Raw genomic sequence first — 56,780 nt, 5'->3', positions numbered from 1 at the left:
GGAGAGGCTGGTGCGCTCACGGCAGAGGTACATGGCGATCTGCCGTGCGGTGGCGATCTGCTGCGAGCGGCTGGAGCCGTAGAGATCGTCGACGGTGAGCTTGAAGTACTGTGCGGTCGCCGTGATGATGTCGGTCGGCGAGATGATGTTGTCCTCGGCCGTGTCGATGATGTCCCGCAGCACGGTCTGGGCGAGGGAGATGTCGAGGGCCGAGCGGTTCAGGCTCGCGAACGCCGAGACGCGGATGAGTGCGCCCTCGAGTTCGCGGATGTTCGAGGACACGACCGTGGCGATGTACTCGAGCACCTCGTCGGGGATGTGGAGGGCTTCGCTCTGCGCCTTCTTGCGCAGGATCGCGATGCGGGTCTCGAGGTCGGGTGCCTGCACGTCGGTGATGAGGCCCCACTCGAAGCGGCTGCGCATGCGGTCCTCGAAGCCGGTCAGGTGCTTCGGCGCGACATCGCTCGTGATCACGACCTGCTTGTTGTGATCATGCAGGGTGTTGAAGGTGTGGAAGAACGCCTCCTGCGTCTCCGCGCGCCCCTGGAGGAACTGGATGTCGTCGATGAGGAGGATGTCCACGTCGCGGTACCGGGCCTGGAATGCGGCACCGCGGTTGTTGGCGATCGAGTTGATGAAGTCGTTCGTGAACTCCTCACTCGACACGTATCGCACCTTGACCCCCGCATAGAGGGACTGCGCGTAGTCGCCGATGGCGTGGAGGAGGTGGGTCTTGCCCAGTCCGGAGTCGCCGTAGATGAAGAGCGGGTTGTAGGCCTTGGCCGGCGCTTCGGCCACCGCGACCGCCGCGGCATGGGCGAACCGGTTGGACTGGCCGATCACGAAGTTGTCGAAGGTGTACTTCGGGTTGAGGCGCGACTCGTGGCGCACGGCCGCGGGCTGCTCCATCGGGGACTCGGCGCGCACCGGTTCCTGCCGACCGAAGTCCGCCACGGCGATGGGGGCGGTGGGCTGCTCGGCCAGTTCGTGGTTCACGACGACCCGGTACGAGGTGATCTCCTCGCCGATGTGCGCGAGGGCTTCCATGATGGGCAGCCGGAGGCGCTTGTTGATCTGGGCCGCGGTGAGGTCGTTCGGCACCTCGAGGTAGAGCGTCGCCGACATCACGCCGGCCGGTACCGCGAGACTCAGGAACCCCTGGAGCTGGGGGGTGACCCGGTCGTCGGCTTCCAGCAGCTCCTGCACCGTGGTCCAGATCGGGACTTCGGGCTGGGCTGGTGAGGACATGGTGCTCCGGACGATGTTCGGGAAGGGAGCGCGGGAGAGGCTGCCCTGTGGATAACTACGGATGCCCACGCTAGTCATCGTCGTCGGGAACGGCAACCTGCCGCGGAGAATCAAGCCCCGTGGCGGCTCGGTCGCGTGGCCGGGGTTGTGGATAGCTCCTGTGTGGAGCGGAGGCGAGTGCTCTCAGTCGGCGTCGTACTCGCAGCTGACCGTGCCGGAATCCGACGTCTCCTCGACGACCAGCTCGTCGTTCCAGTAGATCTTGCATCCCACCGTTTGATCGTCGCTGTCGGTGGGTGCCGTGATCGTGATCCAGGCCGACGACTCCGACGTGGTGTACTGCGCGTTCCCGACCGCCGGCCAGGGGAGGGTCCTGGTCTCGGTGTCGCTGCTGAAGGTGGCTGTCACCCCGGACTGCGGTCCCGTTCCTTCGAGGAACACCTTGTTCAGCGGGGGTGACCAGAGTCCGCTCAGGAAGACGATCAGCAGGATGAGCGCGAGGAGGAGGGCGGCGAGGGCGGCTGCCAGCCCGAGACCCGCCGTGCGGCGCTCGTCCGAAGGAGCGCGGCGCGCGCGGCGGGCAAGGACGATTCCGCCGATCGCGGCTGCGGCGCCGAGGACGAAGACGGGGATCAGCCAGGGGTTCTGGAGCGCGTAGTACGGAACGGCGAGGGCGACCAGGAGGATGAGAGAGACGACTCCCGTGGCGATCGCCGCGGTGGGGAGCGTCCGAGTCCGCCTGCCGTCGCGGGTGGTCTCGGAACCGGAGTCGGAATGGGTCTGCTGGTGGGTCATCGCGGCCTCTCGCTGGGACAGCACTTCCCGCTCATCGACGGTTCGAATAGCATACCCGGGGGGATACGGGCGTCCTCCGGTTCGCATGGTCGACCGGATCGATGCCGCCCTCATTCGACGAGACGGGGGGATGAGAAGTGGCCGGATACGCCGAGCTGGACGAGATCATCGGAAAGATGAAACGAGCCGCCATCGACTGTTGGATGGCGGACCAGGGCTTCGACCCCGTGTGGGGGAACGAGGGCACCTACGCGAAGTGGGGCTGGGCCCCTTATCAGTACTTCCGGCCCGAAGCCGACGGCTCCGGCGGCGGTGAGAGCGTGGGATACGGGGACGGTGTGTCCTGCGTCGCCCAGTTCGACGCCATCCGTTCCACGATCGACGGCCTCGTCGAGCGGTGGCGAAATCTCCCGGACGGTTCCGCGTGTGCCACCCCGCAGAGTGCCGCCAACGCGGCGGCAGCTCAGCTCGGCGCCTCGGGGACGGATCCGAACGCCATGGGCGGGAGCGATATCGCCACATCCAACGGGACCGTCGCCGAGGTGGTCCTGAACCGGATGGACGGGAGCTTCCGGGATCCCTTCGTCGACAAGTACTACACCCAGTTCTCGGCGGTGCACCCGGGCATCGGGCAGGCCGCGAAGATCCTCCAGGCGAACTACGCCGCGTGCGGGGCGATGTGGCCGGCGGTGGGTGACGACGTCGCGACGATCTGCGACAGCGCCCGGGTGGCCTGGGAGACCCAGGCGAAGAACTCGTCGGCGGCGACCGCGACGTTCCAGTTGACGGTGCTCGCCGCGGTCGCCGGTGCAGTGGGATCGATCGTCACGGCGGGCGCGGGAACCGTCGCTGCCGTCGCCGGTCTGGGCGGTGTGGCCTTCGCGGCGAACACGGCCCTCGCCGGTATCACCGCCAATGCCGCGATCTCGGGGAGCTCCTACGACACGATCCTGAAGTCCCTGACCGACGCGCTGGAGAAGCTGGACGAGACGATCACCGCCCAGGAGAAGGCGCTGGCCACGATGCTCACCTCCGCCGAGTCGACGATCCGCGGTGATCTCGCGAGCTACAACCTCGACGCGTCCACGCTGGGCGAGTATCCGGTCCGCGACGGGGCGATGCGGATCGACAGGACGGACGCGAACATCGTGTCACGCAACATGGGTCGGATCGAGGAGACGCTGTCCGGTGCCCGATCGGCGCTCGGCAGCGCACCGGCCAGTGCGCCCACGCCGCGAAGCGCGGGGATCGGCTGGTCCTCGAACGGAACGCACGCAGAGGCGACCGCCCTGCATGCCCTCGTCGTGCGCTGCCTTGACCTGACGATCGCCGAGTACTCCCGCGGCCACGACCTGTTCGACGCGACGGTGGCGGACTACTTTCAGACCGATGCGAACGCGGAGCAGACGGTGCGGACGCTGCTGGCCGATGAGCGCCTGAGCGCGGATCTCGGGGTGTGATGGCCATGGAGAGTCGGCATCTCGGACCCATCCTTCTCGACGGCGGCGCCGGCGGCGGCGCCATGGAGGAGACGATCGACTTCGCGGGAGAGCAGATCCGCGCGCGACTGGAGATCGACTATCCCGACCGGCTGACGCAAGCGGCCGTCGACGACATCGATGTGATGCTCGATCACCCCCGGGTGGCCGATGGCCTCGCCCGGGACACCATCGCGTCCGCGCTGCGCCGGGAGGACTCCGCCGCGGCGCAGCTCTTCCAGGCGTGGGAGGGTGCGCGATGGGGGAGGGACAGCTCGGAGGAGGAGTTCCTGCGGGCGCTTCGGCCTGTCGCGATGACCATCACCCCGGATGGTGGAAGGGTGAACCCGGACCGTGTGGTCCTCGCTTACGGGGTCGGTGACGGCTCGGCGACCGGACTGGTGACGGTGCGCCTTCGGCAGTGGGCGCCGCCGGAGGTGGATCGCACCCTCGCGCGCGGGCCGCCTAGGCCGTGACAGGCAGATTTGCCCTGTGCGCCGCCAAGACGTACCCTTAATCGGTTGACTTATGCCTGTACGGCAGTTCCCTATGTCTCCGGTCGAAGTGAATCCGGTGGCAGCATTCCCGGAGTGATCTCATGAGCAAGCGCACCTTCCAGCCCAACAACCGTCGTCGCGCCAAGAAGCACGGCTTCCGTGCCCGCATGCGCACCCGCGCCGGCCGTGCCATCCTCTCGGCACGCCGCGCGAAGGGCCGTACCGAGCTCTCCGCGTAAGCAGCTGTGCTCGCCCGCCCGTTCCGTTTGACCCGCGGGAGCGACTACCGACTGGTCGTTCGACGCGGATCGCGTTGTGGCGGGGCCCGCGTCCTCACCTCCATGCTGGCGACCGGTGAGAGCAGAGCAGCGCGTTTCGGTTTCATCATCAGCAAGCAGGTGGGCACCGCTGTGGTGCGCAACACCGTGCGCCGGCGACTCAAAGCCGTCTGTGCGGAGGCGCTCCCACGTGTTCCTCAGGGCACGGATGTCGTCATCCGTGCCCTTCCTGCGTCGGCGACGGCGTCGTATGCGGAACTCCGCAGTGACGTGCACCGCTGTCTCGCGCGGCTCGCGCCCGTCGAGGCCACATCATGACCGCCTTGCCGGCGTCGTCGGTGGGCACGGGAGAGATGCACGGACGGGACGTGCTCCGGAGCATTCCGCTCCTTCCGCGCAACGCCGTGCTGGCTCTTCTCGCGGGGTACCGCAAGGTGGTCTCGCCGATGTACGGGGACGTGTGTGCGTACTACCCCTCCTGTTCCGCCTACGCTGTAGGTGCGGTGCAGCAGCACGGCGCCGTGCGGGGGGCTCTGCTCTCGGCGTGGCGCATCCTCCGCTGCAATCCCTGGTCTCGCGGAGGCGTCGACGACGTCACACCGCATCGACACTTCCGCTACGACCTGACCGCACACGGTTTCGTCGTCCCCTCCCGAAAGGACTGATCGGTGGGTCTTGACCTTCTGTTCGCCAGTGCCACCCCCAGCCCGGAACCGGCATCCGGCGGATTCGACCTGCTCGGCACGATCCTGTGGCCGCTGAAGTGGGTCGTCGAGCTCATCCTCGTCGCCTGGCACTGGCTGCTGACGGCCGTCGGTCTCCCGGCGGCGTCCGGCATCACCTGGGTCCTCTCGATCGTCGGCCTCGTGATCGTGGTCCGTGCAGCGCTCATCCCGCTGTTCGTGAAGCAGATCAAGAGCCAGCGGAAGATGATGGAAATCGCTCCTGAGCTGCGCAAAGTTCAGGAGAAGTACCGCGGCAAGAAGGACCAGCTCTCTCGCGAGGCGATGAGTCGCGAGACGATGGCGCTGTACAAGAAGCACGGCACGACGCCGATCTCGAGCTGTCTGCCCCTGCTCGTGCAGATGCCGATCTTCTTCTCGCTCTACAGCGTGCTGAGCGACGTCAGCAAGCATGCGACGCAGGGCGTCGGCGGTGTCGGGCTGCTGAGCGCGGAGCTCACGCAGGAGTTCTACGACGCCAAGCTCTTCGGGGTCGCGTCCCTGCACGAGAACCTCGGCAACGCGATCGAGGCCCAGAACGTCACGGCGATCATCATCCTGATCACCCTGGTCGTCCTGATGATCGCGTCGCAGTTCTTCACGCAGCTGCAGATCATCTCGAAGAACCTCTCGCCGGAGGCCAAGACCGGCCAGGCGTACCAGATGCAGAAGATCATGCTCTACGTTCTGCCGCTGGGCTTCATCTTCTCCGGTGTCTTCTTCCCGCTCGGCGTGGTCGTGTACTGGTTCATCTCGAACCTCTGGACCATGGGGCAGCAGTTCCTCGTCATCCGTGAGATGCCGACTCCCGGCTCTGAAGCCGCCAAGGCTCGCGAGGAGCGGCTCGCCCGCAAGGGCAAGGCGATCGACTCCTCCGGCAAGGTCGTCCCGATGGCTGCCTACGAGGCCGAGCAGCAGCGTCTGCTCGAGGAGGCCGAGAAGGCGAAGGCGGCGGCGCCGAAGCGGCAGCAGCCGGTCGGCAAGAAGCGTGCGAAGAAGAAGGGGAACGCGTCATGAGCGAGGTCGTGACCGGGAGCACAGAGCCCACTGTGGCGCAGCTCGAGAACGAGGGGGATGTCGCGGCGGACTACCTCGAGGAGCTGCTCGACATCGCAGATATCGACGGTGATCTGAACCTCGACGTCCGTCAGGGTCGTGCCTACGTCTCGGTCGAGGCCGAGGGTGACGGGCTCGCGCTGCTCTCCGCTCCCGATACGGTGCAGGCGTTGCAGGAGCTCACGCGTCTCGCCGTTCAGAACAAGACCGGCTCGTTCTCGCGCCTCATCCTCGACATCGGTGGATCCCGTGACGCGCGGCGCCGTCAGCTCGTGACTCTGGTCGAGGCGGCGGCCGCGAAGCTCGATGAGGGCTCGTCGCAGGCCTCGCTGCCGGCGATGTCGAGCTATGAGCGCAAGCTGGTCCACGACATCGCCGCCGAGCGCGGGCTCGTTTCCGAGTCGTACGGCGAGGGCGCGGACCGGCACACGGTCCTGCGTCGGCACTGACGCGCGGAACGCGAGCGCTGGCACGTGTCCGAGACGCAGGATCCCGGCGAGAAGACCGTCGAGCAGGAGCCGGCAGTCTCTGCCCAGATCTTCGGGGAGCGCCTGCAGCTCGCTCGACGGTTCACGGACTCCCTTGCACGTGAGGGGGAGGAGCGGGGCCTGATCGGGCCGCTGGAACTGCCTCGCTTGTGGACGCGCCACATCCTGAACAGCGCGATCGCCGCGCCCCTCTTCCACGGCTCCGTCGCGGATATCGGGTCCGGGGCCGGACTGCCCGGTCTGGTGCTCGCGATCGCGCGGCCCGACGTGTCGTGGACCCTCGTGGAGCCGATGGAGCGTCGGATCAATTGGTTGACTGAGCAAGTGAACGACCTGGAACTCACGAATGTCACCATTCTCCGCGCGCGTGCCGAGGACGTGCGTGCGAAGGGCGCCTTCGATGTCGTCACGGCTCGTGCGGTGAGCGCATTGCGTACCCTGATTCCTCTGACCGCTCCGCTGGTGCGCGATGGTGGGGAACTGGCCCTGTTGAAGGGGATGAACGCCGCGAACGAGATCGAGGCGGCACGGAAGCAGATCGCCAAGTTCAAGCTCGCGGATGTTCGGGTCGAGGTGCTGGGCGAGGGGTTGCTCCCGGAGACCACTCGGGTCGTCCGCGCCTCCGTGCGCTGAAGACGTCGCCGGTTCCTGGGGCGCGGGGCTGACCCGGGATCGCACCGTGCCCCCAGCTCCGCCGCCGTCGATACGTCGCCGTGAGATCACTCTCCAAGGCGCGATGTGGTGCGATCACGTCCCGTAGGCCGCTCCGCTGCGGTTGCGGCTGTGCTCGTCCGGATCGAAGTCGGAGCGGTCGTCGCTCACCGCGGCCGCCATGGTTGGTCCTGTCGTCGCATCGATTGAGCCGCTGCGCAGATCGATACGCCAGGGGTGGGAAGCGCTGATTCGGTGCGCGCAATGGGCGTGACTCCGACTGGCTGCGGCGAACTGGACGGGTCCGGACGTCTGCATGGCGCGTGTGAACGCTGCAGTTCGGGTGGTCTACGGCAGATCTCCTTGCGGCGGACTCGAGTTGTTTCACGTGAAACAGCTTCATGTCTGCAGCCTTGGCCGGGGCGGATAGGAAAGCGATGCAGGGGAGTAGGTAACCGTCACACTGCCGATCACCGATGCGTCGACAGGTGTCGTTCCCTGGCCTCATCAGTGGGTACCTGAACGCGGATGGGCCGTGGCGCGATGGTGAGGGGGAGGTGTCACTAAGGCAGGCGGGACGTCGGTTGAGGGTGCGCCGTGCGCGTCGACCTTTGGGGTGGGGCGGCGTCCGCGCCGTGACTGTTGTCGCCACACCTTGTCTTCCCGGAGCTGCCAAGGCAGGACTTCCGTGTCCGCACGAGCAGGGCCCGGGCGCCCCAATAGGTGCCCACGCCACGTACCGTGCAGAACCACTCGTCACGAACGCCCGGCACGATGTGTCGTGGGGCCCGCAATCCTAAAAGCGGCGCCCAGATGCGAGATCGGGTGGCAATGCAAGTTCTGCTCCGCTCGGCACGTCCTCGCGACGGCGGGCGGAGGACTGGCTGGCTCAGCCACCCCGGACGCATTGACGAGAGGTGTGTGCGTTGCTTTGCCGGCGCCCTGTCGGCCCTGGTCCGTTTCGTATGGAAAAAGGGCGACGAGGTATCCGGACTGCGGCTCACCAAGGGTCCGGGCAGCTCGATAGCGTACGCAGGCGCATTGTAGGCAGTCGCAGCGTCTGGCGTCCGACCCTGTCGGTGCGTTGAGGGCTGAGTCCCGGGCCGACGTTACACGTGAATCGGCAGCTGAATGCAGCTGGTGGCCAAGCCCCGGTATCGAGGCAAGATGTTGCCTCGCTGCCAGAGCCAGTACGTACGGCTGCGCGGCGACGTAGGTTGAGGAGCGTAGAGCGCAGGGACAAGGGTCGGGAGCGGTGCCGCCGTTTCACGTGAAACGCTGGCGACAACTGCGGGGGTGCAGGGCTCTCAGTAAGCAGAGCAATCGCCTTGAGATCCAAGAGCCGTGCCTGACCCCCCGCGCGGCGGGGTCGGTCGTGGGTTGCCCCACGCTTACGGTGGTGCCCGCGGCGTTTGACACGGCTGGTGAGCGGTCGTTGGTGGGCGCGGATGCTCCACTGGTGAAGGATTCGGCGTGGGCTGTCTGATTCTCTGGTTGTAGGCGGCAGTGAGCACCCCGGCGGGCGCGGGCGAATGAGTTGTGCTTTCTGGGCCGGCGACTGCGTGGGTTTCATGTGCGTGACCGAGCGCCGACGGATGGCCGTGATGTCGACGGGTCCGCACGGGACCTCGCGTGTCGGCTTGGGGAAATCGCGGGGGCATACCGTGGCGAGCACTGGTGCTGAGCTACTCGATTGCGGCACGGCATGGAGGGCGCACTCCAGCGGGCGTCAGTGCTCGCGGTCTTCGACAGATCGCGTGACGCCGGCCTACTGGATCACCTGCGGTACTCAGCGTCACGGAGTAAGCGCTCGCCCACAGGGGACACCCCTGGGCGTTTCACGTGAAACGGCACCGAATGTGTGGGCTCATGGCCTGTCCCCGCGCATGAGGAGCAGTACGTTCACCGGACGCGTGGATCGCGTGCCGGGGGAGGGGCATGCGCCACTCCGGCGCGTGCGGCAGCGACGGGTGGAGGCAGGCGCGGTCGGAACACCAGGCGTACACGGACGACGCCGAGTTCCTGGGGTAGACAAGGCTCGATGTGGAGGTTCAAACGACGTTGGCGTGGTGCGGGCGAGCTAGGCGGGTGCAGGGGGCTCAGACACGGACAAGGAAGCCGGCATGGGTGGGCGTTCCCGCCTGGCGGCCTGGCTCCGTGGTGGCTGTCTCGGTCTCCGATTGGGACCCGTAGAGGTGGGGCCTACGTGTGCCGTATTGCCCATGTCCAGGCGCGAGCCCCGGGGGTCGGGGCCCTTACGGATCTTGGACCGCGGGACTGCATGGAAACACAGACGGGGCGGGGGAGGAGCATCTGTGGGGGCCGAGGAGAGCGTGCCAGGGCCTCGTAGCGTGACGGATCCGGTGAAGAAGGAGGAGATGACTCGCGGACCTGACGGAAGCATGCTCCCGACCCGACGTGACCCGGGGGGACGCGGATGATGGCGAAGCCAGTTCCGCCCGTCACGCCGGATCACAGGCCAAAAAGGTGTGGCACCTAGGCCGATCTCCAGGACGGGAGGGTAGCCAGGCGTTTCACGTGAAACGTCCGTGTCCCGCGCCATGCGGTCCATTCGGCGGACGCGGCGCGCGAGGCACGCACCCTGCTGCCAGGTCCCGCCTGTGCTGCGAGGTCCGTACCTGCGATTAGAGTGGAACGCGGCCCCGAAAGGAGTGGATGTTTCACGTGAAACAGTCCGAGAAGGCATCGTCGAACGAGTCGTTCGGGATGGATACACCCCTCGCGCGAGAAATCGCGGATCTCTCCGCCCGGCGCCGTGCGCTGGAAGGGGTCTCCGTCGAGTTCAGTGGCGACACCCGCATCCTGACGGTGTCGAATCAGAAGGGCGGTGTGGGTAAGACCACCAGCGCCGTGAACATCGCATCCGCGCTGGCGGGACTGGGCGCGAAGGTGCTCGTCATCGACCTCGATCCGCAGGGGAACGCCTCCACTGCCCTTGGGGTGCCGCACAACGCCGACACCCCGAGTGTCTACGATGTCCTCATCGACGAGTTCCCCCTTGCGGAGATCGTTCAGCCCAGCCCCGAGAGCCCGAACCTCTTTTGCGCGCCGAGCACGATCCACCTTGCGGGTGCTGAGATCGAACTCGTCGCGCAGGTGGCGCGAGAGCACCGCCTCCGCCGGGCTCTGGAGGACTACCTCGCGGAGCATCCGGTGGACTTCGTGATCATCGACTGCCCTCCTTCCCTCGGGCTGCTCACGATCAACGCTTTCACTGCCGCGAACGAGGTCTTCATCCCGATCCAGTGCGAGTACTACGCCCTGGAGGGTCTGAGCCAGCTGCTCGGCAGCATCCAGATGATCCAGAAGCACCTCAACCCGGGGCTGCATCTGTCGACCATCCTCCTCACGATGTTCGACGGACGGACGCGGCTGGCCCAGCAGGTGGCGGAGGAAGTGCGGTCCCACTTCCCCTCGCAGGTGCTGGACACCGTGATTCCGCGCTCCGTCCGTGTGTCGGAAGCCCCCAGTTTCGGCCAGACGGTCATCGCCTACGACGGTCAGTCCGCCGGGGCGATCGCGTACCGCGAGGCCGCCGTCGAAATCGCGTCGCGACAGACGCAGAGCAAGGAGAAATAATGGCGAAGCGCACTGGACTCGGCCGCGGCATCGGCGCCCTCATCCCGACGGCGGACCAGACCGAGCGTCCCGTCGACGTGTTCTTCCCCGGTGCGAAGATCGCTCCGACCCCCGAGGCTCCCTCCACGAGCGCCGACGCCGCGCCCGAGCCCGAACTCGAGGCGGTGCCGGGGATCCACCTGATCCAGGTCGACCCGCAGGCGATCGTGCCGAACCCGCGGCAGCCCCGCACGCACTTCAACCCCGAGGACCTCGCGGAACTCGTGCACAGCGTCCGTGAGTTCGGCGTACTGCAGCCGGTGGTCGTCCGGAAGAACAGCGACGGCGAGTACGAGCTCATCATGGGGGAGCGGCGCACGCGGGCCGCCCGCGAGGCCGGACTCGAGGCGATCCCCGCCATCGTCCGCGACACGGCCGACGAGGACCTCCTGCGTGACGCGCTGCTGGAGAACCTGCACCGCTCGGAGCTGAATCCCCTGGAAGAGGCGTCGGCCTACCAGCAGCTCCTCGACGACTTCGGCATCACTCAGGAGGAGCTGGCCACGCGCATCGGGCGCTCCCGTCCGCAGATCAGCAACACCATCCGCCTGCTCAAGCTGCCGGTGCCGGTGCAGCAGCGAGTGGCCGCCGGTGTGCTGACCGCCGGACACGCCCGCGCGATCCTCAGCGTGGACTCTCCGGAAGCGATGCAGCGTCTGGCGGACAAGGTCGTCAACGAAGACCTGTCCGTTCGCGCGACGGAGGAAGCCGCCAAGTCGCAGCCGTCCGCAGGGAGGACTCCCAAGCCCACCCCGGGTGCGCGGCGGGCCTACCTGGACGAGGTCGCCGGCAAGCTCGGAGACCGGCTCAACACGCGCGTCCGGATCTCCCTGGGTGCACGAAAAGGCCAGGTCACGATCGATTTCGCATCGATCCAGGATCTGAACCGCATTCTCGAGGAGCTGGGCGAAGAAGGGTACGGCTCCGCGAGGTGACCGCGCCCCCGGTCGGGGGTGACATAGACTCGCGTCATCTTGACGATGCGAGGGGGATGTCATGTCCAGATCAGCTGATCCAGCGAGTATCAAGCGTCGCGTGATCGCCGTCAGTATCGCGGCGGCTCTGGGCGGATTCCTCTTCGGATTCGACACCGCGGTGATCAACGGCGCCGTCGACGCTCTGGCCGGAGACGTCTCCGGTTTCGATCTGGGCACGGGCCTCAAGGGCTTCGCCGTGTCGTCCGCCCTGATCGGCTGCGCCGTGGGGGCCTGGTTCGCCGGGCCCGTCTCGAACAAGTTCGGACGCATCCCTGTGATGGTGGTCGCCGCGGCCATGTTCTTCGTCTCGGCGATCGGCTCCGGCCTCGCCTTCAGTGTCGTCGACCTCATCGTCTGGCGTGTGATCGGCGGTCTCGGCGTCGGTGCGGCGTCGGTGATCGCACCCGCGTACATCGCGGAGGTCTCGCCGGCAGCGATCCGCGGTCGGCTCGGATCGCTGCAGCAGCTCGCCATCGTCCTCGGCATCTTCGCCGCCCTCCTGTCCGACGCCCTGCTGGCGGGCATCGCGGGGGAGGCCGACCAGCCGCTGTGGGGCCTGACCGCGTGGCGGTGGATGTTCATGGTCGCGGCCATCCCCGCGCTCGTCTACGGACTCGTGTCGTTGCGGCTGCCGGAGTCGCCGCGCTACCTGGTCCGCAAGGGCGAGGTGAAGCGCGCCGCGGAAGTGCTCCAGACCGTCACGGGGACGATCGACACCGAAGCGAAGATCAAGGAGATCACGGGCACGATCGACACGGAGCGCTCCGAGTCGCTGCGGGATCTGCGGGGGAGCCGGCTGGGACTCAAGCCGATCGTCTGGGTCGGCATCCTGCTGTCGGTGTTCCAGCAGTTCGTCGGCATCAACGTCATCTTCTACTACTCCACCACGCTGTGGCAGTCGGTGGGCTTCGACGAATCCAGTGCCCTCCTCACGTCCGTCATCACCTCCGTCACGAACATCGTCGTCACGATCGTCGCGATCCTCCTCGTCGACCGGGTCGGTCGTCGGATCATGCTCCTCGTCGGCTCGGTCGGCATGACGGTGACCCTCGGACTCATGGCGCTCGCCTTCTCGTTCGGCACGCTCGACGCCTCCGGAACCGCGACCCTGCCTGATCCCTGGGCCACCGTCGCCCTCATCTGCGCCAACGGCTTCGTCGTGTTCTTCGGTGCGAGCTGGGGCCCGCTCGTGTGGGTGCTCCTGGGCGAGATCTTCCCGAATTCGATCCGTGCCGGCGCTCTCGCCGTCGCCGCGGCGGCGCAGTGGGTGGCCAACTTCTTCATCTCGACGACGTTCCCGGCGTTCGCCGAGATCGGCCTCACCTTCGCGTACGGCTTCTACGCGTTCTTCGCGCTGCTGTCGTTCTTCTTCGTGTTCTTCAAGGTGCCGGAGACCAAGGGCCGCGAGCTCGAGGACATGAGCGAGGATGCGAAGGTGGAGCGCCGACCCCGTCGCGCACGCGCGTAGGCTGGAGGGATGACCGAAGCCGTCCCCCGTCGCGCCAGCCTGGAAGTGCTGCGCGCCGAGGCGTCGGACGAACTCGCCGTCCTCGTCCAGGAGCGCCTTCTGGGCGGTGAGGACCCCTGGGAGTTCATGGAGGAGCTGCCCAGCGTCGACGAACTCGTCGTGTACCTGCTCCGTGCGGACAACATCGCTGCCAACGACGGTGTCCGACCCAACGCCGCGCGACACTACCGCGTGCTGCGACAGATCGCCCTGGAGTACCCGGAGCTCACCCCGGCCGTCTGGGGGCTTCTGGACGAGAAGCAGCGCCACCGTCGCTGGGACCCGCGCATCGCCGACGCCTCCTGACGCCGATGCTCATCGTTCTCTCCTGATCCGTGGCGGACCCGTACGGGCGGCGCGGAGAATGCGAAAAGGGCCGCACCCGGAGGTGCGGCCCTTCTCGTGGTCGTGGGGGATCAGCCGAGGAAAGCGGCGAGATCCTGCTCGAGGGCGAACTTCGGCTTGGCACCGATGATCGTCGTCTTGACCTCTCCGCCCTGGAAGACCTTCATCGCCGGGATCGACGTGATCTGGTACTTCATGGCCAGCTCCGGGTTCTCGTCCACGTTGAGCTTGAGGATGGTGATCTTGTCGGGGTTGTCGGACTGGATCTCGTCCAGCACCGGCGCGACCATACGACACGGACCGCACCACTCGGCCCAGAAGTCCACCAGCACGGGACCATCGGCCTGCAGCACGTCCTGCTCCCAGGTCGCCTGGCTCGTTGCCTTTGCACTCATTAGAGTTCTCCTTGTTCGAGGTTCGCCTGTTGCAACAACGGGCGGGGGGAAAGTGTTCCCGGCCGTGGTCAGGCCGTGATGACCTCGGCGGCCTCGGCCGCGGGGACCTCGACGGAGGAGTCCTCAAGGTCGGCGAGGAAGTGCTCGGCGTCGAGGGCCGCGATCGTGCCCGTTCCGGCGGCGGTGATGGCCTGGCGGTAGGTGGGGTCGATCACGTCGCCGGCGGCGAAGACTCCGGGAACCGACGTGCGCGAGGAGCGACCGTCGACCCAGATCGTCCCCTCGGGCGTGAGCTCGAGCTTCTCGTGGACGAGGTGGGTGCGCGGGTCGTTGCCGATGGCGATGAAGAGGCCGTCGAGGGGCAGGTCGCGCAGCGAGCCGTCCTCCGTGGAACGCAGCTGCACGCCCGAGACGGCGTTGTCGCCGAGGATCTCCACGACCTCGCTGTTCCACACGAACTCGATCTTCTCGTTCGCGAAGGCGCGCTCCTGCATGATCTTCGAGGCCCGCAGGGTGTCCTTGCGGTGGATGACGTACACCTTGTCCGCGAAGCGCGTGAGGAAGGTGGCCTCCTCCATCGCCGAGTCACCGCCGCCGACGACGGCGATCGTCTTCTGACGGAAGAAGAAGCCGTCGCAGGTGGCGCACCAGGAGACGCCGAAGCCGGAGAGGCGCTCCTCGCCCTCGATGCCTAGCTTGCGGTAAGCGGAACCCGTCGCGTAGATGATGGTCTTCGCCTCGTGGGTGGCGCCCGAACCGAGGGTGACCTTCTTGACGGGACCGGCGACGTCGAGCTCGGTGACGTCGTCGTAGAGCACCTCGGTGCCGAACTTCTCGGCCTGCTCCTGGAACTTGGCCATGAGCTCGGGGCCCTGGATGCCCTCCGGGAAGCCGGGGTAGTTCTCCACCTCGGTCGTGTTCATGAGCTCTCCGCCGACCTCGACGGAGCTCGCGATGAGGAGCGGCTCCAGGTTCGCGCGCGCCGCGTAGATGGCAGCCGTGAATCCGGCGGGGCCGGAGCCGATGATGATGACCTGACGCATGTGATCTCCGTTAGAAAGGCGGTGCCGTCGAAAGACGTCCGACTGCTTCAACCCATGGTAACCGCGGGGCATTCCCGCGTCAGCGGCCGGGAAGGAAGCGGCGGACGAGGCCGCCGGCGGCCTTCAGCTCCGGGGCGCGGAAGACCGCGAGGATCGCGACGTAGACGAGTACGACGACGAGGCCGATGACGGCCGTCGCCAGGGTGCCGGGAATGACTCCGGACGTCGCCCATCCCGTCGTCCCGCCGAGGAGGAGGAAGGTGCCCCAGCCGGCGAGACCGGCCGGGATCGCGGCGATCGCGAAGAGCGCCAGGGCACGCATCCACGAGAGGACGCCCAGCCCGCCGATCTTGCGATGCAGCAGCCAGGTCGCCACGATCGTCTGCAGCGTGCTGGCGATGGACTGGCCGAGAGCCACGGCGGCAGCCAGCTGGGTCAGGGCGATGACCTCTGCGGACAGGAGCGCGGCCGCGCCCAGTGCGGTCACGACGATCAACGTGCACTGGAAGATCGTGAACCAGAAGGGGGTGCGCGTGTCGTCGTAGGCGTAGAAGGTGCGCTGGACGATGAACAGGATCGTGAGCGGGATGAGGCTGATCAGATAGCAGAGGAGGACGATGGCCGCGCCCTCGGCATCCGAGGGGCTCTCGGTGAAGACGCGGGAGGCGGGGATGGCCGCGGCGGCGACGGCGGCGACGGCGGCGACGATGAAGAAGAGCAGAGTGCGGATGCTTCGCGAGATGTCCCCCCGGACCTCGTCATCGCGACCTGCGGCGGCGTGCTCGCTGATCTGCGTGAAGTACGGGGTTCCGATCGACAGGACGATGACGGAATAGGGCAGCATGAAGATGAGCCACGCGTTCGTGGTCACGGCGAGGGACGCCCCGGTGCCGGACGCGTTGCTGACGATGTTGCCCTGGAGCACGCCCGCAGCCAGGGAGGCGAATGCCATCAGGAACGTCCATCCGGCGAGCTTCCCCACGTTGCCGAGGCCGACCCCTCGCCACTGGAAGTCCGGACGGAGGGAGAGGCCCGTCCGCCTCCAGAACAGGAGCAGGATGAGCGCCTGCACGGCGATGCCGAGGGTCGCCGTGCCGCCGAGAGTGGCGATCATCTCCGGGGTCCACTCGGCGGAGTTCCGGGAGACCGGTGCGAAGACCCACCCGAGGATGAGGAACCCGATGATGGAGACGATGTTGTTGACGACGGGGGCCCAGGTGAACGGCCCGAAGATACGCCGCGCGTTCAGAGCCTCGCCCAGCAGCGCGTAGAGGCCGTAGAACAGGATCTGCGGCAGGCACCAGTAGGCGAGGGCGGTCGCGAGCGCTTGGGTCGCGGGCGAGAACCCGCCGGCCACGATCTGCACGAGCCAGGGTGCTGCGATCGTGGCCACCGCCGTGACGGCGACCAGGACGACGGTGCCGAGGGTGAAGAGCTTCGAGATGAAGGTGTTTCCCCCGTCGGCGTCAGCCGTGGCCTTGACGATCTGCGGCACGATGACCGCGGTGAGGATCCCGACGGAGATGAGGGAGAAGACGCTGTTCGGCAGGGTGTTGGCCGCGGCGAACGCGTCGGCAGGACCCGACCCGAACGAGCCGATCACCGCCACGAGGATGATGCTGCGCAGCAGCCCGGTCACGCGGGAGACCAGGGTGCCCGCGCCGATGATGGCGCTGGCGCGTCCGAGACTAGTCACGCGACTCCTTCGCGGAAGGGGCATCAGGGCCGTCGAGACGCTCCTGCACCGCGGCCTCCGCCTCCTTCTCCTCGATCAGTTCCTCGACGGCTGCCTCGACCGCTTGCTCCTCGATCGCCTCCCGGCGCTTCCGACGCACCGTGCGGACGACGCCGAGAGCGATGAGCAGCACGGCCAGGCCGCCGAAGATGACGAGCCCGATGGTCTCCCACTCCGCCCGCACCGCCACGCGGACGGTCTGCTCCGACTGGATCGGCACTCCCGTCGGGCTGGTCAGCGCGAGACGCAGATCGAGCTCGCCGCTGCCCACCCGGGCGGAGACGGGCACCTTCGCCCGGGTCGTCGAGTTCGCCTGCACCTCGACGTCGATCACGGGCTTCACCTCGAGGCGCGGATCGCTGGGGGCCGCGAACAGCCGCACGGTCACAGGCCAGGGGAGGTCGTTGCGCACCGCGATCGGCAGGTCGGCGTTGGCCGTGAGCAGCTGGATGGTGCTGGAGTCGGGGATGCTGACCGCGCCGAGCGTCTCGGTGGTGCGGGCTCGATGGGCCGCGACCTTCTCTGCGAAGGCCTCATCGGACGAGCCGACCGCGATCGTGCGCAGGATCCGGATGCGCTCCGGGCTCAGCAGTACGAGGGGGTCGTCGAGGACGGTGGCGAACGCGGTGAGGGCGCCCTCGTCCGTGAGCAGGTTCGCGAGGTCAGGGGCCCTGGTGGCCGCAGCGGCATCCGGGACAGTGACGGAGGCGGCAGGGGCCGCGCGCACCGCGGAGAGCTCGAATCCGACGGAGTCCGCCGCCGAGATCGCGTCGCGGAGCGCGTCGGCCGAGCGGTTCTCGTCGCGATCCAGCCCCACGAGGAGCGGGGCACCGGGGGCACGGGCACCCGCGAGGAACAGCCGCGCCGCGGCCTCGGCCAGGTGCGCCTGACGCGGGGCGGAGGAGGATTCGGCCGCGGCGGCCGACAGCGCGGCGGACGTGGCGGCGTCGATGACGAGCAGGTCCTGGCCGGCCGACGTCGCGTGGGCGGAACTCTGCCCACCGACCGTCGTCGACGACACCACCGTCGTCGTCTTCCGGTCCAGGTAGCCGGAGAAGGCGGCGAGGTCGCCCTGCGCGAGGTCGCTCTCGGGCCAGACGATCCCCGGGATGGCCCCGTCGATCTCCGCCAGCTCCTCATCGGTGGGCAGCGCGGGGCCGTCGGTCGGCGTGGGAGACGGTACCGCCGCGGTCCCGGGCGTGCTCGTCGGCGTGACGGCGCGCTGCTGCGGGAAGGCGGCGGGGTCGAGCAGGGAGGTCAGCGGGAGTGGCGCCAGGGCATCCGGGAGACCGGCCTGGGCCTGCACGGTGAGGTCGGCGTCGCCGAACTGCAGGGCGAAACGGGCGTTGGGGAGCTCGTCGAGCATCTCCAGCCAGTCCGTGGCCGTCGAGGGGGCGGCCGTGCCGAGGGCGCGGATGGCGGCGGGGATGGCGGGATCGAGTGCGAGCACGGCCGTCGTCCCCGCCACGCCGTCGAGCTGTGCGGTGAGGTCGCCGTCGGGGGCGGTGAGGTCGGTGAGCTCCTCTGCGCTCAGCAGGGCTCCGCCGGCCGGGGTCGCGGTGATCGGGACGAGCACCCCGATCGGACTGGTCGGCGCGGAGGTGACGACGAGGACGCTCGTCGCGGTCGCATCCCAGGTGGTGGTGCGCTGCCCCGCGGTGTCCTTCGTGCGGGCATCGCTCAGGACGGCCCGCAGCGGGTACACGCCGGGCGCGAGGGGCTCGAGCGTCTCCTGCGGCACGAACACCGTCGTGGTCGCGGATCCTCCGGCCTCGGCCGTCTTCGTGGCCTCGTCGCCGAGCGGGAGGAACGAACCGGCAGCACGCCCCTCGTCCAGCCAGTCCGTGACGGCGGCATCGTCGCCGAGCGGCGTGCTGCCGAGCTCGACCTCGACCCGGCCCGTGGAGAGCTCCGACGCGGTCTCGTTGTCGATCGTGATCACCGCCGAGGTCGACGTGCCCGGCGCGACGGTGCCGCGCAGGCCCGCCGTGACATGCAGCTCCACCCGCTGGTCGTCGTCCGCGGGGGGCTGGTCGGCCGCCATCGCCGGTCCGCCGACCCCCAGGGCGCAGACGCCGGCGGCGACCACGAACGCCGCGAGCCGGCGCACGCGCGCGCGGAGGCCCGTCTCGGGAGTGATCGCGGTCATGAAGGTCTTCCTCGAACGCCGGGAGGAGGCGGATCGTGAGTACTGACCCTGCGATTCTAGGAGGCCGGAGGGAGGAGAACCCTGAAGACGCGTAGAGTGACGGCCGTGTCCGACACCCCCGCCCCCCATCCCGACCCGCTCCGCAGTGCCGCGTTCGCCGCGGATCTCGACGCCGCCGACCTCCGATCCGAGCCCCTGCGTCGCCTCTGGGGAGAGGAGGCGGACGATGCCCTCGCCCGCGGCCTGCGCGAACCCATCCTGCGGGCGATCGCCGGGGACGAGGGCGTGCTCGCGACCCTCGGACGTCTCCTGGTGCTCGGGCTTCCGCAGCCCCGCGCGGCGGTGGAGCGCGCCCTGCCCACCCTCGGCGTGGACGGTCTGGAGGCCCTGGGGCTGGCGACGGTCGACGCCGACTCCGTGATCCCGGTCGCGCTGCTGCGCCCGCAGTCGTTCGTCGACGAGGACGGTGTCGGGGAGTGGTGGATCGCCAGCGACCTGGACGAGGTCGCCCTCGACGGTCCGCTGCCCGCCGATCACGTGCTCGGCGTGGGCGGGGCCTCGCGCACGCTCGCCGAGACGGTCGTGCCGCTCGCGGTGGATCGTGCCCTCGACCTCGGCACGGGCTGCGGCATCCAGGCGCTCCTCGTGGCGCGGCGAGCCGGCCGGGTCGTCGCCACCGATGTCTCCCGCCGAGCACTCGCCTACGCCGCGCTGAACGCGCAGCTCAACGGGGTCACGAACATCGAGTTCCGCCACGGCAGCATGTTCGAGCCGGTCGCCGGGGAGGCGTTCGACCTCATCGTCTCGAACCCTCCGTTCGTGATCACCCCCCGAACCGAGGGGGTGCCCGCCTACGAGTACCGCGACGGCGGTCTCGTCGGCGACGCGCTCGTCGAGCAGTTCGTGCGCACGGCACCGGCGCATCTCACCCCGGGCGGCATCGCCCAGCTGCTGGGCAACTGGGAGTCCCGCACGGGGATCACGGGCCTTGCCCGGCTGGACGCGTGGGTGCCCGCCGACCTCGACTTGTGGGTGGTGGAGCGGGAGGAGCTGTCGCCCCTCGCGTACGCCGAGCTCTGGATCAGGGACGGCGGCATCACGCCGCGCGACGCCGCGTTCACTCCGCTGCTCACCGCGTGGCTCGACGACTTCGCGGCGCGGGGCGTGACCGCGATCGGCTTCGGCTACGTGCTGCTCCGCCGGGGGCAGGGCGAGCCGCTGCGGCGGTCGGAGCGTGTCTCGCAGCCCGTGGCGAACGTGGGGGCGGCGCTCGCTCTCGGCCTGGCGGCCCACGATGCGCTTGCCGGGGGACTGCCCGACACCCTTGTCGTGGCCCCTGACGTCACGGAGGCGCGACACCTGCTTCCCGGCAACGACGACCCGAGCGTGATCGAGCTGCGTCAGGGCGGCGGATTCGCGCGAACGGTCGCGGTGGACCCGGCGCTGGCCGGGTTCGTCGGCGCCTGCGACGGGGAGCTCCAGGTGCTGCAGATCGCCCCCGCCCTTGCCGACCTCTTCGAGGTGCCCTTCCCGCAGCTGTGGGCGGAGCTCGAGCCGCGCATCCGGGGACTCGTGCTCGACGGCTTCCTCCTCCCGGGGGAATAGTCCCGGCTTCCATGCGTTCGAATACACCATGAAGGCTTTCGGATTCCTCTCGTTCGGTCACTACGCCGACGTGCCCGGCTCGGCGACCCGCACCGCGGGCGACATGCTGAAGCAGACCATCGAGATCGCGGAGGGCGCGGACGAGCTCGGCGTCAACGGCGCCTACGTCCGCGTGCACCATTGGGCCCGCCAGGCGGCGTCCCCGATGCCGCTGCTGACGGCCATGGCCGCGCGCACCGAGCGGATCGAGGTCGGCACCGGCGTGATCGACATGCGCTACGAGAACCCGTTCCAGTTCGCGGAGGAGGCGGCCGCACTCGACCTCATCGCGGACGGCCGGATCGCGCTCGGCGTGAGCCGTGGGTCACCCGAGACGGCGCTGCGCGGCTACGAGACCTTCGGCTTCCGCGACGAGGAGGACCCGGAGCGCGGCAGCGTGCTCGCACGGGAGAAGTTCGAGATCTTCCTGCGGGCCATCGACGGCGAGCGACTCGCCCCCGGCGACCCCCGCATGGTGGGCGCGGGACAGTACCTCGCGATCGAGCCGCAGTCGCCCACGCTGCGCGACCACATCTGGTGGGGCTCGGGTTCGCGCGCCACGGCCGAGGAGACCGGACGCCAGGGGCTCAACATGATGAGCTCGACGCTCGTGACGGAGGCCACGGGGCAGCCGTTCCACGAGCTGCAGCGCGAGCAGATCGAGCTGTTCCGCTCCGCCTACCGCGAGGCCGGTCACACCGGCACACCGCGCGTCTCGGTCAGCCGCAGCGTGTTCCCGCTCGTGTCGGATATGGACCGCGCCTACTTCGGGCTGCGCAGCGAGGAGAACGCCGACCAGATCGGCATCATCGACGGGTTCCGCTCCACGTTCGGCAAGACCTACGCCGCGGAGCCTGATGTGCTCATCGAGCAGCTCCGACAGGACGAGGCCGTCATGGCCGCGGACACCCTCATGCTGACGATCCCGAACCAGCTCGGGCCGGAGTACAACCTGCATGTGCTCGAGGCGTTCGCGGAGCACGTGGCGCCGGCCCTCGGGTGGAAGCCCAACACGGAGGGTCCGGTCCAGGGCGACCCCGTGGCCTGATCCGGCACGGCGGTCCGCTCTTGACAGGGGCCGCGTTACGCCCGACGCTGGGGACGGCGCGCCGACCGGTGCCCGTCCCCACCGCTTCGGAGGCACCATGACCCGCGTGCGCGTCGACCTCAACATCACCCTCGACGGCTTCGCCACGACGACCGATCAGACCCCGGAGAACCCCTTCGGCGAGGACTGGGGACGACTCACCGCGGCCTACACGGCGACCCGCACCTTCCAGGAGCGCGTCTTCCACGACACGAGCGGCGCGGGCACGACCGGGGTCGACGAGAAGTACGCGGCGCAGTACTTCCAGGGCATCGGCGCCGAGATCATGGGCGCCGGGATGTTCGGGCTCCACGCGAACCCGGACGACCCGGAGTGGCGCGGCTGGTGGGGCGAGGAGCCGCCGTTCGAGGTGCCGGTGTTCGTCCTCACGCATACTCCGCGCCCGTCGATCGAGTTCGCGAACGGCACGAGCTTCCGCTTCCTCTCCGCGACACCGGAGGAGGCGCTGCGGGAAGCCGTGGCGGTGGCCGGAGGACGTGACGTGCGCGTCGGCGGCGGGGCGACCACGGTCCGGGAGTTCCTGCGCGCCGGGCTCGTCGACGACCTGCACGTGGGCATCACCCCCATCCTCACCGGCAGCGGCATCCGACTCTGGGACGACCTGCGCGGCCTCGAGGCCGGCTATCGCGTGACGACCGAGGTCGCGGAGTCCGGAGTGACCCACATCACGTTCTCCCGCGAGGGCTGAGGCACCGGCGCGCGGTCGCAGAGTCACACCGGGGTCGCACGGATTCCGTGAATCCGTGCGACCCCGTGCGGAAGTGCGGCGTCAGAGCGGAGGGCCGAACAGCTCCTCGCCATGCTCGTGGAGGAGCCGGAACGCGTCGGCGAAGGTCTCCGGTTCCTTCTCGCCCGGCGCGCCGTAGCGGGCGAGGAGCAGCCCGAGCAGGCCGCGGGCGGGAGGCGTGAGCGGCTTGAGGTGATCGGCCTCGTTCGGCTGCGGGGTGCCGTCTTCGGGGTTCGGCGGGGTGTACGCGGGTGTGGTGACGGGCCAGTCGGCCGGGTGCCGCGGCTTGTCGAGGTTCACGACGTTGAGCAGCGTGTTGGCCGATTGGTCCCGGTCGTTCAGCGGCTCCAGGCCGTGCAGGCGCGACAGCGTGGCCGTGACCGATCCGTGGTGCATCTCGTCGTGGATGATCGTGCCGCGCCCCGTGTACGCCGACACCGCGATCGCCGGGACACGACAGCCGAGCCGGTCGAACGTGAAGCCCATCTCCCCGGCGCCGGTGTCCTTCGTGGGTTTCGTGGCCGCGGGCGGCGGCACATGGTCGTAACAGCCGCCGTGCTCGTCGAAGGTGATGAGCAGCAGGGTGTTCACGGCGTTCGAGCCGCCGGGAGTCGCGCTCGTGCGCACGGCCTCGTAGATGTCGTGGATGAGCCGATCGCCCGCCCGCACATCGGAGATGGCGCTGTCGAACACGGGCTCGCCGTCGACCACGCTCTCCCGCGGCTTCCCGAACGGCGGATGGAAGTCGTTGTGGTCGTAGACCATCCGGGGTTCGATGAACGCGTAGGCCGGGAGGGTGCCGTTCTTCGCGTCGGCGTAGAAGTCCTCCATCGTGCCGAAATGGTCCGTGCGCCAGTACTTCTCGAGCACCGCCGCATGCAGCATCCCCGTGAACGAGACCAGCTGGAGCTTGTCGATGTAGATCCGCCAGCTCACCTTGCGGTCTTCCAGGCGGTTGAACACCGTCGGTGCGGCCGGGGCGTCGAGCCACTTCCGGTAGCCGCCGCCCCCCTGATTCGTCACGAAGCCGTGCGAGGTCGAGGCGTGGAAGAAGGAGCGGTTGCAGAAGGTCTGGGACGGCACTCCCGCGTACCAGTGGTCGAACACGGCGAACTCGGCGGCGAGGGTGGAGAGCACCGGGAGCATCTCCGGCGAGAACGAGCCCATGATGTGCCGCGCTTCGTCCGGGCTCGGCTCCTTCCCGTCGCGCAGTCGGCGGAAGTTGATGATGTAGTCCTCGAGGAACCCGGACATCGTCGCCTTCTCCCCGTGGGTGGGGGCATTGAAGGGCGTGGTCATCTCGTCGACGAACAGGTCGGCGTTGGTCTTCGGATCGACGGTGCCGAAGATCTGCGTGTTGACGTGCGGGTACTCCTCACCCGGGTCCGGATCGGGGAGGCTCATGATGCGATCCGTGTCCCCCCGGTAGACGTGCGCCTCCACCACCGTGCCGTCCGGGGCGGTGTTGCTGTGGGTGCCGAACGCGAGACCTTCGAAGGTCTCGCCCGCCGGCAGCGTCTCGGCCGTGTGAAGGTAGCCGAGGAGGTTGTCGAAGGAGCGGTTCTCGCCCATCACCACGACCACGTGATCGAAGCCGGGCTCCGAGCGGGGCGCGAGTGCGGCGAACGGATCCGGATCGTCGGCGAAGCCGTCCCGGCGTCCGGCCCCGGCAACGGAGGCCCCGATCGCCGCTCCTCCCGCGCCCCCGATCACCGCTCCGGCCAGGGCGGCACCGCCCACGGTGAGGAATCCGCGCCGGGAGGGGTCGCGGGGAGAGGCGCCGGAGGGTTTGTCGTCGTCGACCATGCCGCGATCCTATGACCGCGCGAGCCAGTGCAGCATTCCGGTGTCCCAGGAATGTCGCGGAACGGGTCTGGAAGGATCGGGGAGTGCATTCCGCGGTCGTCCCTCCGACGTTCGTCGCCCGCGGGATCGCTCCGCGGGGTGCGCGGTCATGGGGGTCGTCCCTGCTCGCCCTCGCCTGGGGCGCCGGCGCGGCCGTGCTCCTCGCCACCGGGATCGGCGCGTGGTCTGCCGAGCAGGCGATGTACGTGGACGATCAGGGCATCCTCCGGGAGGCGATCCCCACGATGTGGGTGCTGACGCCCGTCGTGGAGGAGGTGGGGAAGGGCCTCGGGGTGCTGCTCATCCTTCTGCTCGCACGGCGGATCGGGCTGCGCGGCGTGCTCTTCGGCGCGATGGTCGGGGCCCTGGTCGGCGTCGGTTTCGCAGCGGTGGAGGACGCCTCCGCGATCGCGGCGGACATCGCGGCGAACGATCTCGGTTCCGGCATCGCGACGTGGATCGTCCGCACCCTGACCTTCCCCACCCATGCCGCGCTCGCGATCTGGACCGGCGCGGCGCTCGGTCTCGCTCTCGACGCCCGACGCGCCTGGTCGCGCCCGCTCCTCGCGCTCGCCGGACTCCTGGTGGCGATCGGGGCCCACGGAGCGATCAACTACGGGAACGTGGCCGGCGCCACCGATCAGGCCTCGTTCTTCATGGCCCTGGGCACGGCCTTCGGCTGGATCGTGGTGTCGACGATCCTCGCCGTGACCCTCCGTCTCGTGCTGACCCGCCGGGTCTGAGTCGCACGCCGGCCGGACGGGCACAGCTTCGGAGATCGCGGCCGACACGCCGCCGTGCGGGGTGGCCGCACGGCGTGTCGGGGCTGATCTCCGAAGCTGTGCGCGGGGTGGCTCAGGCGGCGGGGATCCAGAGGACGGCGCCGTCGCGCCAGCCGAGACCGGCCGCGCCCTCGGGGAGCGGGTCCTCGTGCCGGGGACGGACCACGCGGAGGCGGCGCCCCGCGAGTTCGACGATGTAGACGACGTCGGCGCCGCGGTAGACGTGCGCGATGACCTCGACCGGGACGGGGGCACCCGGACCCGCCGCGGGCGACAGATGCAGATCCTCCTGCCGGAGCACGACCTCGCCGGAGCCGTCCGGTCCGGCGCCCGTGAGCGGGACCTGCACGGCGGTGCCGTCGAGGGTCGCGATCGCGCCGGAGCGCGTGGCGGGAAGGAGGTTCGCGGCACCGATGAAGTCGGCGGCGAAGGGCGTGAGCGGGGCGCTGTACAGCTCCGCCGGCGCGCCCTCCTGTTCGATGATCCCGCCGTTCATGAGCACGATGCGGTCGGAGAGGCTCATCGCCTCCTCCTGGTCGTGCGTGACGAACACGGTTGTGAGACCGAGCGTGCGGTGCAGTTCCTTGAGCTCGACCTGCATGTCCTCGCGCAGACGCGCATCGAGGTTCGACAGCGGCTCGTCGAGGAGGAGCACGCGCGGCTCGAACGCGATGGCGCGGGCCAGGGCCACGCGCTGCTGCTGTCCGCCGGAGAGCTGCGCGGGCATGCGATCGGCGAGGTGGCCCATCTGCACACGCTCCAGCGCCCGGACGGCGAGCTCCTTCTGCTCCGTCTTCGACTTCTCGCCCGACATCCGCAGCCCGAAGCGCACGTTCTCGGCGACGCTCATGTGCGGGAAGAGCGCATAGCTCTGGAACATCATGCCGAGGTGACGCTTCTCGGGCGGCAGCTTCGTGACGTCCTGCCCCGCGATCTCGATCGTGCCGCTCGTCGGCGACTCGAGCCCGGCGATGCAGCGGAGCAGCGTCGTCTTCCCGCAGCCCGAAGGCCCGAGGAGCGAGACGAACTCGCCGGACCGCATCGAGAGGTCGATGCCCTTGAGCACCTTCGTCCCCTTGAAGTCCTTGGTGAGTGCAGTGATGGTGAGCGTTGTCATCAGACGAACAACCTTCCCAGGCCGATGATGCGTTCGAGGACGATCATGAGGACGACGGTGAGCAGGACCATCAGGGTCGAGACGGCCGCCACGGTGGGCGACGTGCTGAACTCCAGCTGGCCGTAGATGGCGATGGGCAGGGTCTCCAGCTGCGGGGTGCGCAGGAAGAGGGCGATGACCGCATCGTCGAACGAGATGTTGAAGGCGAAGAACGCTCCGGCCGCGATGCCAGGACGCGCGATGGGCAGCACCACGAGCCGGTAGCGGTTCCAGGTGCCGGCGCCGAGGGTGCGCGCGGCCTCCTCGGTGAAGTGGTCGGCACGGGTCATCACGCCGGTCACGGTGCGCATGACGTAGGGGATCGCGATGACCACGTGGATCGCGATGAGCACGCCCACATTCGGGGAGCCGATCGTGAGCGAGGCGATGGAGAGGGCGCCGATCGCGAGGATGATCGTGGGGATCGTCAGCGGCGACATCAGCAGCGCCTGGATCGCCGCGCCTCCCGGAACGCGGAACCGCGTCAGCGCGAGGGCGGCCGCGGTGCCGATGGCGGCGGCGAGGATCGCGACCGTCACACCCACCACGAGGCTCAGACGGAACGGTTCCAGGTAGGTGTCGGAGGTGAGGGCCTCCACGTACCAGTCGAGCGTGAAGCCCTGGCCGGGGAACGTGAGGAAGCGGTTCTCGCCCACCGAGGCGCCGGCGACGACGAGCAACGGGACGAGCATGTACAGCGTCACGATGACGCCGAGGAGGATCGCGAGGATACGGCCGAGGATCGGGACGGAACGGACCATGGTCACACCTTCTGCTTCCCGAGCCGGGAGGTGGCCGCGAGCACGAGCATCACGCCCGCGAACAGCAGCACGGCCTGCGCCGCCGCGAACGCCCAGTCGAGGTTGGTGGTCGCGTCGACGTAGATCGTCTGTGCGAACACGGGGATCTGCGAGCCGCCGATGAAGCGGGGGGTGATGAAGGAGCTCACCGAGAGCACGAACACCAGGGAGGCGCCGGCGACGATGCCGGGCACCGACAGCGGCAGCACGACGTGCCGCAGCGTGCGCCAGAATCCGGCGCCGAGGGTGCGAGAGGCCTCCTCCAGCTGCGGGCGGATGCCGGAGATGACGCCGAGGATGCTGAGCACGGCGAACGGCAGCAGCACCTGCACCATCGCGATCACGACGCCGGTCTCGGTACCGAGGAATCCCTGCGTGCCGCCGACGAGGAACTCCGCGCCGGGGATCTGCATCATCAGGCCGGACGGCCCCATGAGCACCACCCAGCCGAAGGTGCGGACGACGACGCTCGTCATCAGCGGCAGGATCACCACGATGAGGAGGAAGGAGCGCACCTTCGAGCCGGCGCGCGCCATGATGTACGACAGCGGGACGGCGATGACGAGGGTGATCACCGTCTGGATCACCCCCAGGCGGAGCGATCGCAGCGCCGCCTGGAGGTGATACTCGCTCGCGAACAAGCGGGTGAAGTTGTCGAGGGTGAACCCGCCTGCCGGCGATTGCACGCTCATGAGCAGCATGCCGGCCACCGGGGTGACGAAGGCGAGCGCGAGCAGCACGATCGCCGGCAGGAGCAGGAGCCAGGGCTCCTTACGGGTTCGGACGCTCATTTGGTGATCAGCGCATTCCACTCATCGGTCCACGCCTGACGCGACGCGGCGATGTCGCCCGGGGCGTAGACCACGACGTCGTCGAGCTCGTCGCCGGTGAGCACGGCCTCGGCCGCCTCGTCCGACAGCTCGGCCTTCGTGTTGACGGGGGAGTAGCGCATGTTCTCCGCGAAGACGGCCTGCGCTTCGGGGCGCAGCTCGTAGTCGATGAAGAGCGTCGCCAGCTCGGGGTTCTCCCGGCCCTCGACGACGTTCGCCGTGATGAGCGACGCGGTGGCGCCCTCCTCCGGGACGATGAACTCGACGGGGAGACCCGCGTCCTGCAGGGTGCCCGCGTAGTCCATCGCGTACGGGGCCAGCCAGGTGCCGCGCTGGGCGAAGGCGGTCTGCAGGTCCGGCGAGGTGGGGACGACGATCGCGTCGCCCGAGGACGCCAGCGCCCCGAGGTCGGCGATGGCCGCGGACGGGTCCTCGATGCCACCCCCGAGCGCATCGGCCACGCGGAGCATCGACAGCACCCCGTAGGTGTTCGAGAAGTCCGTCAGGGCGACGTGACCGGCGTAGGCGTCGTCGAAGAGGTCTTCCCAGGACGTCGGCGCCGGGGCGTCGGCCTCGGTGTTGTAGACGAGCCCGATGGGCGCGAGCTGGATGACCGGACCCTCGCCGCGCTCGAGGCCGGCGGTCGCGATGTCGACGAGGTCCCCCGCTGCGGACAGGTCGTCCGCGGCGATCGGGGCGATGAGGCCCTGCTCCGCGGCGGTGAACTCCTGCCCGCCAGAGAAGTGCACGACATCGATCTGCGGGCTCGCCTTCTGGGCGGTGACCTGGGCGAGGGCGTCGGCGCTGTACAGGGTGATCAGCTCGACCTTCGCTCCGGTCTCCTCCTCGAACGGGTCGACGACGGCCTCGATGAAGGCCTTCTCCCAGTCTCCGCCGAACGACGTGACGACCAGGGTCTCGCCGGCGAACTCCTTGTCACCACCGGACGAGGACTCGCCGTCGCCGGACGCGCAGCCGGCGAGGACGAGGGCACCGGTGGCGACGAGCGCGCCGGCGGTGAGGATTCTGCGGGTGTTCATGCACTGCTCCTTCGGGATGGGTCCAGCACGGGGGTGGACGCCTAGACCAGGCGTCCGATGGTGAGCTGCTTCGCTCCGTCGATGCGGATCGCGGCGCTCTCCTGAGCGAACTCCGCGAGTCCTTCGGTGATGCCGGCCCAGATGTTGACGGGTGTCCATCCGAGGGGGCCGAGAATACGGGCACCACGATCGTAGAAGACTCCGATCTCGTACCACTCGAACGGCAGTCCGCCCATCTGCATGGGGCGCTGCCAGTACCACTGCAGGTCACCCGGTGCGGGCACGACCTGCTGGTTCTCCGCGGGCACGGCCTCGGGGTCGAAGTTCTGGGCCTCCTCGGGAAGACCGACCATGACCTCGGGTCCGGCGTACATCGCGTGCATCGCCTGCATGGTGACCGGCTTCTCCAGCGCGCCCCACATCGCCTCGCACGTGCGAGGGGCGAGGTCCTCGAACAGGGTGGCGACGGCGCGGACGCCGTTCTCGTACTCGAGGAAGACCTGCTTGGTCATCGTGTTCCTTTCTGGCCAGCGGACGGTTCCGCTGCGCGTTCACGGGCGGCCGCGACGAACGCCGCGAACAGCGGGCGCTCCTCGGCGGCCTCTTCGGGGGCTGTCATCTTCTCGGGGTGCCACTGCACCGCCCAGAAGGCCCAGTCGTCGTCCGACTCGACGGCTTCGACGATGCCGTCAGGAGCCCAGGCGACGGGGCGCAGCCCGGGGGCGGGGGTGTCGACGGACTGGTGATGGATGGTGTTGACGGTCCTCGTCGTCGTCCCGTAGAGCGCGGCGAGCCTGCTGTCCTCCGCGAACGCGACGGCGTGCCGGGCGGAGAGCTGCTCGTCTGCTCCTCGCACCGGGTGATGGTCGGCCGTGGCGGGGATGTCGACGATGAGGGAGCCGCCGAACGCGACGGTGCAGACCTGGAGCCCGCGGCAGATCGCCAGCACCGGCAGGCCGCGTTCCCGAGCGCCGAGGGCGAGCGCGATCTCGTAGCCGTCGCGGGCCGAGTCGTAGGACTTCCCGTCCTGGGGCTCGGCGCCGTAGTGCGAGGGGTGCAGATCCTCTCCGCCGGAGAGCACCAGTCCGTCGAGCCGATCGAGGACCTCGTCGACACCGGCGGTCGGCGGCAGCAGCACGACGGCGCCGCCGGCGGCCTCGATCGGCGTGGCGTACTCGGTGCCGAGGCTGTGCGCGGGGCGGCCCATGCCGAGGTCGGTGTCGATGGCGCGGCGCCAGGTAGTGATGCCGATGAGCGGGCGGGTCACGACAGCTCGATCCACGTGGTCTTCAGGTCGGTGAACTTCTCCATCGCGTGCAGACTCTTGTCGCGACCGAAGCCGGAGCCCTTGACCCCGCCGAAGGGGATGGTCATGTCGCCCTCCTCGAAGCAGTTGACCCAGACGACACCCGCCCGCAGCCGCCGGGAGAGGGTGTGCACGGCGTTGAGGTCGGTGCTCCACAGCGCCGCGGCGAGGCCGTACTCGGTGCCGTTGGCGATGGCGAGGGCGTCGTCGACGTCGTCGTACGCGACGACCGACAGCACGGGGCCGAAGACCTCGCGCTGCGCCACCTCGTGCGCGGGGGTCACGCCGAGCACGACGGGGGCGAAGTAGCTGCCGCCGTCGACGGCGGAGAACCGTTCGGTGCTGCCGGCCGCGAGCTCGGCGCCGTCGGCCTCCGCGCGCTCGACGAACCCGGCGATCCCGGCGAGCTGCTTCTCGCTGACGATCGCCCCCATCGACGTGGACACGTCGAACGGGTCTGCGGGAAGGCTCGTGCGGGCGACCTCGGCGGCGATCTCCAGGGCCCTGTCGTAGTGCGCGCGGGGGACGAGCAGCCGGGACGAGGCCGTGCACATCTGCCCCTGGTTGTAGAAGCAGCCGTCGGCCGTGGCCCGGACCGCCCGCTCCAGATCGGCGTCCGGGAGCACGAGGCTCGCCGTCTTGCCGCCGAGCTCCGGCCACACGCGCTTGCCGTTCGACGCCGCGGCGTATCCGAGGAACCGGCGGCCGACCTCGGGCGAGCCCGTGAACGTGACGACGTCGACATCGGGGTGCTCGCCGAGTGCGCGGCCGGCGACGTGGCCGGCGCCGGGGGTGACGTTCAGCACACCGGCCGGGAGGCCGGCCTCGTGGGCGAGCTCGGCCAGGCGCAGGGCGGAGAAGGTGGTGTGCTCGGCGGGCTTGAGGACGACGCTGTTGCCGACGGCGAGAGCGGGGGCGAGCTTCCAGGCCGTCATCGTGAGCGGGAAGTTCCACGGCACGACCGCGGCGACGACGCCGGCCGGTTCGCGGGTGACGAGCGCGAGGCTGTTCGGGGCGGTGACGGGGAGCTCGTCGAGCACCTTGTCTGCGGCCTCGCCGTACCAGCGGAAGCAGTTCACGACCGCGCGGAGTTCGGTCTGCAGCGCCTCGCGCACGGGCTTGCCCATCTCGAGGGAGATGGTGAGGGCGAGCTCTTCGGCGTTGTCGTGGATCTTCTGCGCGAAGGCGATCAGCAGCTGGCCGCGCTCCCGGGGGGCGAGGCGCGACCAGACGCCCGCGTCGAACGCGGCACGGGCGGAGCGGACCGCGCGGTCGATGTCGGCGGCGGAGGCGGCCGCGATCGGAGGCAGTGCCCGGCCGTCGCGGGGGCTGATCGGTGCGAGGGGCTCGGCGGCCCCGTCCTCCCAGGAGCCGTCGATGAACATGCGGGTGTGCAGCGACAGCGCCGCCGCGCGGTCCGCCCAGTCGTCTCCAGTTGCCGTGAACACGGTCGTCCTCTCCAGGGGTGAAGGCCCTGGAAGGGATACTCGCTCTATTTCGCCATTACGTCAAGGCAATGCGAACGATCCCGCCATTTCTTTACACCTCCGTAACAGAATCGGCCTACAAACGGATGGCTCCCGTCGGCATGTCCTGCGCCAGCGCCGCCGGCGCCTCGTCCACGATCAGCGACCCGCGGAGCACCGGCGTGATGACGACGAGCGACTCCACGACCTCCAGCCCGTCGTGGCCCGCCACCGCGGGACCGGTGAGGAAGTCGTAGAACTCGTCCGCGTCGCGCACGAGCACGTTCATCAGGAGCTGCGACGTGCCGGTCGTCGCGACGATGAACTTCACCTCGGGGGCGGCGGCGAGGGCGGATCCCACCTTCTCCAGCCGATCCATCGGCACCCGCAGCCACACGAGTGCCTCCAGCCCGAGGCCGAAGAGGCTCGGGACGATCTCCGTGCGGGGGTGCATGAGACCGCGGCGGTTGAGGGACTCCATCCGTCGACGCGTCGTGGTGACGTTCAGTCCGAGCGCGCGGGCGAGCTGTGCCACGGGCATCCGTCCGTCCTTCAGCAGGAGCCGGATCAGCGCTTCCTCGTCCTCGCTCAAGGCGTCCGCCGGGTCGACCTCGGATCCCGAGGACTCGTCCAGCATGCGCACCTGCTCGTCGGACAGCACGCCCACCCGCCAGTCGTGTCCGGAGCGGAAGAACTTCAGCACCGTGGTGACGTTGATCGACGCGATGCCCTCCACCTCGGGGAAGTCGGTGAAGAGCAGCTCGCGGATCGATGCGTCGTCGTGGGGGAGGAGCATGCCGGCGATGTCGCTGCTGCCCTCGAGGACCGACACGGACGACGCGTCGGCACGACGGGCGAGGGTGCGGGCGACGTGCCAGAGCGCATGCGGTTCGGTCGTGATCCGGAACAGGACGGCGCGCGCATGGAGCACGCGCGCGGGGTCGACGTAGGTCGAGACGCGCACGAGCCCGCGGTCCAGGAGACGCTGCCCGCGGCGGGCGACCGTCCGCTCCGGGAGGTCGACCACGCGGGCGATCTCGCCCCAGGACGCGCGGCCGTTCACCTGCAGGGCCGCCGCGACGATCCGATCGGTCTCATCGGCCAGGGCATCGTTCGCGGGCACGGGTTCTCCTTCGCGGGTCGGGCACGTGAAGGTTATCCCAGACCCGGAGGGGACCGGTGCCTGGTCCGAGGCGAGAGCCGGGAGAGACGGCACGGGCGCGCCGGAGGACCGGCGGCGCCCGCGGAGGGACAGACGACCGGGTTACCCGGCGTCCGTCGTCTCGACGACCGCGGTCGCACGACGGCGACGCAGCGCGAACAGGCCGAGGCCGGCGGCGAGCAGCACGATGGCGCCGATGACGAACGGCGTGCTGTCCGCACCGGTCGTCGCGAGGTCGCCGTCGGTCGCGCCGCCCGAGTCGCTCTCACCGGGGGCGATCGCGCCGCCGTCGCCGTCAGCCGCTGCGGTCACGGTGAGGGAGGCCGTCACCTCGGTGCCGTCGGGGAGGATCACGGCGAGTGTGTGCGTCCCCGCCGGGGTGGCCGCGGGGATGGTGACGGTGCGCGAGAACGTGCCGTCGGCCGCGACCGTGACCGTACCGAGCGCGACCGGGTCGGACCGCAGCTCGAGGGCGAGCTCCGCGCCGGCCGCGAAGCCGCTTCCGGACACCGCGAGCGTGCCGCCGGCCGCGACCGAGGACGCGCCCAGCTCGACCGCCGCGGGCTTCTCCGGCTCCGGCTCCTCCGTGACCGGCGGAGTGACACCGGCCTCGGTGACCCACTTCTCACCGGCATCCGACTTGGTCACCGTGAACGTGTCGTAGACGGCGCCGACGGGGAGGTCGGTCGTGGCGTCCGGCTGCTTCTCGGCGAGGTACGACCGATAGACGAGCTGGTTCTTCGAGACGTCGATCACCTGGTACGTCGTCACGCCCTGACCGCGCAGCACCTGCGTGGCGCCGTTTTTGGTCCAGACGTTCTTCTCCGGGGTCTCCAGGTCGTAGTGCTTCGCGCCGGAGTTCGACACGACGTAGACCGGGCCCGTGGTGAGGCCCGGAGTCTCGGTCGCATCCGTGTTCACGTAGCCGCGGGCGTACGTGTGGTCGTGCCCCATGAGCACGAGATCGATGTCGTTGCGCTGGAAGACGGGCAGCCATTCGGCGCGGAGCACCGGCTCGTCACGACCGGCCGAGGCCGAGAAGACCGGCTGGTGGAACGTGACGACGTTCCACTTCGACGGGCTGTTCTGCAGCAGCAGGTCGAGCCAGGCGGCCTGGAAGCGCGTCCACAGGGTGCCGATCTGGGACGACGGGCACTCCGCCCCCGTGCAGGACGGGAGCCCGGCCGGGGTGAGGAAGGTCGTGTCGCGGGTCGCATTCAGGGTGATGAAACGGACGCCCTGGTAGTCGGTGTAGTACGCGGTCTCGGCGGCGAACGAGCTCCAGTGGTCGAAGAACGCGCGGTACTGCTGCGCGACCTCGGAGTCGCCCTTCGCGAGGTCCGCCAGCTCGCCGATCGAGCTCGTCGACGGGTTGTTGTGCGGGTACTCGAACGCGGCCTTCCACGCCGTGAGCAGCTTGTCGCCCGAGTACTCGTGGTTGCCGGGGGCGGCCATGACGTTGGTGCGGACCGCCGAGTCCTTCATGCCTTGGAACCAGTTCAGCCACTCGTTCTCGTTGCTGGAGGTGTTGATGAGGTCACCCGCGTGCACGGAGCCGATGGATCGCGGGGCGTTCGCCTCGGCCTGCTTCACGACGCTCGGCCAGGTGGTGTCGAGACCGATCTGGGCGTCGCCGTAGTAGATGAACTGGAAGTCGTTCGCCTTCGGGTCGGCGGTGCGGAACTCGTACCAGTCGCTCCAGCTCCCGGGGAGACCCACCCGGTAGCGGTACGCCGTGGCGGGGGTGAGGTCGGTGACCGTGGCCGAGAAGTGCTTGTTCGGGTTGCCGTTCACGACACCGGCGTCGTACGCGTCGACCGTGCGGGTGGCACCACCGGTCGCGAGGCCGATCTCGACCTGGCCGACCGTGTGCGAGGCGTCGCCGGCGAGCCAGGAGAACGACTGCGACACCTCGGGTTTCTCGGTGGGGGTGAGGATGACACGGGTCGGCGGGGCGACCACGGGCGCGCCGGGGTCGGAGGCCTTCACGAGGGTGAGCGATGACATGTCGAAGTAGATGTCGGAGCTGGACGCGCGGTCCTGGAACAGCGACACGGCGATCGTGTTCGTGCCGTCACGGAGCAGGTCGCCCTCGGCGCTGAACGTGCTGGTCAGCGGGTCGCCGTTGGAGTCGCCGGCGTACTCGACGTTGGTGGTGTCGGTGATGCGGCCGTCGACGTAGCGGGCGACCTCCTCGCCGTTGATCCAGACGATGATGGCGTCGTCGTAGGTGATGGTGCTCTGCAGAGCGGCGACCTGCTCGGCGACGCCGGCTTCGAGTTCGAACGTGGTCCGGAAGAAGTAGGTGGGCACGGTCGGGGCCGCGGCGCCGTCGAGGTAGTGGTTGAGGAGCGTCTTCGGCGTCTGCGGGCCGACGGGGGCGAGCTTCCCGCCCTTGGCGCCGAACGAGCCCGGTGCGGTCTTCCACGCGCTGTCGTCGTAGGCCGGCAGGGTCCAATCGCGCAGTGCGGCCGGGGCAGGGGACGGGTCGGAGCCGTCGTCGAGGTAGTGCCAGGGGGTGTCGCCGGTGACGAGCGATCCGGTGGGCACCTCGGGATCGGGCGCGGCGAGGGCCGCGGGGGCGACGACGGCGCCGCCGAGCACGGCGAGCAGTGCGACGGACGTCAGTCCGCGACGCCGCCACTGCACCGCAGGGGTGGGGGAGGTCATGTCAGTCCTTCGTGGGTGGGTGTCCGTGCTCAGCCGCACGGGGCGCCCCCAGCCCAGCGGAGCCGGATGACCGCGGTCTGACATCGAGGCGACGGGGAGGTGAACGCGGCGCGGGCGGGCACAGCTTCGGAGATCGCCCGAGACACGCCGGGGGTACCGGCTCGGAGCCGGCGCGTCGGCCGGAAGCTCCGAAGTCGTGCCCGGTCCGAAAGGGGTGGAAAGCGGGCCGGTACGCTGGAACCCATGCTCAACATGGCCGACGGCCTCGCCCGTCTCGGCGCGCTCGCCGAGAATCCCGTCGTCCGCACCCTCGCGGAGGCCTTCGACGAAGCCGGTTTCGAGCTCGCCGTCGTCGGCGGTCCGGTCCGCGATGCGCTGCTCGGCCGCGAGACGCACGACCTCGACTTCACGACAAGCGCCTCGCCGGACGAGATCCTCGCGATCGTGAAGCCGGTCGCCTCCGCGCACTGGGACATCGGCCGGGCCTTCGGGACCATCGGCGCCCGGGTGCGGGGCGAGCAGGTCGAGATCACCACCTATCGCGCCGACAGCTACGACGGCGTGACGCGCAAGCCCACCGTGGAGTTCGGCGACTCGATCGACGGCGACCTCGTCCGCCGCGACTTCACGGTCAACGCGATGGCCCTCCAGGTGCCCGCGGTGAAGCTCGTCGACCCGACCGGCGGGGTCGAGGACCTCGTGGCGGGGGTGCTGCGGACACCCGCGGACCCCCGGGTGTCGTTCGGCGACGACCCGCTCCGGATGCTGCGCGCCGCCCGGTTCAGCGCGCAACTCGGCTTCACGGTGGAGGAGGACACGGAGCGGGCGATCACCGAGCTCCGCGAGACCCTGATGATCGTGAGCCCGGAGCGCGTGCAGTCCGAGCTCGTGCGCCTCATGCAGACCGACGACCCCGTCCGCGGCATCCGGGTGCTGGTGGAGACCGGACTCATCGAGGAGTTCCTCCCCGAGGTCAGCGCCCTCAAGCTCGAGGTCGACGAGCACCACCACCACAAGGACGTCTACGAGCACTCGCTCACGGTGCTCCGTCAGGCCATCGCGCTCGAGCACGCCAGGAACCCCGGGGCCGCTCCGGATGTGCCGCTGCGGATCGCGGCTCTGCTCCACGACATCGGCAAGCCCCGCACGCGCAAGCTCGAGCCGGGTGGCGCGGTCACCTTCCACCACCACGACGTCGTCGGCGCCCGGATGGCCCGCAAGCGGCTGCAGGCCCTGCGCTTCGACTCGGCGACCACGGACGCCGTCGCGACCCTGATCGAGCTGCATCTGCGGTTCTTCGGCTATGCGGAGGGGGCGTGGACGGATGCCGCCGTGCGCCGCTACGTCCGCGATGCCGGGGACCTGCTGGAGCGGCTGCACATCCTCACGCGCGCCGACGTCACCACGCGAAACAAGCGCAAGGCCGCTCGGCTCGCCGCCGCCTACGACGACATCGAGTCCCGGATCGCGGCTCTTCGCGAGCAGGAGGAGCTCGACGCGATCCGTCCGGAGCTCGACGGCAACCGCATCCAGGAGGTCCTCGGCATCTCTCCGGGCCGGGAGGTCGGCGAGGCGTACAGGTTCCTCCTCGATCTACGCCTCGACGAGGGCGTGCTGGGCGAGGACGTCGCGGAGCAGCGTCTCCGCGAGTGGTGGGCTTCGCGCGGCTGACTCCTGCCGACCCACCCCCTTCCGCGCACCCCGGCCCCTTGCGGACGCACGCAGAGGGCCGGGAGGACCGCAGAGGGGTGGGTCGACCTCAGTTGACGATGGCGGCGGCGTCCGGGGGGAGAGTCAGGGACGTGGGGGTGCTCGACGCGGGGGCGGTTGTGAGGAGGAGCTGGGACGTGGGGGGTACCGCGAACGTTGCGGGGGTGGGGGAGAGGTTCACGAGCACCGACACTCCACCGCGATCGATGCGGTAGACGCGGTGCTCGGGGCGGCCGTCCGTCTCCCGGACCTCGACCGTCGTGTGCGCGGAGTCCGGGTCGGTGAGCTCCGGTCGCGCTCGCCGCAGTCGGGCGAGGTCGCGGTACAGCGCCAGGAGCCGGGCGTGCACCGGCGCCTCGGCCTCCGCCCAGTCGAGGTGCGAGCGACGGAAGGTGTCGGGATCCTGCGGGTCGGGGACCGCGTCCGGATCCCAGCCCATGCGGGCGAACTCCGTCGTGCGACCCTCGGCGACCGCGCGGCCGAGTTCGGGCTCGGGGTGGGCGGTGAAGAACTGCCACGGTGTCGTCGCGCCCCACTCCTCGCCCATGAAGAGCATCGGGGTGCCCGGGGCCGTCAGCGTGAGGACGGCGGCCGCCGCGAGCCGATCGGGGGACAGCGTGGCGGAGAGCCGGTCCCCGGCCGCGCGGTTCCCGATCTGGTCGTGATCCTGCGCGAAGGTCACCAGCCGCCAGCTCGGGACCTCGGCCGGGATCGGGGCCCCGTGCGGACGGTCGCGGAAGGACGAGAAGGTGCCGTCGTGGAAGAACCCGCCCTCCGTCACCTTGGCCACCGCCTCGGCCGCGGCGAAGTCGGCGTAGTACCCGGCGGTCTCCCCGGTGAGCGCGACGTGCACGGCATGATGCCAGTCGTCCGACCACTGCGCCGTGAGTCCGTAGCCCCCGGCTTCCCGCGGCAGGATGAGCGTCGGGTCGTTGAGGTCGGACTCGGCGATGAGGGTCAGCGGCCGATTCTGCTGCGCGGAGAGGGCGTCCACCCGTTCGGAGAGCTCCCGCAGCAGGTGCACGGGCCGCCGGTCGTGGAGTGCGTGCACGGCGTCGAGGCGGAGCCCGTCGACGTGGAAGTCGCGCAGCCACATCAGGGCGTTGTCGAGGATGTACTCCCGCACCGCGTCCTCGTCGAGGTTCACCGAGTCGCCCCACGTGTTGCTCTCGCCCTCGCGCAGGTACGGACCGAAGAGGGGGAGGTAGTTCCCGCTCGGACCGAGGTGGTTGTAGACCACGTCCTGCACGACGGCGAGCCCGTGTGCGTGGGCGGCGTCGACGAACCGCTGGTACGCCGCGGGACCGCCGTACTCCTCCTGCACCGCGTACCAGAGCACGCCGTCGTATCCCCAGTTCCAGGCGCCGTTGAAGGCGTTGACGGGCAGCAGCTCGACATGGGTGACGCCGAGGTCGACGAGATGCGCCAGGCGGCCGATCGCCGCGTCGAGCGTGCCCTCCGGCGTGAAGGTGCCGAGGTGCAGCTCGTAGATCAGCCCGCCCGCGAGCTGCCGTCCGGTCCAGGAGGCGTCGGTCCAGGCGAAGGCCGCGGAGTCGAACGCCGCCGAGGCGCCGTGCACGCCGTCCGGTTGCCGCCGCGAGCGCGGGTCCGGGCGCAGGTCGTCGCCGTCGTCGAGCAGGAACCCGTAGCGCTCGCCGTCCGCGAGGACGAGGTCGGCGGTCCAGTGCCCCTCAGCGGTCGCCGTGAGTTCCCGCTCCTCCACGGTCGCGCCCGCGGCGTCGAGGCGTCGCACCCGCACACGCCTCGCCCGCGGCGCCCACACCGAGATCATCGGGCCAGCTCGATCAGCGCGACCGGATACGTGTCGAGCAGTTCCGCCAGCCGCACCGGTCCGGGCGGGATCCGCCGACCGGTGAGGAGATCCGTCCCCGGCAGCTCCGGGCGCATCAGGACGGTGTCGCCCCAGCCGCCGCGGCGCGCCAGCGTCACCGGCAGCCGCGTGGCCACGGCGGTCGCGCCGCCGCGGTGCACGGCGACGGCGTGGTCGGCGGCCGCGCCCTCGACGACGGCCGGCCGGTAGAAGCGGAACAGCTCCGGGTTGTCCCGCCGCAGTCGCAGGGCCCGCGAGGTCACCAGCAGCTTCGCGGCACCGGAGTCGTCGATGGGCGGGAGCACACCGCGGGCGTGGTCCGCGTCGAGCTCCCGCAGCATCCGGGCGCGCAGAGCGAAGTCCACGGGTCGACGGTTGTCGGGGTCGACGAGCGAGAGGTCCCACAGTTCGGTGCCCTGGTAGACGTCGGGCACGCCGGGGCCGGTGAGCTGCAGCAGCTTGGCGGAGAGGGAGTTCGAACGGCCCGCATCGACGATCTCCGCCACGAACCGGTCGAGGATCGGCGCGGCGTCGCCCTCCACGGATCGCGCGATCGCGGCCAGACCCTCCTCGAAGGCCGCGTCCGGATGCTGCCAGGTGGTCCGCTCGGCGGCCTCGCGCGCGGCCTTGGTGGCATAGGCGAGGAGCCGGTCGGAGGGCAGCGGCCAGGCTCCGACGGCGGCCTGCCAGATCAGCGCGTCGAGGGGACCGTGTCCGGTGGTCGCGACGGCGCGCAGCTCCGCCAGCACCTCGCCCCACCGCTCCGGGATCTCCGAGAGCACGGACAGGCGTGCCCGCACGTCCTCCGAGCGCTTCGTGTCGTGCGTGGAGAGCGTCGTCATCGAGTGCGGCCAGGCGGCCAGTCGTGCCCGCTGCGCGTCGTGGAACTCCTCGACCGACAGGGCGGGGATCGACGGATCGGCGCCGACCTCGGTCAGCGTCCCGAGGCGGGTGAACCGGTAGAACGCGGTGTCCTCCACGCCCTTCGCCATCACGGCGCCGCTCACCTGCGGGAACCGCTGCGCGACCTCGAGCGAGGGGTCGACCAGGAGCGGTTCGAGCGCCGCGAAGGCGGCGGAGAGGTCGGGGCGTCGATGCCGGGCCTCCGCGAAGGCGGCGCACAGGTGCTCGCGACCTTCGGGGAGATAGGAGCGGTACACGGGGAAGCAGGCGAGGAGCTCGGCGAGGGCGTCGTCGGCGTGCACGATCCCGTGGGGGAGCGTGCGGACCAGGCGGCGCACCTCCGCGGCCAGGAGCGTGTCGGCGATCATCCGCTTCGTGTCGTGGATGAGGTCGTGCCAGGGGAGCGCGTCCGGGAGGCCGGTCTCCGCGCGGAGCCGGGCGTCCAGCCGGTCCAGCGCCGCGACACCCTCCGCGTCGACGAACAGGCGGTCGAGCTCGGCCAGCGCGTCGTAGCCGGTCGTGCCGTCGGTGCGCCACCAGGCCGGGAGGGCCTCGCCGGGCTCCAGGATCTTCTCCACGAGCGTGTACGCGCGCCCGGTCGCGTCGGCGAGCTGCTCCAGATACGCACCGGGGTCGACGAGGCCGTCCGGATGATCCACCCGCAGCCCGTCCGCGAGTCCGGTCCGGAGCCAGCGGAGGATCTCCCGATGCGACTCCGCGAAGACGTCGGGACGCTCCACCCGGATGCCGGCGAGTTCGGAGACCGCGAAGAATCGGCGATACGTGAGATCGGTGTTCTGGTCCTCCCAGAATCGCAGCTCGTAGTTCTGGGCCGCCAGGAGTGCCGGGAGGTCGTCGGCCAGCGCCGCGGTGCCGGGGGCGAGCGGCAGCTCGTGCTCGAAGTAGCGCAGCACCCCGTCCGGCGCATCGGCGGCCGGGGTGGTGTCGACGTCGAGTTCGCCGTTCGCGACGACCTCCTCCGGGCTCGCGCCCAGCAGCGGGAGCAGGAGCCGTCCGCCGCCGGCGTCCCAGTCGATGTCGAAGGCGGCGGCATGACGGGTCTTCCGGCCGAGTCGCAGCACCTCCCACCACCACGGGTTCTGCCGCGGCACCGCGACGCCCACATGGTTGGGGACGATGTCGGCGAGGATGCCGAGGCCGGCCGTGCGCGCCGCCGAGGCGAACCGGACGAGACCGTCCTCGCCCCCTCGGTCCGGATCGATGCGCGCGTGGTCGACCACGTCGTAGCCGTGGTTCGAACCCGGCGTCGCCGCCAGCAGCGGCGACAGATACGCCCAGGACGCGCCGAGCTCGGCGAGGTAGCCGACCACATCGGCCGCCGCTTCGAGGGGGAAGCTGCCGCTGATCTGGAGGCGATAGGTCGACAGCGGCCTGTCGGTCATGAGGCGGCCTGCTCGCTCTGCGCGCGGAGCGAGGCGTCGACGGAGTCGTCGGTGTCGACCGGCTCGCCGTCGATCTCCTGCAGCACGAGCATGGCCTTGCCCTCGAGCGGCACGGTGTCGCGGGCGCGGAGGTTCCGGTCGCCCAGCTCGCCGGCGGTGTCCACGGCGACGAGCCATTCCGCACCGTGGCGATCGTCCGGCAGGGCGAGGTCGACGGGCTCGTCGCCGCTGTTGAAGTAGACGAGGAAGTTCACGTCCTCCACGGGTCGCCCTCGCCGGTCGTTCTCGCGGATCCCGCGGCCGTTGAGGAACATGCCGACAGAGCGGCCGAAGCCGGAGTCCCAGTCCTCCGGGGTCATGCGGGCGCCGTCCGGTCGCAGCCACACGACGTCGGGGATGCGCTCGCCGTCCTCGTCCGCGACCGGGCGTCCGTCGAAGAAGCGGCTGCGGCGGAAGGTCGGATGGTCGTGCCGGAGCCGTGCGACCGCCGCCGTGAACTCCACGAGCGGCAGGTCGGCCGCCTCCCAGTCGATCCAGGTGAGCTCGTTGTCCTGCGCGTAGCCGTTGTTGTTGCCGTGCTGCGTGCGGCCGAGCTCGTCGCCGTGGGAGATCATCGGCACGCCCTGCGAGAGCAGCAGCGTTGCGAGGAAGTTCCGCTGCTGACGCGCGCGCCGCCGGTTGATGTCGATGTCGTCGGTCGGTCCCTCCGCGCCCATGTTGTCGGAGCGGTTGTGGGATTCGCCGTCGTTGTTGTCCTCGCCGTTGTCCTCGTTGTGCTTCTCGTTGTAGGAGACGAGGTCGCGCAGCGTGAAGCCGTCGTGCGCGGTCACGAAGTTGATGGAGGCGACGGGTCGTCGGCCGGAGTGCTCGTACAGGTCGGCGGAGCCGGTGAGGCGCGAGGCGAACTCGCCGAGGGCCTGCGGCTCCCCGCGCCAGAAGTCGCGCACGGTGTCGCGGTACTTGCCGTTCCACTCCGTCCACTGCGGCGGGAAGTTGCCCACCTGATAGCCGCCGGGTCCGATGTCCCACGGCTCGGCGATGAGCTTCACCTGGGAGACGATCGGATCCTGCTGCACGAGCTCGAAGAAGGCCGCGAGGCGGTCGACGTCGTAGAACTCGCGGGCGAGGGTCGCCGCGAGGTCGAAGCGGAAGCCGTCGACGTGCATCTCGGTCACCCAGTACCGCAGCGAGTCCATGAGCAGTTGCAGGGCGTGCGGGTTGCCCGCGTTCAGGCTGTTGCCCGTGCCGGTGTAGTCCGTGTAGTACCGCTTGTCCTCTTCGAGCCGGTAGTACGCCTCGTTGTCGATCCCGCGCATCGAGAGCGTCGGACCGAGGTGGTTGCCCTCCGCCGTGTGGTTGTAGACCACGTCGAGGATGACCTCGATGCCGGCCTCGTGGAGCGCGCGCACCATGGCACGGAACTCCTGCACCTGCTGACCGTCCTGGCCGCCGGCGGCATAGGCGTTGTGCGGGGCGAAGAAGCCGAGGGTGTTGTAGCCCCAGTAGTTCGACAGGCCCTTGTCCTGCAGCACCGAGTCGTTGACGAACTGGTGCACGGGCATCAGCTCCAGGGCGGTGACGCCGAGACGCTGGAGGTGCTCGACGACCGCCGGATGCGCGATGCCGGCGTAGGTCCCCCGCAACTCCTCCGGCACCTCGGGATGCCGCTGGGTGAGCCCCTTCACATGGGCCTCGTAGATGACGGTCTCGGCGTACGGCGTCTTCAGCGGCCGGTCGCCGCCCCACTCGAAGAACGGGCTGACGACGACGCCCTTCGCCATCGCGCCCGCGGAATCGTCGTCGTTGCGGGAGTCAGGGTCGCCGAAGTCGTAGCCGAACAGGGACTGACCCCAGTCGATCTCGCCGGCGACGGCTTTGGCGTACGGGTCGAGGAGCAGCTTGTTCGGGTTGAACCGCTGCCCCTGGGCCGGGTCGTAGGGGCCGTGCACCCGGTAGCCGTAGCGCTGTCCCGGCTGAACCGTGGGCAGGTAGCCGTGCCAGACGAAGGCGTCCACCTCCGTGAGGGGCACGCGCGTCTCCGTGCCGTCCGCGTCGAAGAGGCAGAGTTCCACGCGCTCCGCGCCCTCGCTGAAGAGGGCGAAGTTGGTGCCCTGCCCGTCGAAGGTGGCCCCCAGCGGGTAGGCGGACCCGGGCCAGACCTCGCGGCTCATCCGGCGAGGGCGTGGTCGCGCGAACCCGCGGCCATGGCACTGACGATGCTGACGGCATGGTCGTAGTCGTACACCTGAGCGATCTCCACAGCCCGAGGATACGGGTGTCCGAGGTAGCAGACATAGAGCGGCGGCACGACCTCGATGTACCCGACAGGGGCGTCGTGTGCGACGACGTACCGGTCGAAGTCGATCCGCTCGCAGGCCGGCTCGATCGCGGCGGGGTGGGCCGCGTCGGCGCGCTGCGAGGAGCCAGTGCTGGTGGGGGTGTGGACGTTCATGGCGCCTCCTGACTCGTGATGCGACCACGATAGGAACCGGGAACGGATCCGAGAACGGTATTGCCAACCGGGCGTCGACCGGCTATGCACCCGATGACGACGGGATCACTCGCCGCGCCGTCGCACGTACTCCGTCACCACGACGCCCGATTCATACGGGGTCGTCTCCACGGCCTCGAACCGTTCGGGACGGTAGGGGCGGTCGCCGAAGAGCGGGATGCCGGATCCGAAGAGCAGCGGCTGCCGTTTCAGGATGAGCCGGTCGATCTCGTCGGCCAGCGTCGCCGCGAGAGCCCCGCCGCCGCACAGCCAGATCGCGCCGCCTTCCTCGCGCTTGAGGCGCCGCACGACGTCCACCGGGTCCTCCGCCGTCACCTCGAGATTCTCGGCCGCGGCGGTGCGGGTGCGGCTGAAGACGATCTGCCGCAGGTGCCGGTACGGGCTCGCGAGCCCGCCCACCTCGTACGTGTTCCTGCCCATCAACACGGTGTCGAACACGTCGTTGCGCTGCGGGATGCCGAGGGCTTCGGCGGCCACGGTCGGCAGGGTGTCGGCGAAGCGGGCGTTGATGCCGTCCATGTGGTCGCCCTCGACGAGGAAGGCGTCGAACTCCCCGCCCGGGCCGGCGATGAACCCGTCCAGGGTCACCGCGGCGTAGTACACGAGCTCTCGCATCGTTCTCCAATCACTACATCTGTTGCGGTTGAGAGTACAACAGTCGTAGTGATTGCGCTAGGGTGGCGGCATGGCGAGGAATGAGCCGCGACGACGGCAGATCGCGGATGCCGGGCTGGCAGTGCTCGCCCGCGAGGGATCCCGGGGGCTCACGCACCGCGCGGTCGACGCCGAGGCGGACGTCCCCGCGGGGACGACGTCGAACTACTTCCGCAGCAGGGAGGCGCTGATCGAGGGCCTCGTCGACCGCATCGGGGAACGCCTGGCTCCGACGCCCGAGGACCTGGAGCGGAGGGCCGAGATCACGCCGAGCCGGGAGCTCTTCGCCGACTACATCCGGGACATCGTGCGCCGCCTCACCGCTGATCGCGACGTGACCCTCGCCCTCTTCGAACTGCGGCTCGAGAGTGCGCGCCGTCCCGAGCTCGCCGCCGTGCTCGGCGCCTGGCAACGGGCCGGCTTCGATGCGGACGTCGCCTTCAACACCGGGGCGGGTCTCCCCGGGGGCCGGCGGGAGATCGCCCTGTTCCACTACGCGATCGACGGTCTGCTGCTCGACCGGCTCACCACCCCGATCGACCCGGAGACCTCCACCGACGACGTGATCGACGATCTCGTGGCCGGGCTGCTGCCCTGACCGCCGCCGCGGCTGCTGTTCCGCCCGGTCGATCCTCCTCGTACACTGAGGGCACGCTCCCGGCTCCAGGAACGGAGAACGCGTGTCTGCGACGTGGCACGATCCGCGGGAGGCGTCGCCGACGGCGTCTCGCCTCCTCGTCGAGCGTGCGCACGAGGAGCTCATCGCCGGGAACCTCGACGATCACCGCCTCCGCGAGGTGCGTCCGCTCGTGCGCGAGTCGTGGGAGCGGTCGTGGCGCCGCCGCGTCGGTCCGGAGGGGCTGCCGCCGCTCGATCTGCATGAGGACGAGCTCGACGCCTATCGTCTGGCTCATCCGCTCGCCTCGGCGATGGAGATGATCCGCGCGCTGCTGCTTCCCGGCGACTCCGAGGACTCGGGGGTCGTGATCGCCGTGGGGGACCAGGCCGGGCGCCTGCTGTGGATCGAGGGCGACGCGCAGCTGCGGTCCCTCACCGAGGGCATGGGGTTCGTCGCCGGCGCGAACTGGGCGGAGGACGCCGTGGGCACGAGCGCTCCCGGCACCGCGCTCGCCCTGGAACGGTCGGTGCAGATCCGCGGGGCCGAGCACTACAACCGGCTGGTGCACCCGTGGTCGTGCACCGCGGCGCCCGTGCGCGACCCGGAGACGCAGCGGGTCCTGGGCGTGATCGACATCACCGGGGGACCGGAGGTGGTGACCCCGCAGGCGCGACTGCTCGTCGACGCCACGGCGCGAGCGGTCGAGTCCGAGCTCCTCGTGGCCCGGCTGCAGCGACGGGCGGAGCCTCCGGCTCGACGACTGCCCGGCAGGACGCCGCCGGAACCCCTCGCCCGCGCGCGACTGCACGTGCTCGGACGCGACCGCGCCCGGCTGGAGACCGTGTCGGCGCACGAGGAGGCGGTCACCGAGCTCAGCGCCCGGCACGCCGCCATCCTCCTGATGCTGGCCGTGCACCGTCAGGGGCTCTCCGCCGACCGGCTCGCCGAGCTCGTCTACGGCCCCGGCGTCTCGCCGGACACCTTGCGGCCGGAGATGGTGCGTCTGCGGAAGGTCCTGGAGCGGGCGGCTCCGGACCTCGTGCCGGAGTCCCGCCCGTATCGTCTTCCGGTGCCGCTGGAGACCGACGCCCACGACGTGCTGTCCCTCCTCGACCGCGGGGCGCACCGGGTCGCTCTGACGGCGTATCGGGGGCCGGTGCTGCCGGAGTCGGCCTCACCCGGCGTGGAGGAGTTCCGTGACTCGGTCCGGGCGGCGCTGCGGGAGGTGATGCTGTCGGGGGCGAGTCTCGACGTGCTGCTCGCCTACGCGGACACTCCCGAGGGGAGCGAGGACGCGGAGGTGCTGCGGCTCGCCTTGGAGATGCTTCCGGCGCGCTCGCCGCGTCGTGCCGGTCTCGTGACCCGGATCGAGCGCCTCACCTGATTCGAATCGCCCGATTGGTCCCATTCCGGCCGCGGATGCAGCACAGTGCGCGATTCGAACGGGTGCAACCGGCTGCAACGTTGCGCAGCGGGAGTGCAACGGGCGACGGCCTAGCGTCGAGGGAACACCGCGGCATCGACGCCGCGGCGCCCCCGTCGAAGGAGACCCCATGACCATCGTCGAAGAAGACGTGTCCCTCGCCTACGCGGCCCCCGGGCAGCCCGGAGCGGTCGCGAGTTATCGGCCCCGCTACGGCCACTACATCGGCGGCGAGTTCGTCGAACCCGCCAAGGGCCAGTACTTCGAGAACATCAGTCCCGTCAACGGCAAGCCCTTCACCGAGGTCGGCCGCGGCACCGTCGAGGACATCGACCGCGCCGTCGACGTCGCCTGGAAGGCCTTCACCGCCTGGGGCAAGACCAGCCCCGCGGAGCGCTCCGTGATCCTGAACCGCATCGCCGACCGGATGGAGCAGCACCTGGAGGAGATCGCGGTCGCCGAGACCTGGGAGAACGGCAAGCCCGTGCGGGAGACCCTCGCTGCCGACATCCCGCTCGCCATCGACCACTTCCGCTACTTCGCCGGCGTGCTCCGCGCGCAGGAGGGCGGCATCAGCCAGCTCGACGAGAACACCGTCGCGTACCACTTCCACGAACCGCTCGGCGTCGTCGGCCAGATCATCCCCTGGAACTTCCCGATCCTCATGGCCGTGTGGAAGCTGGCGCCGGCGCTCGCCGCGGGCAACTGCATCGTCATCAAGCCCGCGGAGCAGACGCCCGCATCGATCCTGTTCCTGTTCGACATCATCGGCGACCTGCTGCCGGCCGGAGTCGTCAACATCGTGAACGGTTTCGGCATCGAGGCCGGCGCCCCGCTCGCCCAGCACAAGCGCATCCGCAAGGTCGCCTTCACCGGGGAGACCACGACCGGGCGCCTCATCATGCAGTACGCCTCGCAGAACCTCATCCCCGTCACCCTGGAACTCGGGGGCAAGAGCCCGAACGTGTTCTTCGAGGACGTGGCCCGATCCACGAGCGACCCGTTCTACGACAAGGCGCTCGAGGGCTTCACGATGTTCGCGCTCAACCAGGGCGAGGTCTGCACCTGCCCGTCACGCGCCCTCATCCAGCGCTCCATCTACGACGGGTTCCTCGCCGACGGCCTCGAGCGTGTGAAGAAGGTCGTGCAGGGCAATCCGCTCGACCCCGCGACCATGATCGGCGCGCAGGCCTCGAACGATCAGCTGGAGAAGATCCTCAGCTACATCGACATCGGGAAGCAGGGCGGGGCCCGGCTGCTCACGGGAGGCGAGCGCGCCGACCTCGGCGGCGATCTCAGCGAGGGCTACTACGTGCAGCCGACCGTGTTCGAGGGGACGAACGACATGCGGATCTTCCAGGAGGAGATCTTCGGTCCGGTGCTCTCGGTCACGAGCTTCGACGACTTCGACGACGCGATCTCGATCGCGAACGACACCCTGTACGGCCTGGGCGCCGGGGTGTGGAGTCGCAGCGGGGACACGGCGTACCGCGCAGGCCGGGCGATCGAGGCGGGCCGTGTGTGGACGAACACCTACCACCAGTACCCGGCCCATGCCGCGTTCGGCGGGTACAAGCAGTCGGGCGTCGGCCGCGAGAACCACAAGATGATGCTCGACCACTACCAGCAGACGAAGAACCTCCTCGTCTCGTACGCGGACGGTCCGATGGGCTTCTTCTGATCCCCCCCGCCCGGGTGTCGGACGGCGCTCGCCGCCCGGTCCGACACCCGGCATCCCGGAAGGAGTCCCCATGGCCGACGCCGCCCTGCCCGCCCGCGTCGCGGTGACCGCCCCCGCCGCCGCGCTCGTCCGCGAGCTCACCGCGCAGCACGGGCCGCTCATGTTCCACCAGTCCGGCGGCTGCTGCGACGGCTCCGCGCCCATGTGCTACCCGGTGGGGATGTTCCTCACCGGCCCCGGCGACGTGCTCCTCGGCGCCCTCGACGTCGGGCTCGACGATCCGGTCGAGGTCTTCATGTCGGCCTCGCAGTTCGAGTACTGGAAGTTCACGCACCTGACGATCGATGTCGTGCCGGGACGCGGCGCCGGGTTCAGCGTCGAAGGTCCGACGGGGATGCGGTTCCTCATCCGGTCGCGGATGCTCGACCCCGCGGAGCTGGCGAGCCTCGGCCTGGTCTGAGGACTTTCGAATCGCCTGATTGGTCCCATTTCGGCCGGAGATGCAGCCAATCAGGCGATTCGAACGGGATACGCTGGCCCCGTGAACGCACCACACCGACCCTCCGTCCTCTTCGTCTGCGTCCACAACGCGGGGCGCTCGCAGATGGCCGCCGGCTTCCTCCGGCACCTCGCCGGCGACCGCATCGAGGTGCGCTCCGCCGGGTCGATGCCCGCTGCCGAGATCAACCCCGTCGCGGTGGCGGCGATGGCGGAGGTCGGCATCGACATCACGGCCGAGCAGCCGAAGGTGCTCACGACCGAGGCCGTGCAGGCGTCGGACGTGGTGATCACGATGGGCTGCGGTGACGCCTGCCCGTTCTTCCCCGGCACGCGCTACGAGGACTGGGTGCTCGACGACCCCGCCGGCCAGGGGGTCGACGCCGTCCGGCCGATCCGCGACGACATCCGCGGTCGCATCGAAACCCTCGTGTCCGAGTTGCTCTGACCGGCGCTCAGCCGGCCCCGTCGAGCATCGCCTTGGCAGCACGCGTGCGGGCGCGCAGGGCTTCGGCGAGCGCCGCGACCGCGGGGAGACGCAGCGACTCGGGCCGCGCGACCATGTAGTACGGGAGCTTCTCGGCGAAGACCTCGGGCAGCAGGCGCACGAGATCCGGGTGCCGGTCGGCCGCGAAGCAGGGGAGCAGGCCGATCCCGGCTCCCGCGCGGGTGGCCTCGACGTGCACGAAGACGTTGGTCGAGGTGAGTCCGTCCTGCATGCCGGGAACGAGGCGGCGCGGAAGGTCGAGCGCGTCCACCTGGAGCATCGAGTCGACGAAGTACACGAGTCGATGCTGCTCCACCTCGGCACGCGATGCCGGGGTGCCGGTGCGGCCGAGGTAGTCCCGGGAGGCGTACATGCCGAGGGTGTACGTGCCGAGCTTCACGGCCTGCGCGCGGCGGGTCTGCGGCGCGCCCACGACCACCTCCAGGTCGAGCCCGGCGCGGTGCTCGGCGGCCCTCCGCGTGGCGGCGACGATCTCGACCGTCAGCCGTGGGTGTGCTCGGCGCAGCTCTGCGATCGCGGGGGCAGCGATGTAGGCGCTGAAGCCGTCCGTGGCGGACATGCGCACGACGCCGGCGATCGGATCAGGAGTCTCGCCGGGGGCGGAGTCGAGCTGGGACAGCGCGGCCTCGATGCGTCCACCGGTCTCGGCGGCGGTGCGCCCGAGATCGGTGAGTTCCCACCCGGACGCGGATTGCGCGACGACCCGTCCGCCGAGCGCGTCCTCGAGGGCAGCGATGCGGCGCGCCACCGTCGTGTGATCGAGACCGAGGTGGGCGGCGGCGCTCGTGTACCGGCCGGTGCGGGCGACCGCGAGCAGCACGAGCAGATCGTCGGCACGAGGCCTCTTCGCCGCATCCATGCTGCAATTATGCACAGCCACTGCGCGGCACTGGGCATTGCTGCAAATCCGGCCCGTGCCGACACTGGAACGGATGTGTCACCGTCGACACCGAAGGAGAGAAATGACCGCCCCCACCCGCGCCTCCGGTCACCCCGCCGCCGCCCCGTCCTCCTCGAGGCTCACGCGCGTCGTCGCCGCCTCCATGGCCGGCACCGTCGTCGAGTGGTACGAGTTCTTCCTCTATGCGACCGCCGCCAGCCTCGTCTTCGGAACCTACTTCTTCCCGGCCACCGGATCGCCTCTCGACGGCATCATCGCCGCTTTCGTGACGTATGCGGTCGGCTTCATCGCGCGGCCGCTCGGCGGCATCGTCTTCGGTCAGATCGGCGACCGTTTCGGCCGCAAGCCCACGCTGCAGGCCACGATCATCATCGTCGGCGCCGCGACCTTCCTCATGGGGTGCCTCCCCGGCTTCCAGAGCATCGGCTACTGGGCGCCCGCGATGCTCGTCGCGCTGCGCTTCATCCAGGGCTTCGCTGTCGGCGGCGAGTGGGGCGGGGCCGTCCTCCTGGTCGCGGAGCAGAGCCCAGACCGGTCGCGCTCGTTCTGGTCGAGCTGGCCCCAGGCCGCGGTCCCCGTCGGCAACCTGCTCGCCACGCTCGTGCTCCTCGTGAGCTCGTGGGCGATGAGCTCGGCGGCGTTCCTCGAGTGGGGCTGGCGCATCGCGTTCTGGCTCTCCGCGGTGATCGTGCTCGTCGGCTACTACATCCGCCGCAACGTCGAGGAGGCTCCGATCTTCCTGGAGGCGAAGGCGCAGGTCGAGGCGGAGAAGGCCACCTCCTACGGCGTCGTCGAGGCGCTGCGCCGGTATCCGATCGGGATCGTGCAGGCGATGGGCCTCCGTTTCGCCGAGAACATCGTCTACTACATCGTCGTCAGCTTCACGATCGTCTACCTGAAGACCGTCCACGAGTACGACACCAGTCAGCTGCTGCTCGCTCTGCTCATCGCGCACGTCGTGCACTTCGCGATCATCCCGCAGGCAGGGCGGCTCGCCGACCGCTGGGGCCGCAAGCCCGTGTACCTGACCGGCGCGATCCTCAGCGCGACCTGGGCCTTCTTCGCCTTCCCGATGTTCGACACCCTGAACCCCGTGCTCATCGTGCTCGCCGTCACCATCGGCCTCTGCTTCCACGCGTTCATGTACGCGCCGCAGCCGGCGGTCATGGCCGAACTGTTCCCGACGCGGATGCGGTACTCCGGCGTCTCGCTGGGGTCGCAGGTCACGGCGATCCTCGCCGGGTCGCTGGCGCCGATCCTGGCGATCCAGTGGCTCCGGGACTTCGGCTCCTGGCTGCCGATCGCGCTCTACATCGTGTTCGCCTGCATCGTCACGGCGATCGCGGTGCTCTCGCTGCGGGAGACGAAGGGCGTGTCCCTGCAGGCCATCGACGACGCGGATGCCGCCCGCGCGAACGCCCGCACCGCGGCTGCGAGTGCCGCATGACGGATCTGCACGGACGTCGTGCTCTCGTCACCGGGGGAGCGAGCGGCATCGGTGCCGCCTGCGCGAGAGCCTTCGCGCAGGCGGGCGCCCGCGTGACGATCGCCGACATCGACGGTGACGCGGCCGAAGCCCTCGCTGACGAGATCGGCGGGCAGGCGTGGCAGGTCGACCTCACCGACCGCGATGCGCTGGCCGCACTCCGCCTGGACACCGACATCCTCGTCAACAACGCGGGCGTGCAGCACGTCAGCCCGATCGAGGATTTCGACCCCGCCCGCTTCTCGCTCCTCGTGCAGCTGATGCTCGAGGCGCCGTTCCTGCTGACCCGCGCCGTACTCCCGGGGATGTACGAGCGGGGCTTCGGGCGGATCATCAACATGTCGAGCGTCCACGGTCTTCGCGCCTCGCCGTTCAAGGCGGCCTACGTGGCGGCCAAGCACGGCCTGGAAGGGCTGTCGAAGGTCACGGCGCTGGAGGGTGCCGCGCACGGCGTCACGAGCAACTGCATCAATCCGGGGTATGTGCGGACCCCGCTGGTGGAGCGCCAGGTCGCCGACCAGGCGCGGGTGCACGGCATCCCGGAGAACGAGGTCCTGGAGAAGGTGCTCCTCACCGAAGCCGCGATCAAACGCCTCGTGGAGCCGGAGGAGGTCGCCGGCCTTGCCGTCTGGCTCGCCGCTGACGCCGCCGGGATGGTGACCGGCGCGAGCTACACGATGGACGGCGGCTGGTCCGCGCGGTGAGCCGTCACGCCGACGGAGAGGCCGCGGCGAGTACAGCGCTCCGCAGCCAGGAGCGATAACGCTCCGGCGACCAGCCGGACTGCACGACGAGCTGCTGGTGGCTCTCCGGCGAGAGCAGGAACGACAGCACGTCGGCGAGGGCGTCGCCGTCGTGGTCCGAGTCGACGATGCCCCGGCGCTGGAGTTCCGCCGCGAACCCCCGGTAGTCCGCCGCCCGGTTCGCGAGGATGCGCTGGAGGGCGGCGTCGACGACCGGGTCGGAGAGCGCCGCGCCCAGGAGGACCGTCCAGAGCGCATGCCCCCGCTCGTTCGCCGCGCCGATCTGCGCGATGACCGCGTCGAGGAAGACGTCGTCCGGCAGAGTCGTCAACCCGGAGCCGGCCTCGGTGTCGGCGAGGGTCTCGGCGGCCTCCGAGCCGGAGAAGGTGACCTCGAAGGCGGCGATGAGCAACTCCGCCTTCGCCGCCGTGGTCTTCACCGTCTCCGCGGAGACCCCGGCTTCTTTGGCGATCGCGGAGATCGTCGTCGCCTGGTATCCCTGCGCGGCGAACAGGCGGGCGGCTGCCGCGACGATGCGCGCACGGGTCTCCTCGGCCTGTCGGGTCCGCAGGACGGAGCGGTAGGGGCGTGCACTCGACGTCATTGACTTTCCTCAAGGGGTGATGAATACTTCAACGGTACAACCAACCCTATCGAGAGAGCCGCCATGTCCCGTTACCTCCTCACCTGCACTCCCGCCCACGGGCATGTGCTCCCGCTGCTGCAGGTCGCCAGGCACCTGGTCGCGGGCGGGCACGACGTCCTCTTCCTCACGAGCACCCGGTATGAGGAGCAGGTGACCACGGCGGGCGCGCGGTTCCTTCCGCTGCCGGCGGAGGCCGACGTCGATCTCGACGACGCGAACGGCGCGTTCCCCGAGCGCGAAGGTCTCACCGGGGTGGCCGCCCTCCGCTTCGACATGAGCACTCTCTTCATCCGCCCGGGCCGGGCTCAGCTCGAGGCCGTGCGCGTCGAGCTGGCGCGGAACCGCATCGACGCCGTCCTCACCGAGCCGCTGTTCGTCGGTGCGGCGCTGCTGCAGCGGCTGCCGAAGGCCGAACGGCCCCCGGTCGTGGTCCTCGGCATCTTCCCGCTCGGCGCCCGCAGTGTCGACACGGCCCCGTTCGGGCTCGGAGTCACGCCGATGCGGGGGCCGTTCGGACGGGTGCGCAACGCCTTCCTGCGTCTGGTGGCGGAGCGCGTGATCTTCGGGGGTGTGCAGAAGGAGGCCGATGCCATGGCGCGCGAGGCGGTCGGCCGCGATCTCGGCGGATTCGTGCTCGACTGGGCGGGCCGCGCCGACGCGTACGTGCAGTTCTCGGTGCCGGCGTTCGAGTACCCGCGCTCCGACCTCCCGGCGTCCGTGCACTTCGCCGGCCCCCTGCCCGCGGCGGCGGCGACCGTGCCACTGCCCGAGTGGTGGTCCGACCTGGACGGACGGCGGCCCGTGATCCATGTCAGTCAGGGGACGATCGCCAACGCCGACTTCGGCCAGCTCGTGCTTCCCACGATCGCCGGGCTCGCCGCGACGGACGCTCTCGTGGTGGTCTCCACCGGCGGACGTCCTGTCGACGCGCTCCCGGCGGAGCTCCCGGCGAACGTCCGCGTCGCCGAGTACCTGCCCTACGACCGGCTGCTGCCGGAGGTCGACGTGTTCGTCACGAACGGCGGTTTCGGCGGGGTGCAGCAGGCCCTTGCCCAGGGCGTCCCGCTGGTGGTCGCGGGGCAGACGGAGGACAAGGTCGAGGTCTCCGCCCGAGTCGGGTGGACCGGGGTGGGCATCAACTTGCGGACGAATGCGCCGAAGCCGGGACAGGTCGCCGAGGCCGTGCGCCGGGTGCTGGCCGAGCCGACGTTCCGGGATCGCGCGCGGCAGGTCGGAGAGGCGATGCGCGCTGCGGACGCCTGGCAGACGCTCGACACGGTCCTGGCCGCGGAGACCGCGACAGGGGCCGCGGCCGACAGTTCGATGCACCGCTGAGCGCCGCGCGGGAAAGTGCATTCCCGCGCATGAACGCAACCGGGTGCAACGTCTGCCGGTATACCATCCCGGTATCGCCACGCAGCGTCAGTCCCCAGCTGACCACGGGCGGGACGGTCGAACCGTCAATGCGGAGGGAACGTCGAATTCCTTTCGATCCCGAGGGGGGATGGGGTGGGCGTCGGTTCCCCAGAACGGCACCCACCCCCACATCGGGTTCGGCCTCAGTTCCAGCGGCTGAGCATCCAGAAGACCGCGAATCCGATCACCACGACGATCGGCACCCAGGTGCCCGTGTGCTTGAGGCGCCGACCCTGCGGCGCGACCCCCGGCGGTGGGGTGATCATCCCGGCCGGCGCAGCGAACGGGAGAGCGTGGCCCCCGGGCGTCGCCGCGGCGGCGAGGCGGTCGTCGCGCCACCGCGCCCACTGGTCGAGCTTGGTCAAGAGCGCCCCCACCGTCCCGAACAGCCACGCCCAGGTCGCCGGGTCGAGCGTGGACGCGCGGCGGGGCGTGTAGAGGAACAGCCAGTCGTCGACGATCTCGACGTCGAGCTGCGCGGCGTTGTCGATGAAGCGCGCCATGATGTCGGGCGTGAAGAGGTAGAGCGCGTCCTGCTCGTAGCCGTCCGGGCAGTACAGGGTGAAGTGCTGGTCGAAGTCGCCCTCGAGCGACAGGCGCTGTGCCCGCTGGAACGAGGCCGGCAGGTTGGAGCCGAAGCCGTTGTTGCCCTTCGCGTCGAGCACGATGTTCGGCAGGGGCACATCCAGCTTCACGGCCACATAGCCCCAGCGATACGTCGTCGAGTTCTTCCCGGACTGCACCGTGTACTGGTAGTTGCCGAACTCCACGAACCGCGGATTCGTGCCGCGGACCAGGTCGGTGGCCATGCGCGAGCGGCCGAGATGGAAGATCATTCCGGGGAGCGGCGGATCGTCCACGCGCGGCTCGTACGTCATGCCGTTGGCCTGGGCGAACCGGTGCAGGCGGTACCGGGCGGTGCGCGCTTTGCGGACGCCCATCCAGATGAGCACGCCCACCCCCGCGGCCACCAGCAGGAGGAGCACGAGGGGGATCGCCGCCGCGGCGGGGGAGCCGCTTCCCGCTGCCAGCGCCACCACCACGGAGGCGAGGATCGGAAGCATCACGACCCCGGCGATCGCGACGGCCACGACGGCGATGATCGACGACACCGCCATGCCGGTCGTCCGCCGGGACCGGAGCTCCGCCGTGAAGGCGCGGACGGCGGCCGGGTCGACCGGATCGGTGAGGGGGCGCGCATCGAACGACGCCGACGCCTGCGGAGACGTCATCGGTTGACCTCGTCGGCGTCCCACGTGAGGTCGGCGCCCTCGCGCAGGGCCTGCGCCTCCAGCCGCTCGTCGGTGCAGATCGCGCGGATGAGGTCGGGCGAGCCCGCCACGATGGTGGAGTCGTAGTCGATCTCCGAGACCGTCACCCAGGCGCGATCGGCGGGCCAGAGGATGTTCGGGCTCTGGGCGGCGGGCGGGAAGCCGTGCTCCTCGCCGACCCGATCGCGCCACGGCACGTCGAGCACCCAGTCCGGATTCGCGAAGGCCTGGGCGCCCCCGGAGAACAGCACGTAGTCGCGCCCCGGGAGCTGCAGCCGGGGCCCTTCGGAGATCTCGCGGGAGAGGATGCCGTCCTGCCAGGTGGGCTTCCGGAAGACGTTGTTGAAGGGGTCGTGCGTGCTGCGGTCGAGCATCGCCTGATGGTGCGGGTCTTCGCTGAACGTGAGGAAGACACGGGACGGCCCGTCTCCGAAGAAGCCGACCACACCGCCGAATCCCTCCCAGAGCGCGACGACCCCGTCGTCCGGTGTCGCGGTGTGGGCGGCGAGGTGCCCGCCCAGGACCGTCACGAGGTCGCTGTCGAGCGCGCCCTCCATCGGCGCCGTGAACTCGCGGCCGTCCGGAGCGATGCGGGTCCGCCAGTCGGCGTCGACGGGAGTGCGCACGATCCGGTGCCACTGCGCCTCTGCGTGCATCGTCGTGCCGAAGGCGGCGGCGGTGTCCGCCCAGCTGACGCGCACGTCGGAACCCGCCGCCGTGGGACTCTCCCGCACCGTGGCGGGATGGAAGATCCGGGCGTACGCGGGGAAGCCGCGGGGGACGACCGCGTGCATGCTCCCCAGACCGTCGTCGAGGGTCTCCCGCAGCCACGCGCCGACGCCGGGGTCTGCGATCCACTCCATGCGACCACGGTACCGGCCGCGTCCGACGACGCGAGCCGCGGCCGTCGATCCCCCATAATCGAGGGGTGACTGCCACCGCCACCCTCCCCTCCCTCGACGGCCGACGCTTCCGCATGGTCTCGTCCACGACCTCCGCCGTCGACCCCGACGCCCCCAGCGTCTTCGAGTACTTC

51 protein-coding genes (2 of these 51 cut by a window edge) are annotated in these 56,780 nt (G+C 69.9%); 26 read left to right on the top strand and 25 right to left on the bottom strand.

The features are described 5' to 3' along the window. A protein-coding gene (dnaA, locus tag AC2W7E_RS05370) for a chromosomal replication initiator protein DnaA (RefSeq protein WP_485988695.1) crosses the window boundary here: on the bottom strand, positions 1-1,248 show its 5' portion. It extends 144 nt beyond the left edge of the window; 1,248 of the gene's 1,392 nt are visible here — the first part of the coding sequence; it begins with the start codon at positions 1,246-1,248; its stop codon lies off the left edge, out of view. Between the two features lie 183 nt (positions 1,249-1,431). Then, positions 1,432-2,067 carry a hypothetical protein gene (locus tag AC2W7E_RS05365; protein ID WP_025102870.1) on the bottom strand — a complete coding sequence of 212 codons (636 nt, stop codon included), beginning with the start codon at positions 2,065-2,067 and terminating at the stop codon, positions 1,432-1,434. A gap of 152 nt (positions 2,068-2,219) precedes the next feature. Between AC2W7E_RS05365 and AC2W7E_RS05360 the strand changes: the two genes are divergently transcribed. The 12 genes from AC2W7E_RS05360 (at position 2,220) to AC2W7E_RS05305 (ending at position 13,642) form a co-directional block, all read left to right on the top strand. Further along, positions 2,220-3,503: a hypothetical protein gene (locus AC2W7E_RS05360; RefSeq protein ID WP_485988694.1), complete on the top strand. Its 1,284-nt coding sequence runs from the start codon at positions 2,220-2,222 to the stop codon at positions 3,501-3,503. After that, on the top strand, positions 3,503-3,997 hold the full coding sequence (locus AC2W7E_RS05355; RefSeq protein WP_485988693.1) for a hypothetical protein: 495 nt from the start codon (positions 3,503-3,505) through the stop codon (positions 3,995-3,997). The genes AC2W7E_RS05360 and AC2W7E_RS05355 overlap by 1 nt, the downstream gene beginning before the upstream one ends. Before the next feature lie 122 nt (positions 3,998-4,119). Then, positions 4,120-4,257 carry a 50S ribosomal protein L34 gene (gene rpmH, locus AC2W7E_RS05350; protein ID WP_022879826.1) on the top strand — a complete coding sequence of 46 codons (138 nt, stop codon included), beginning with the start codon at positions 4,120-4,122 and terminating at the stop codon, positions 4,255-4,257. Positions 4,258-4,263: 6 nt separating this feature from the next. Beyond that, positions 4,264-4,614, top strand: coding sequence for a ribonuclease P protein component (gene rnpA / locus AC2W7E_RS05345; protein WP_081811539.1), 351 nt, complete (start codon positions 4,264-4,266; stop codon positions 4,612-4,614). Further along, positions 4,611-4,961 (top strand): membrane protein insertion efficiency factor YidD, encoded by a 351-nt coding sequence (gene yidD, locus AC2W7E_RS05340; protein ID WP_025102867.1) that lies wholly within the window; start codon positions 4,611-4,613, stop codon positions 4,959-4,961. Before rnpA ends, yidD begins: the two co-directional genes overlap by 4 nt. A gap of 3 nt (positions 4,962-4,964) precedes the next feature. Beyond that, positions 4,965-6,035: a membrane protein insertase YidC gene (gene yidC, locus AC2W7E_RS05335; RefSeq protein ID WP_485988692.1), complete on the top strand. Its 1,071-nt coding sequence runs from the start codon at positions 4,965-4,967 to the stop codon at positions 6,033-6,035. Then, on the top strand, positions 6,032-6,523 hold the full coding sequence (locus tag AC2W7E_RS05330; protein ID WP_025102865.1) for a Jag family protein: 492 nt from the start codon (positions 6,032-6,034) through the stop codon (positions 6,521-6,523). Before yidC ends, AC2W7E_RS05330 begins: the two co-directional genes overlap by 4 nt. A 24-nt stretch (positions 6,524-6,547) precedes the next feature. After that, a complete protein-coding gene (rsmG, locus tag AC2W7E_RS05325; RefSeq protein ID WP_485988691.1) occupies positions 6,548-7,195 on the top strand; it encodes a 16S rRNA (guanine(527)-N(7))-methyltransferase RsmG in 648 nt (215 codons plus the stop codon). A gap of 2,694 nt (positions 7,196-9,889) precedes the next feature. Then, positions 9,890-10,813 (top strand): ParA family protein, encoded by a 924-nt coding sequence (locus tag AC2W7E_RS05320; RefSeq protein ID WP_025102863.1) that lies wholly within the window; start codon positions 9,890-9,892, stop codon positions 10,811-10,813. Further along, positions 10,813-11,787, top strand: coding sequence for a ParB/RepB/Spo0J family partition protein (locus AC2W7E_RS05315; RefSeq protein WP_485988690.1), 975 nt, complete (start codon positions 10,813-10,815; stop codon positions 11,785-11,787). Before AC2W7E_RS05320 ends, AC2W7E_RS05315 begins: the two co-directional genes overlap by 1 nt. A 61-nt stretch (positions 11,788-11,848) precedes the next feature. Beyond that, a complete protein-coding gene (locus AC2W7E_RS05310; RefSeq protein ID WP_197426474.1) occupies positions 11,849-13,297 on the top strand; it encodes a sugar porter family MFS transporter in 1,449 nt (482 codons plus the stop codon). A gap of 9 nt (positions 13,298-13,306) precedes the next feature. Then, entirely contained in the window at positions 13,307-13,642 is a 336-nt protein-coding gene (locus tag AC2W7E_RS05305) for a hypothetical protein (protein WP_062765879.1), read from the top strand. A gap of 110 nt (positions 13,643-13,752) precedes the next feature. Here AC2W7E_RS05305 and trxA read toward each other — a convergent pair whose 3' ends face one another. From trxA to AC2W7E_RS05285, 4 genes are all read right to left on the bottom strand, one after another. Continuing rightward, entirely contained in the window at positions 13,753-14,076 is a 324-nt protein-coding gene (gene trxA, locus AC2W7E_RS05300) for a thioredoxin (RefSeq protein WP_025102859.1), read from the bottom strand. A gap of 68 nt (positions 14,077-14,144) precedes the next feature. Continuing rightward, positions 14,145-15,119, bottom strand: coding sequence for a thioredoxin-disulfide reductase (trxB, locus tag AC2W7E_RS05295; RefSeq protein WP_025102858.1), 975 nt, complete (start codon positions 15,117-15,119; stop codon positions 14,145-14,147). A 79-nt stretch (positions 15,120-15,198) separates the two neighbouring features. Next, the gene (gene murJ, locus AC2W7E_RS05290; protein WP_062765876.1) at positions 15,199-16,815 is read right to left on the bottom strand and encodes a murein biosynthesis integral membrane protein MurJ; all 1,617 of its coding nucleotides are present in this window, start codon (positions 16,813-16,815) and stop codon (positions 15,199-15,201) included. Next, the gene (locus AC2W7E_RS05285) at positions 16,808-19,003 is read right to left on the bottom strand and encodes a DUF6049 family protein (protein WP_485988689.1); all 2,196 of its coding nucleotides are present in this window, start codon (positions 19,001-19,003) and stop codon (positions 16,808-16,810) included. The genes murJ and AC2W7E_RS05285 overlap by 8 nt, the downstream gene beginning before the upstream one ends. A 96-nt stretch (positions 19,004-19,099) precedes the next feature. Here AC2W7E_RS05285 and AC2W7E_RS05280 point away from each other — a divergent pair, with 96 nt between their 5' ends. The 3 genes from AC2W7E_RS05280 (at position 19,100) to AC2W7E_RS05270 (ending at position 22,443) form a co-directional block, all read left to right on the top strand. Next, the gene (locus AC2W7E_RS05280; RefSeq protein WP_378868789.1) at positions 19,100-20,608 is read left to right on the top strand and encodes a DUF7059 domain-containing protein; all 1,509 of its coding nucleotides are present in this window, start codon (positions 19,100-19,102) and stop codon (positions 20,606-20,608) included. Between the two features lie 28 nt (positions 20,609-20,636). Continuing rightward, on the top strand, positions 20,637-21,695 hold the full coding sequence (locus tag AC2W7E_RS05275; protein ID WP_025102854.1) for an LLM class flavin-dependent oxidoreductase: 1,059 nt from the start codon (positions 20,637-20,639) through the stop codon (positions 21,693-21,695). Between the two features lie 97 nt (positions 21,696-21,792). Beyond that, positions 21,793-22,443, top strand: a complete 651-nt coding sequence (locus AC2W7E_RS05270; RefSeq protein ID WP_485988688.1) for a dihydrofolate reductase family protein — start codon at positions 21,793-21,795, stop codon at positions 22,441-22,443. An 81-nt stretch (positions 22,444-22,524) separates the two neighbouring features. On the opposite strand, the gene AC2W7E_RS05265 is transcribed toward AC2W7E_RS05270, so the two are convergent. Further along, positions 22,525-24,288 (bottom strand): alkaline phosphatase family protein, encoded by a 1,764-nt coding sequence (locus AC2W7E_RS05265; protein WP_485988687.1) that lies wholly within the window; start codon positions 24,286-24,288, stop codon positions 22,525-22,527. 83 nt (positions 24,289-24,371) lie between these two features. Between AC2W7E_RS05265 and AC2W7E_RS05260 the strand changes: the two genes are divergently transcribed. Continuing rightward, positions 24,372-25,070, top strand: coding sequence for a PrsW family glutamic-type intramembrane protease (locus AC2W7E_RS05260; protein ID WP_485988686.1), 699 nt, complete (start codon positions 24,372-24,374; stop codon positions 25,068-25,070). Between the two features lie 112 nt (positions 25,071-25,182). Here AC2W7E_RS05260 and AC2W7E_RS05255 read toward each other — a convergent pair whose 3' ends face one another. The 9 genes from AC2W7E_RS05255 to AC2W7E_RS05215 form a co-directional block, all read right to left on the bottom strand. Next, positions 25,183-26,226 carry an ABC transporter ATP-binding protein gene (locus tag AC2W7E_RS05255; protein WP_249521426.1) on the bottom strand — a complete coding sequence of 348 codons (1,044 nt, stop codon included), beginning with the start codon at positions 26,224-26,226 and terminating at the stop codon, positions 25,183-25,185. Beyond that, positions 26,226-27,026: an ABC transporter permease gene (locus tag AC2W7E_RS05250; RefSeq protein WP_025102849.1), complete on the bottom strand. Its 801-nt coding sequence runs from the start codon at positions 27,024-27,026 to the stop codon at positions 26,226-26,228. The genes AC2W7E_RS05255 and AC2W7E_RS05250 overlap by 1 nt, the downstream gene beginning before the upstream one ends. Before the next feature lie 2 nt (positions 27,027-27,028). After that, a complete protein-coding gene (locus tag AC2W7E_RS05245; protein WP_060921346.1) occupies positions 27,029-27,856 on the bottom strand; it encodes an ABC transporter permease in 828 nt (275 codons plus the stop codon). Then, complete coding sequence (locus AC2W7E_RS05240; protein WP_315104332.1) at positions 27,853-28,935, bottom strand: ABC transporter substrate-binding protein; 1,083 nt, start codon at positions 28,933-28,935, stop codon at positions 27,853-27,855. Before AC2W7E_RS05240 ends, AC2W7E_RS05245 begins: the two co-directional genes overlap by 4 nt. A 41-nt stretch (positions 28,936-28,976) precedes the next feature. Next, positions 28,977-29,447, bottom strand: coding sequence for a DUF3830 family protein (locus AC2W7E_RS05235; RefSeq protein WP_025102846.1), 471 nt, complete (start codon positions 29,445-29,447; stop codon positions 28,977-28,979). Continuing rightward, positions 29,444-30,202, bottom strand: coding sequence for a gamma-glutamyl-gamma-aminobutyrate hydrolase family protein (locus tag AC2W7E_RS05230; protein ID WP_485988685.1), 759 nt, complete (start codon positions 30,200-30,202; stop codon positions 29,444-29,446). The genes AC2W7E_RS05235 and AC2W7E_RS05230 overlap by 4 nt, the downstream gene beginning before the upstream one ends. After that, on the bottom strand, positions 30,199-31,689 hold the full coding sequence (locus tag AC2W7E_RS05225; protein WP_485988684.1) for an aldehyde dehydrogenase family protein: 1,491 nt from the start codon (positions 31,687-31,689) through the stop codon (positions 30,199-30,201). Before AC2W7E_RS05225 ends, AC2W7E_RS05230 begins: the two co-directional genes overlap by 4 nt. A 115-nt stretch (positions 31,690-31,804) precedes the next feature. After that, entirely contained in the window at positions 31,805-32,830 is a 1,026-nt protein-coding gene (locus AC2W7E_RS05220; protein ID WP_025102843.1) for an Lrp/AsnC family transcriptional regulator, read from the bottom strand. Between the two features lie 141 nt (positions 32,831-32,971). Continuing rightward, entirely contained in the window at positions 32,972-35,539 is a 2,568-nt protein-coding gene (locus AC2W7E_RS05215) for a fibronectin type III domain-containing protein (RefSeq protein WP_485988683.1), read from the bottom strand. 243 nt (positions 35,540-35,782) lie between these two features. Here AC2W7E_RS05215 and AC2W7E_RS05210 point away from each other — a divergent pair, with 243 nt between their 5' ends. Next, positions 35,783-37,210: a CCA tRNA nucleotidyltransferase gene (locus tag AC2W7E_RS05210; protein WP_485988682.1), complete on the top strand. Its 1,428-nt coding sequence runs from the start codon at positions 35,783-35,785 to the stop codon at positions 37,208-37,210. 88 nt (positions 37,211-37,298) lie between these two features. On the opposite strand, the gene treZ is transcribed toward AC2W7E_RS05210, so the two are convergent. From treZ to AC2W7E_RS05185, 5 genes are all read right to left on the bottom strand, one after another. Continuing rightward, positions 37,299-39,041 carry a malto-oligosyltrehalose trehalohydrolase gene (gene treZ, locus AC2W7E_RS05205; RefSeq protein ID WP_485988681.1) on the bottom strand — a complete coding sequence of 581 codons (1,743 nt, stop codon included), beginning with the start codon at positions 39,039-39,041 and terminating at the stop codon, positions 37,299-37,301. Continuing rightward, entirely contained in the window at positions 39,038-41,386 is a 2,349-nt protein-coding gene (gene treY, locus AC2W7E_RS05200; protein WP_249521433.1) for a malto-oligosyltrehalose synthase, read from the bottom strand. Before treY ends, treZ begins: the two co-directional genes overlap by 4 nt. Beyond that, positions 41,383-43,557 carry a glycogen debranching protein GlgX gene (gene glgX / locus AC2W7E_RS05195; protein ID WP_062765861.1) on the bottom strand — a complete coding sequence of 725 codons (2,175 nt, stop codon included), beginning with the start codon at positions 43,555-43,557 and terminating at the stop codon, positions 41,383-41,385. The genes treY and glgX overlap by 4 nt, the downstream gene beginning before the upstream one ends. After that, positions 43,554-43,838 (bottom strand): hypothetical protein, encoded by a 285-nt coding sequence (locus AC2W7E_RS05190; RefSeq protein WP_025102837.1) that lies wholly within the window; start codon positions 43,836-43,838, stop codon positions 43,554-43,556. Before AC2W7E_RS05190 ends, glgX begins: the two co-directional genes overlap by 4 nt. Before the next feature lie 105 nt (positions 43,839-43,943). Continuing rightward, the gene (locus AC2W7E_RS05185; protein ID WP_485988680.1) at positions 43,944-44,513 is read right to left on the bottom strand and encodes a dihydrofolate reductase family protein; all 570 of its coding nucleotides are present in this window, start codon (positions 44,511-44,513) and stop codon (positions 43,944-43,946) included. 70 nt (positions 44,514-44,583) lie between these two features. Here AC2W7E_RS05185 and AC2W7E_RS05180 point away from each other — a divergent pair, with 70 nt between their 5' ends. From AC2W7E_RS05180 to AC2W7E_RS05160, 5 genes are all read left to right on the top strand, one after another. Next, positions 44,584-45,150: a TetR/AcrR family transcriptional regulator gene (locus AC2W7E_RS05180; RefSeq protein WP_062765852.1), complete on the top strand. Its 567-nt coding sequence runs from the start codon at positions 44,584-44,586 to the stop codon at positions 45,148-45,150. A gap of 82 nt (positions 45,151-45,232) precedes the next feature. Next, a complete protein-coding gene (locus tag AC2W7E_RS05175; RefSeq protein ID WP_338567015.1) occupies positions 45,233-46,555 on the top strand; it encodes a GAF domain-containing protein in 1,323 nt (440 codons plus the stop codon). Between the two features lie 169 nt (positions 46,556-46,724). After that, on the top strand, positions 46,725-48,275 hold the full coding sequence (gene exaC / locus AC2W7E_RS05170) for an acetaldehyde dehydrogenase ExaC (protein ID WP_249521436.1): 1,551 nt from the start codon (positions 46,725-46,727) through the stop codon (positions 48,273-48,275). 70 nt (positions 48,276-48,345) lie between these two features. Further along, positions 48,346-48,735 (top strand): DUF779 domain-containing protein, encoded by a 390-nt coding sequence (locus tag AC2W7E_RS05165; protein ID WP_085605273.1) that lies wholly within the window; start codon positions 48,346-48,348, stop codon positions 48,733-48,735. Between the two features lie 81 nt (positions 48,736-48,816). Beyond that, positions 48,817-49,221, top strand: a complete 405-nt coding sequence (locus tag AC2W7E_RS05160) for an arsenate reductase ArsC (protein ID WP_485988679.1) — start codon at positions 48,817-48,819, stop codon at positions 49,219-49,221. Positions 49,222-49,228: 7 nt separating this feature from the next. On the opposite strand, the gene AC2W7E_RS05155 is transcribed toward AC2W7E_RS05160, so the two are convergent. Further along, on the bottom strand, positions 49,229-50,140 hold the full coding sequence (locus AC2W7E_RS05155; protein WP_062765846.1) for a LysR family transcriptional regulator: 912 nt from the start codon (positions 50,138-50,140) through the stop codon (positions 49,229-49,231). Between the two features lie 103 nt (positions 50,141-50,243). On the opposite strand from AC2W7E_RS05155, the gene AC2W7E_RS05150 reads away from it, so the two are divergent. Both AC2W7E_RS05150 and AC2W7E_RS05145 read left to right on the top strand, forming a co-directional pair. Then, the gene (locus tag AC2W7E_RS05150) at positions 50,244-51,629 is read left to right on the top strand and encodes an MFS transporter (RefSeq protein ID WP_485988678.1); all 1,386 of its coding nucleotides are present in this window, start codon (positions 50,244-50,246) and stop codon (positions 51,627-51,629) included. Beyond that, on the top strand, positions 51,626-52,372 hold the full coding sequence (locus tag AC2W7E_RS05145) for a 3-hydroxybutyrate dehydrogenase (RefSeq protein ID WP_485988677.1): 747 nt from the start codon (positions 51,626-51,628) through the stop codon (positions 52,370-52,372). Before AC2W7E_RS05150 ends, AC2W7E_RS05145 begins: the two co-directional genes overlap by 4 nt. 4 nt (positions 52,373-52,376) lie before the next feature. Here AC2W7E_RS05145 and AC2W7E_RS05140 read toward each other — a convergent pair whose 3' ends face one another. Beyond that, a complete protein-coding gene (locus AC2W7E_RS05140) occupies positions 52,377-53,015 on the bottom strand; it encodes a TetR/AcrR family transcriptional regulator (protein ID WP_062765837.1) in 639 nt (212 codons plus the stop codon). 63 nt (positions 53,016-53,078) lie between these two features. Here AC2W7E_RS05140 and AC2W7E_RS05135 point away from each other — a divergent pair, with 63 nt between their 5' ends. Then, positions 53,079-54,392, top strand: a complete 1,314-nt coding sequence (locus AC2W7E_RS05135; protein ID WP_485988676.1) for a glycosyltransferase — start codon at positions 53,079-53,081, stop codon at positions 54,390-54,392. A gap of 224 nt (positions 54,393-54,616) precedes the next feature. Here AC2W7E_RS05135 and AC2W7E_RS05130 read toward each other — a convergent pair whose 3' ends face one another. Further along, a complete protein-coding gene (locus tag AC2W7E_RS05130; RefSeq protein ID WP_485988675.1) occupies positions 54,617-55,705 on the bottom strand; it encodes a hypothetical protein in 1,089 nt (362 codons plus the stop codon). Beyond that, positions 55,702-56,607: a hypothetical protein gene (locus tag AC2W7E_RS05125; RefSeq protein ID WP_485988674.1), complete on the bottom strand. Its 906-nt coding sequence runs from the start codon at positions 56,605-56,607 to the stop codon at positions 55,702-55,704. Before AC2W7E_RS05125 ends, AC2W7E_RS05130 begins: the two co-directional genes overlap by 4 nt. 65 nt (positions 56,608-56,672) lie before the next feature. Here AC2W7E_RS05125 and AC2W7E_RS05120 point away from each other — a divergent pair, with 65 nt between their 5' ends. Beyond that, positions 56,673-56,780: the 5' end (the start) of an avidin-fold protein gene (locus AC2W7E_RS05120; protein ID WP_231729533.1), read on the top strand. It continues 252 nt past the right edge of the window; only the first 108 of its 360 coding nucleotides appear in the window; its start codon is at positions 56,673-56,675; its stop codon lies beyond the right edge, outside the window.

The organism is Microbacterium sp. CFSPD4_SD4 (assembly GCF_057364585.1).
This window is presented reverse-complemented; position numbering and strand designations above follow the sequence as displayed.

Bases quoted from the DNA above. Each gene is read 5' to 3' on its own strand.
- AC2W7E_RS05275 (WP_025102854.1), top strand. From the start codon at position 20,637: ATGAAGGCTTTCGGATTCCTCTCGTTCGGTCACTACGCCGACGTGCCC.
- AC2W7E_RS05125 (WP_485988674.1), bottom strand. From the start codon at position 56,607: ATGGAGTGGATCGCAGACCCCGGCGTCGGCGCGTGGCTGCGGGAGACC.
- AC2W7E_RS05180 (WP_062765852.1), top strand. From the start codon at position 44,584: ATGGCGAGGAATGAGCCGCGACGACGGCAGATCGCGGATGCCGGGCTG.
- rpmH (WP_022879826.1), top strand. From the start codon at position 4,120: ATGAGCAAGCGCACCTTCCAGCCCAACAACCGTCGTCGCGCCAAGAAG.
- glgX (WP_062765861.1), bottom strand. From the start codon at position 43,557: ATGAGCCGCGAGGTCTGGCCCGGGTCCGCCTACCCGCTGGGGGCCACC.
- trxA (WP_025102859.1), bottom strand. From the start codon at position 14,076: ATGAGTGCAAAGGCAACGAGCCAGGCGACCTGGGAGCAGGACGTGCTG.
- AC2W7E_RS05155 (WP_062765846.1), bottom strand. From the start codon at position 50,140: ATGGATGCGGCGAAGAGGCCTCGTGCCGACGATCTGCTCGTGCTGCTC.
- AC2W7E_RS05215 (WP_485988683.1), bottom strand. From the start codon at position 35,539: ATGACCTCCCCCACCCCTGCGGTGCAGTGGCGGCGTCGCGGACTGACG.
- AC2W7E_RS05315 (WP_485988690.1), top strand. From the start codon at position 10,813: ATGGCGAAGCGCACTGGACTCGGCCGCGGCATCGGCGCCCTCATCCCG.
- AC2W7E_RS05145 (WP_485988677.1), top strand. From the start codon at position 51,626: ATGACGGATCTGCACGGACGTCGTGCTCTCGTCACCGGGGGAGCGAGC.
- treZ (WP_485988681.1), bottom strand. From the start codon at position 39,041: ATGATCTCGGTGTGGGCGCCGCGGGCGAGGCGTGTGCGGGTGCGACGC.
- AC2W7E_RS05270 (WP_485988688.1), top strand. From the start codon at position 21,793: ATGACCCGCGTGCGCGTCGACCTCAACATCACCCTCGACGGCTTCGCC.
- AC2W7E_RS05235 (WP_025102846.1), bottom strand. From the start codon at position 29,447: ATGACCAAGCAGGTCTTCCTCGAGTACGAGAACGGCGTCCGCGCCGTC.
- AC2W7E_RS05360 (WP_485988694.1), top strand. From the start codon at position 2,220: ATGAAACGAGCCGCCATCGACTGTTGGATGGCGGACCAGGGCTTCGAC.
- AC2W7E_RS05255 (WP_249521426.1), bottom strand. From the start codon at position 26,226: ATGACAACGCTCACCATCACTGCACTCACCAAGGACTTCAAGGGGACG.
- AC2W7E_RS05185 (WP_485988680.1), bottom strand. From the start codon at position 44,513: ATGCGAGAGCTCGTGTACTACGCCGCGGTGACCCTGGACGGGTTCATC.
- AC2W7E_RS05320 (WP_025102863.1), top strand. From the start codon at position 9,890: ATGTTTCACGTGAAACAGTCCGAGAAGGCATCGTCGAACGAGTCGTTC.
- AC2W7E_RS05150 (WP_485988678.1), top strand. From the start codon at position 50,244: ATGACCGCCCCCACCCGCGCCTCCGGTCACCCCGCCGCCGCCCCGTCC.
- AC2W7E_RS05265 (WP_485988687.1), bottom strand. From the start codon at position 24,288: ATGGTCGACGACGACAAACCCTCCGGCGCCTCTCCCCGCGACCCCTCC.
- AC2W7E_RS05310 (WP_197426474.1), top strand. From the start codon at position 11,849: ATGTCCAGATCAGCTGATCCAGCGAGTATCAAGCGTCGCGTGATCGCC.
- AC2W7E_RS05245 (WP_060921346.1), bottom strand. From the start codon at position 27,856: ATGAGCGTCCGAACCCGTAAGGAGCCCTGGCTCCTGCTCCTGCCGGCG.
- AC2W7E_RS05355 (WP_485988693.1), top strand. From the start codon at position 3,503: ATGGCCATGGAGAGTCGGCATCTCGGACCCATCCTTCTCGACGGCGGC.
- AC2W7E_RS05140 (WP_062765837.1), bottom strand. From the start codon at position 53,015: ATGACGTCGAGTGCACGCCCCTACCGCTCCGTCCTGCGGACCCGACAG.
- exaC (WP_249521436.1), top strand. From the start codon at position 46,725: ATGACCATCGTCGAAGAAGACGTGTCCCTCGCCTACGCGGCCCCCGGG.
- trxB (WP_025102858.1), bottom strand. From the start codon at position 15,119: ATGCGTCAGGTCATCATCATCGGCTCCGGCCCCGCCGGATTCACGGCT.
- treY (WP_249521433.1), bottom strand. From the start codon at position 41,386: ATGACCGACAGGCCGCTGTCGACCTATCGCCTCCAGATCAGCGGCAGC.
- AC2W7E_RS05250 (WP_025102849.1), bottom strand. From the start codon at position 27,026: ATGGTCCGTTCCGTCCCGATCCTCGGCCGTATCCTCGCGATCCTCCTC.
- AC2W7E_RS05240 (WP_315104332.1), bottom strand. From the start codon at position 28,935: ATGAACACCCGCAGAATCCTCACCGCCGGCGCGCTCGTCGCCACCGGT.
- AC2W7E_RS05285 (WP_485988689.1), bottom strand. From the start codon at position 19,003: ATGACCGCGATCACTCCCGAGACGGGCCTCCGCGCGCGCGTGCGCCGG.
- AC2W7E_RS05190 (WP_025102837.1), bottom strand. From the start codon at position 43,838: ATGAACGTCCACACCCCCACCAGCACTGGCTCCTCGCAGCGCGCCGAC.
- yidD (WP_025102867.1), top strand. From the start codon at position 4,611: ATGACCGCCTTGCCGGCGTCGTCGGTGGGCACGGGAGAGATGCACGGA.
- AC2W7E_RS05130 (WP_485988675.1), bottom strand. From the start codon at position 55,705: ATGACGTCTCCGCAGGCGTCGGCGTCGTTCGATGCGCGCCCCCTCACC.
- AC2W7E_RS05330 (WP_025102865.1), top strand. From the start codon at position 6,032: ATGAGCGAGGTCGTGACCGGGAGCACAGAGCCCACTGTGGCGCAGCTC.
- AC2W7E_RS05165 (WP_085605273.1), top strand. From the start codon at position 48,346: ATGGCCGACGCCGCCCTGCCCGCCCGCGTCGCGGTGACCGCCCCCGCC.
- AC2W7E_RS05210 (WP_485988682.1), top strand. From the start codon at position 35,783: ATGCTCAACATGGCCGACGGCCTCGCCCGTCTCGGCGCGCTCGCCGAG.
- AC2W7E_RS05135 (WP_485988676.1), top strand. From the start codon at position 53,079: ATGTCCCGTTACCTCCTCACCTGCACTCCCGCCCACGGGCATGTGCTC.
- AC2W7E_RS05305 (WP_062765879.1), top strand. From the start codon at position 13,307: ATGACCGAAGCCGTCCCCCGTCGCGCCAGCCTGGAAGTGCTGCGCGCC.